Here is a 57,671-nt window from a genome sequence, read left to right on the forward strand (position 1 = left end):
AATCAGCGCGGCCAGAGTGTTGACCTCGTCGATGCTGTGGATCTGGCGCCGATTGACGGCGATGTGGCGGCCGAAGCGCAAAGCCTTGGCCTCACATCTGGCGCGCAGGTCGGCATCGGCAATGGTCTCGAAATCGGCATTGTGGGCGAGGCCGAGGATGCGCCGGTGCACCTCGATGCCGGCAAAGCCGAGCAGGTCGGTCCAGATGCCGGAGAGCACGTGGTCGAGCGCCTGTTCGGCCGCGAGCCGGTCGCCCTGATCCTCGAACAGGCTTCTGTGGTAGAGCATGCCGGTGCGCTCGGTGCGCCACAGTTGCGAGAACTCGGCGCGGAAGATAGCCCAGGTCTCGGCCGTGACGTTCAGCAGGTAAGCGCGCATCGAGTCGCGGCTGCCGTTCTCCTCGTGGCCGCGCTGCGAGAAGAAGGCCATCCAGAAATTGGCGAGCAGCATGCCGACATCGAAAGCGATCGGGCCGTAGAAGGCGAATTCCGGATCGATCATCCGGGTCTCGGTGTCGGTCACCATGATCGAGCCCGAATGCAGGTCGCCATGCAGCAGCGTCTCGGCATTTGCGGCAAAGAGGTGCTTCAGCCGCTGCGCCTCGACCTTGAGGTCGCGGTCGGCGCGCAGTTCGGCCACCAGGCCGTCGAGCTGCGGGCTGGTGTGCCGGTTCATCTCGGCATCGAAATAGGGATCGGAAAACACCAGGTTCTCGGTGATGTCGCAGAGCTCGACATTGTCGGCGAACAGCGCGAGGTCGGCCTTGCGCTCCTTTGTCACCATAGACAGGTCCGAGCCGCGGAACAGAGTTCGGGCCATGAACAGGCCGATGTCGCGCGCGATGTTCGGCAGTTCACGGCCGTCGATAAGCGCGCGCCGCAGGATGATGTGCGGCGGCGCCAGATACTCCATGACGATGAGCGCCTGGCCCTCGTCGAAATGGTAGATCGCCGGCACCGAGCCGGGCGCTCGGCGCTCTTGCCTTGTCAGCGCATGATATTCGAAGAAAGAGCGCTTCAGCGGCAGCGGCCAGCTGTCGCCGACCAGCCGCACATAGGGCAGCGCCTGCTTCACCACCGCCGCGCCCTTGTCGCCTTCGACGATGAAGACGAGGTTCAAATTGCCGTCGCCGACCTCGCGTACTTTCCAGCGGCTCGCATCCTTGCCGATGCGCTCGCTCAGCGCCGCGTTCTCGCCAAGGCGCTTCGGCAGCGTCTCCACCGACAATGCTTCGAACGGCTTCGTCCCGGTCATTCTCTCCCCTCCTGCTCGTGGTCTCCAACGATAGCGGAGCCACGGCGGCGGGGCCAAGCTAGGAAGCGCTCTGGCAAATGTCAATCGTGTTGACAATTGCCGATGTAGCCCATAGCGTCACAGGTCAGGGAGGAACGAATGGGCGCAGATGCCGTGTTCCGTGTGGAGGGCCTGAGGAAATCCTTTGGCCAGAACGAGGTGCTTGGCGGCATCTCGCTCGAACTGCATTCGGGCGAGGTGACGGTGCTGATGGGCGCCAACGGCGCCGGCAAATCCACCCTGGTCAAGATCATCAGCGGCGTCTACGAGCGCAGCGGCGGCACGATGCGGCTCGCCGGCATGGCCTTTAACCCGCAGACCCCCGCCGAAGCGATCCGCGCCGGCGTCGTCACCGTGCATCAGAACATCAATGATGGCGTGGTGGGCGATCTCGACGTCGCTACCAATCTGACGCTGGATAGGCTGAGCGGCAAAGGCGCCACGGTTTTGTTCAAGCCGAGCAACGTCCGCGCCGAAGCCAGGGCCGTCGCCGACCGCATGGGCCTGGCGCTCGACCTCAGGGCGCGTGTCGCCGACCTCTCGCTCGCCGACCGGCAGATGGTGGCGATTGCGCGGGCCATGGCGCACCGGCCGAAAGTGCTGATCCTCGACGAGCCGACCTCCTCGCTGTCGAGCGCCGAGGCCGACAGGCTGTTTTCGTTGATCGACCGGCTGCGCGGGCATGGGGTCGCCATCCTCTACATCTCGCACCGCATGTCCGACATCAGGCGGCTGGCCGACCGCATCGTCTCGATGCGCGACGGCGTCATTTCCGGCGTCTTCGACCAGAAGCCGCTCGACTATGAGGGCGCTGTCAACGCCATGCTCGGCCGCAAAATCCTGCTCGACCGGGTCGTCGCGAGAAGCTCGGCGCGCGCGGTCTTCGCCGCCGAAGGCCTGCAACTTGCGCAAGGTGCGAAACCGATCTCGATGACGCTCGGCGCCGGGGAGGTGGTGGCGGTCACCGGCCTCGTCGGCGTCGGCAAGACAGCGCTTGCCGAAACCTTGTTCGGCGTGCGCAGGCCGCTCGCCGGCACCATGCATATGGACGGCAAGCCCTATGCTCCGCGATCGGCGCGCGAGGCGATCGCCGCCGGGGTCTTCCTTGTCGCCAAGGATCGGGCGATGAGCGGCATCGTCGGCGGCTTCAACATCGAGCGCAACATCAGCCTGCCGTTCCTCAGGCGCATGTCGGGCTTCGGCGTCATGAAGAAGCGCGCAGAAAGGGCTGCCGCGCGCCGCCAGATCGACGAGCTCGGCATCGTCTGCCGCTCCGAGAAGGACGAGCTCTCGGCGTTGTCGGGCGGCAACCAGCAGAAAGTGATGGTGGCGCGCTGGATGTCGCAGGCCTCGCGCCTGTTCATCCTCGACGAGCCGTTCCAGGGCGTCGACATCTCGGCAAGGCGCGACATCGCAGCCAAGCTGAGGGCAAGCGCCGACGGCCGCGCCACGCTCATCTTCGTCACCGAGCTCGACGAGGCGCTGGAGACCGCCGACCGCATCCTGGTGATGTCGGAACAGACGATCGTCGGCGAGCACAGGAACGCCGACATCGACCTCGACCGGCTGCTGGCGGAAGTGGCCGGCGGGCCGCTCACCAGCGCGGCGTGAGGTTCGGATGACGAGATTTGGAGTGCAGGCATGAGTTCCAGTTTGGCGGAGAGGGCAACAGCGCGGGAGCGTTCGATGACATTGCGCGACTATGCCATCCGCTATGGTTTCATCGTCCTGCTTGTCGGGTTGATCGCCTATTTCGCGATCGCCGCCGACGGCTTCGCCTCGCCGCAAAGCGCGGTCTTCATCTTCCAGTCGGTGGCGATTACCGGCGTGCTGGCGCTCGGCGTCACTGCGACGCTGGTTGTCGGCGGCTTCGACCTGTCGATCGGCTCGGTCGCCACCAGCGCCATGATGGCGGCGTCCTACGCCATGGTGGTGCTGGAGCAGAACGCCATCGTCGCCGTCATCGCCTGCCTGTTCATCGGCGTGGTCGTCGGTCTGATCAACGGCTGGCTGATCGTCTATATGCGCGTGCCCGACCTGCTGGCGACGCTCGGCATGATGTTTTTGCTGCTCGGCCTGCAGCGCATCCCGACCGAGGGCCGCTCGATCGCCACCGGCATGACCATGCCCGACGGCTCGGTCGCCAACGGCAAGTTCAGCGAGGCGTTTTTGGCGCTTGGCCGCCACCGCATCGATTTCTTCATCCCGAGCCTGATCCCAGTCTCCGTGGTGGTGCTGGTCGTGCTCGCGGTGCTGATCTGGTTCTTTCTCGAATACACCCGCTTCGGCCGCATGATGTATGCGGTCGGGTCGAACGAACGCGCAGCCGAACTCGCCGGCGCGCCTGTCAAGGCATACAAGATCTGGGCCTACGTCATTTCGGGAGTTTTTGCCTCGATCGGCGGGATTTTGCTCGCCGCCCGGCTTGGACGCGGCGACATCGCCTCGGGTAATAATCTCTTGCTCGACGCTGTCGCCGCGGCGCTCATCGGCTACGCGGTGCTCGGCGCCGCCAAGCCCAACGCCTTCGGCACGGCCGTCGGCGCGGTGTTCGTCGGCGTCCTGCTGCAAGGCCTGACGATGATGAACGCCCCTTACTACACGCAGGATTTCGTCAAGGGCGCGGTTCTCGTCGTCGCCCTTGTCTTCACCTTCGCCCTTTCCGGCAGGGGCAAGAGATAGTTTCGACCGGGGCATTGATGAGAACACAACGGAGGAAAAAGTGAGCATCACAAGAAGACTTTTGGGGAAGGCGGCACTTGGCCTTGCGGGCGCTGCGCTACTGATGCAGGGCACCGCGTTGGCGGCAGACCGTCCGGCGCCGTTCGACAAGCCTGGCGTCAAGATCGCGCTGGTGCGGTACCTTTCGACCGGTGACTTCTTCCAGGCCTATCTGTCCGGCGTCGAAGCGCAGGCCAAGGCGCTCGGCGTCGACCTGCGCGTGCTGGACAGCCGCCAGGACGCGGCGCTTCAGGCCGACATGGTCGACCAGGCCATCGCGCTCGGCGTGCAGGGCATCATCATCCAGCACGGCCTGACGGAATCGATGAAGGACGCCGCCCAGCGCGCGGTCGACGCCGGCATCAAGGTCGTCGCCTTCGACGTCAATGTCGAAAACCCGAAGATCCCGCAGATCGAGCAGTCGGATCGCGACCTTGCGCGCCTCGCGCTCGAGCAGGCGGTGACCGACAATGGCGACAGCTGGAAGGCCGGCTATGTCTATGTCGCCGGCATCGCCCCTCTCGATCGCCGCAACGAGACCTGGGTGGACGTCAAGAAGAAGCATTCGGGCATCAGCGAGGTCGCCATGTTCGGCACGCTCGACAACCCGATCGCCAACTCGGTCGCCAACCAGGCGCGCTCGGTGCTGCAGGCGCATCCCGACATCAAGGTGATGTTCGCCCCCTATGACGAGTTCGCCAAGGGCGTGAAGATCGCCGTCGACGAGGCTGGCCTGAACAAGGGCATCAAGATCTACTCGGCCGACATCTCGACCTCGGACATCGCCGCGATGCGCGAACCGGACAGCGCCTGGGCTGCCACCGCGGCCACCAACCCGGCTGTCGTCGGCCAGGTCTCGGTGCGCGCGCTGGCGCAGCTGCTCGCCGGCGAGGATCCCGGCCACAACGTCATCGTGCCGCCGACGCTGATCACCCAGAAGGAGCTCATCGACAAGGATATCAAGAACATGGAGGACCTGTCGGCCAAGCTGCCGCAGTTCGCCCATGCCGATGTCGCGATGCCCGCCTGGATGCCGAACCCGAACGCCAAGTAGCGCTCGGCTATCCGCTAAGGAAAGAGCGGCTCTCGGCCGCTCTTTCTGTTTCTTGCGCCTATCAGGTCGACCGGGCCGCGCGCGCCAGCCCATGCGCTACCAGTCGGTCGATGACCTCCGGATAGCTGACGCCGCTTGCCGCCATGGCCTTGGCGTACATGCTGATGTCGGTGAAACCGGGGATGGTGTTGAGCTCGTTGATCAGGAACGTCATGTCCGGCTTCACGAAGAAGTCGACGCGGGCCATGCCATCGCAGCCCAGCGCGCGAAACGCGTTCGCCGCCGTCTCGCGGATTTCGCCTTCGATCTGTTCGGGCAGCTCGGCGGGTACCTTGAGTGCTGCTCCATCCTTGTCGATGTATTTGGCGTCGTAGCTGTAGAAGCCGTGGCTTTCGGCGGGCACGATCTCGCCGGGATGGGAGACGAAGAGGCCGCCTGCCACGTCCTCCAGGACGCTGCATTCGATCTCGCGGCCGCGGATGAATTCCTCCGCCAGCAGCTTGCCGTCGTGCTTGAAACCCTCGGCGAGCGCTGCCTGGTAGTCCTTTGCGTCGGAGACCTTGCTAACGCCGACGGAGGAGCCTTGCCGCGCCGGCTTGATGAACACCGGAAGCCCGAGCGCCTGCTCGACCTCCGCGAAGGCAGGCGTGGCCTCGGGCAGGATCGTGACGGACCGCGCAACCGGCAGGCCGGCCGCCTTCAGCAGCCGCTTGGCGATATCCTTGTCGAGGGCGGTGGCCGAACCGAGAATGCCGCAGCCGGCGAGCGGCACGCGCGCCACTTCCGCCAGTCCCTGCGCGGCGCCGTCCTCGCCATGGAGGCCGTGCAGGACGGGAAACAGGATGTCGATTGCAGGCAGTTCATGAGGCGGCCCGTCGGCTGGGACGGCCAGCATTCGTCCATGCCCGCCCGGCACCAGACAGACCTCCGCGCCGCTCGACGGTTTCGCCAACGCGCCGTCCTCGAAACGGCTGAGCAGCCATTGTCCCTCACGGGTGACGAAGATCGGAACGGCATCGTATTTCGCCGGCTCCAGCGCGAGCATGACATTGGTCGCTGACAGCACCGACACGTCGTGCTCGGCGGAGCGCCCGCCAAAGAGCACACCGATACGCAGTCTTTTCGTAGCCATCGATATCTCCTCGATGATCAGGACTGGAAGCCGACGGCGATGCCGCGCCGGGCGAAAAAGCGGTCGAAGGCCGCCAGCGGCAGTGTGACATTCGCCTGGCTCTCCCGGTCGTGGCCGGACGGGTTGTGGAAGCGGATTTCGTTCGGCGAGGCTGCAGTCACCAGCACCAGATGCCCGCCCTTCGATGGCGGCTCGCGCTCGGGCCAGCGAATCCCGGGATTCACCGAGGCGATGAAGTAGCGCCACCTGGAGAGAAGTCCGGGAACCATGGCCATGTCGACATTCGTCATCGTCTCGGCGGAAAGGCTGAAACGTTCGCGGGCGAACCTGACGAAGGGCTCGTAGATCAGCCCTTTGATCGACCCGTCGATCTCGCTGACGACATAGCCGCCATAGGCCGTGCAGGCGCGGGCGAGCTCGAGCGTCGGATGGATTTCGCCGCGCGCTGCCAGGATCATCTTCAGGCAGGCCATGCCGCAGACATTGACAGCCCAGCGGGCATAGTCCTCGACCGTGTCCGCGCCCGAGTTGCGCCAAAGCGGATCGCGATAGAGTGCCGACGACCCCTCCGCCAAAAGCGGCAAAGTCATGCCGGGCGATTCCCACTGGCTGAAATAGGGCACTTCCTTGGGTTGCATGCCGACTCCAGTCTTGCGTCTCGCATATGAGACACAAGGCCCCCTTAAAGTTGTTTGAGCAATAAGCGAAGGATTGGAGCTGGATTTTGACCAGTTGGTGCAGTTTTCCAGGACAAGGTGTGTGAGACGGGTTCCGTCCGGAGCTGCGTCAAGACAAGGAGATAAAGCGGTTCATCGTTTCGTGAAACGATGAACCGCTCCAGGATAAATCTCTACGTCTTCAGCGAAGCGCCGCCGCGATGTTGCCGCCGTCCACCGTCGTGACGTCGGCCGTAGTGCGCTCGGCTAGCGCCTGGTGCAGGAAGGCCTGCGCGACGTCATCGGCCGTCACTTCCTGTCCAAGCAGGTTGCCGGACATGTATTCCTTCTCCGTCACGCCGCGCGCGCCGGAACGGCTGGCGATCATCGCATCGGTCAGCAGGCCGGAGCGGATGCGGTCGGCGTTGACCGCATTGGAGCGGATGCCCCGCGCGCCGTAGTCCAATGCGTATTGCCGGGACAGGAACAGCGTCGCTGCCTTGGGCAAGCCATAGGCGCCGAATTTCGGGCCGGGATTGACCGCCTGCTTGGAGGTGTTGAAGAGCAGTACGCCCCCGGTGCCTTGTTCCAGCATGATGCGCACGGCATTCTGCGCCGCCGACTGGTGGGCGAAGAAGTTGAGCTCGAAGCTTTTGCGTAAGAGAGCATCGTCGAGCTCGCCGATCCGGCCCTCCCAGGCGGCACCCGCATTCGAGACCAGGATGTCGACGCCGCCATAGACGGCGACCGCCTTGTCGAAAGCGGCGCGCATCTCGGTCGGGTTGGTGATGTCGGCGCCGACGCCGATAGAGTTGTTGCCGGCCGCTTTCGCCACGTCCGCGGCTTTGGCCGGATCGAGGTCGACGATGACGGCATGCGCGCCGTTGGCGGCGAACAGTTTTGCTGTCGCGGCACCGATCGCGCCGGCGCCGCCGGTGATCAGCACCACCTGGCCGGTCAGCGGCTTTGGCTTGTTGGAGGCGAGCTTGGCCTGCTCCAGCGACCAGTATTCCAGCGGAAAGAGGTCGGCCTTGGAAAGCGGCTGGAAATTGCCGATGGCTTCGGCGCCGCGCACGGCTTCGATCCACATCTCGCCGACGTCGGAGGCGATCTTCGCATCCTTCAGCGTGCGGCCATGGCCGAACATGCCCAGCCCCGGAACCAACGTCAGCCGCGGCATCGGATCAAGCATGGTGCGCTTGACGTCGTCCAGCGCGTCATTGGTTTCGAAATAGGCGCGATAGTCCTTGGCGAAGGCATCGACATGGCCGCGGATGACGGCCTTGTAGTCGCCGAGCTTGTCGGCGTCGGGGGCGGGCACCGCCATCGGGCCGGTCTTGATGCGGATCGACAGGTCCGGCGTCGACACGCCGCGTCCGGCATAGTCGGCGATCTTTGCCGAATTGATGAAATCGACGATCGCGTCAGAGGTACGGAAGTCGCTGATCATGCGGTCGAAGCGGCCTTCGCCGCGTGCCACCGCGACAGCGCCGCGCAGCGTTGGCGCGATGTCGCTTGGCCTGGCGAGCGTCGCCGGCAGCGCCGCCTTGGCCGCCTGCGGCTTGCCGTTTTTCGCGACATACTCCTCGGCGACGTTCACGTAGTGGATCATCCGGTCATAGGCCTGCCGGGCATCGTTGCCGAAGGTGAAGATGCCGTGCTTGTCGAGGATCAGGCCTTCGACGCTTGGATCGGCATCAAAAACTTCCGCTGCGACCTTGGCGAGATCGAAGCCCGGCTTGATGTAGGGCACATAGCCCATTTTGTTGCCGAACACTTTTGCCACCAGCGCCTTGCTGTCCTCCTGGTCGACGATGGCGAGAATGGCGGTCGAATGCGTGTGGTCGACGAATTTGTGCGGCAGGAAAGCGTGCAGCAGCGTTTCGACCGACGGGTTGGGGGAAGCCGGGTCGATGAGGTTGGAGCGCTGCAGCGCCACCATGTCCTCGTCCGAGAGCTCGGCAAGAGCGCGCGCCTTGAGCAGCGCGCCCATCTTCACCGCCGGCAGGCCTTGCGGCTCGATGACTGCCATGTCCCAGCCGCTGCCTTTGACGCAGAGCACGTCCCATTCGTCGCCGACGAGATCCGTGGCCCTGGTCTTGCAGGAAGTGTTGCCGCCGCCATGCAGCACCAGCCGCGGCTCGCCGCCGAGCAGACGGGTGGTGTAGACGCGCAGCGCAAGATCGCGGCCGACGCCCTTCTTCGCATAGTCGGCGACCATTTTTTCCGCGTCGGCGTCGTTCCAAAGGTTCTTCATTTCGCTCCGTCCGATACTCGTCTTTTTTGCTCATGAACAGAAAGCCGCGACGTCTTTATGACAGACGCGGCGAGGTGGTTTTCTACGAGGCCTTTTTGCTGACCGCCCCGGCGTGATCGAGAAGACGCTCGGCCATATGCGCGCCGATCACCAGATGCGTGCAGAGCCCGCCGGCGATCGCGGCGAGCAGCGGCTCGAACTTGCTGTCCTCCTGCACCACCATCAGCCGCTTCTCGATGGCGCGCAGCGAGGCGAGCTCGGCGGAAATGACCCGTCTATTGTAGCTACAATCGAGCACTTCGCCATTGGCGTCGATGACCTGCCCGGCGATCACGCCGGCGGCGCCCTGCCTGCGCAGCGTCGTCATTTCGTCCGGCGTCAGCGCGCCGCATTTCACCAGATGGCTGTCGGCATCGACCGCGCCGACGGAGTAGAGCGCCAGATCGCAGTCGCTGACGCCGGCAAGCTGGTCGCGGATCACCGGCTCGGCACGCAGGCCTCGCGCCAGCTCCTCGCTCGACAGCACCAGCGGCGCATAGAAATTGAGGCCCTTGGCATTGAGCCGCCGCGCGATCTCCATCGTGCACTGGTCGGGCCGGTAGGAATAGGGCGCGCCGAGATTGCCGCAGAGCTGCACCACGGTGACGTCCTGCAGGTCGGCATAGGACATGATGTCGGCGATGGTGTAGACGGTGCGGCCCCAGGCGACGCCGATGCGGTCGCCCTTCTTCACCAGTTCGAGGAAGACGCTCGCGGCAAGCACCGCGATGTCGGTCGAGGGGTCGGCGACATAGGCGTTTTCCGGCGCGATCCAGACGGCGTCGAGCTTGAAGGCATCCTCAACCTTGCGCGCCACGACGTCGTCGGTGAAGAGCTGCGTCGAGGTCGAGATGTTGACGATGCCGGTCTCGCGCGCCTTGCGCAGATACATGGCAACCGAAGCGCGCGAGATCTTGAGCTGGTTCGCCACCTCGTCCTGGCGCAGGCCATGGGCATAGTAGAGCCAGGCGGCCTTATGGATGAGCTGTTCTGCCGGTCTGATCGCCATGCCGCCTCCTCGGCTGACATTAGTCACGGCTCTCGACAAAAGTCAAATCTGGGTGGCTGGGTGTAATCGTCCGTCTACACGGACAGATCGAGACGGTCATTCTACCGGGCGCTCATATCATAGCATTTCCCAGTCGTTCAGGGGGGATGGCATGATCGCCGGGCAATGGTTAGAAAGCTCGAAAAGACTTGGGGAGGATGGGATGGCCAATCCCTACGATACAAATCTTGACCGGAACGCCGCCAACCACCAGCCGCTGACGCCGCTCACCTATCTGGAGCGGGCGGCCAAGACCTATCCCGACCACGTCGCCATCATCCATGGCAGCCAGCGCATCTCCTATCGCGATTTCTGGCGGCGCTCGCTGAAGCTCGCCTCGGCGCTTTCGAAACGCGGCATCGGCAAGGGCGACACAGTGACGGTGATGCTGTCGAACACGCCGCCGATGCTGGAGGCGCATTTCGGCGTGCCGATGGTGAAGGCGGTGCTGCATTCGCTGAACACCCGCCTCGACGCCGCCGTCATCGCCTTCCAGTTCGACCATGCCGACACCAAGCTGCTGATCGTCGACCGCGAATTCTCCGGCGTGGTCAGGGAAGCGTTGGCATTGGCTAAGGTGAAGCCGCTAGTCATCGATTACGACGATCCCGACTACGCCGCCGACGCGCCCTATCCGAAGGGCGAGCGGATCGGCACGCTCGACTATGAGGACTTCGTCGCCGGCGGCGACGAGACCTTCGCCTGGTCGATGCCGGACGACGAATGGGACGCCATCTCGCTCAACTACACCTCCGGCACAACAGGCAATCCGAAGGGCGTCGTCTACCATCATCGCGGTGCGGCGCTGATGGCCTACACCAACACTATCCATGCCGGCATGGCCAAGCACGCGGTCTATCTCTGGACCCTGCCGATGTTCCACTGCAACGGCTGGTGCTTTCCGTGGACGCTCGCCGTGCAGGCCGGCGCCCATGTCTGCCTGCGCTGGGTGCGGGCGAAGCCGATCTACGACGCGATCGCCGACCACGGCGTCACCCATCTCTGCGGCGCGCCGATCGTCATGTCGGTGCTGATCAACGCCAGGGATGAGGACAAGCGCCAGTTCCCGCAGACCGTCACCTTCAACACGGCCGCCGCCCCGCCGCCGGAAGCGGTGCTCTCCGGCATGGCCGATGCGGGCTTCGGCGTGACCCATCTCTACGGCCTGACGGAGACTTACGGGCCGGCGGTCGTCAACGAATGGCACAATGAGTGGGACGAACTGGAGAAAGGGCCGAGGACGGCGAAGAAGGCGCGCCAGGGCGTGCGCTATGCCGCGCTCGAGGGGCTCACGGTGATGAACCCGGAGACGATGACGGAGACGCCGGCCGACGGCGAGACCATCGGTGAGGTCATGTTCCGCGGCAACATCGTCATGAAGGGCTATCTGAAGAACCGCAAGGCGACCGACGAGGCCTTCGCCGGCGGCTGGTTCCACTCCGGCGATCTCGGCGTCATGCATCCGGACGGCTACATCCAGCTCAAGGACCGCTCCAAGGACATCATCATCTCGGGCGGCGAGAACATCTCCTCCATCGAGGTCGAGGACGCGCTCTACAAGCACCCTTCCGTCGCCTCCTGCGGCGTCGTCGCCCGCGCCGACGAGAAATGGGGCGAGGTGCCGGTCGCCTATGTCGAGCTGAAGCCTGGCAAGAGCGCGACCGAAGCCGAGATCATCGAGCACTGCCGAGGGTTGCTTGCCCGCTTCAAGGTGCCGAAGGCGGTGGTGTTTACCGAGATTCCGAAGACCTCGACGGGGAAGATCCAGAAGTTCCGGCTGAGGGAGATGGCGAAGGGGGCGTAGTTCGCTCCTTCGAGCATGGCCGTGACGTCGACAGTTTGCGCCAGCATCCACGACGTCGTCATCCTAGGGTGGAGCAGTCGCGAAGCGACGTCGCGGAAACCCTAGGATCCATGCCTTACCTTGCGATCGCGCTCCGGCGGTTGCGAATAGCTTGCGGCGAATGCCGATCGGTGTAACTTCTTGATCCGCCTCGATCTTCGGCAAATGTCACGGAATGGATCCTCGGGTCTGCGCGCGTCGCTTCGCTCCTTGCTACGCCCGTGGATGACGATGGCACAGACGCCAGTACCCAACCGCTGACATCGCTCGCTGCCTCTCTGCACTGTCACCATCTGTCACCAATTATACGCGTACGTCGATTCCTCGTTGACATCTCGCTTCTTTCGATTTACGACTGACGAAAATTGAAATTCGTCACTCATCAAACGAAAGCGCCGATGTCAGAAACCGCCAACATCGTGGCCGACCCCGCCAGACAGGAGAATGTGACCCGCATTCTCGACTGCGCCGAGCGTCTGTTCCGGCACTACGGCTACGGCAAGACCAACGTCGCCGACATCGCCCGCGAGCTCGGCATGTCGCCGGCCAACATCTACCGCTTCTTCGCCTCCAAGGTCGAAATCCACCAGGCCGTCTGCGGCCGCATGCTCGGCGCCAGCTACGCCATGGCCTACGAGATCTCGCGCCTGCCGCTCAGCGCCGAGGAGCGGCTGCGCCGCTACGTGCATGCGCAGTACAAGATGACGCTGGAAGTCATGCTCGATGACCAGAAAGTGCACGAGATGGTCATCGTCGCGCTCGAGCGCGACTGGGGCGTCATCGACAAGCATATCGACCGTATCCACGACCTGTTCGCCGACGTGATCCGCGAGGGCATCGAAGCGGGCGAATTCAGGAAGCAGGACCCGGTGATCGCGTCGCGCTGCTTTGGCGCCGCCACAATCATCCTGTGCCATCCGCAGATGGTCGCGCAGTGCCTTGCCAAGACCAACCGGGCGATGCCCGACGACCTTATCGATTACGCAATCAGAGCCTTGAAATAGCCGCTGCCCGTCGGGTGCCGGTGTCGACGATCATCTCCAGTTCGGGAGTGCTAAGGTGTCTTTGTCCAGTTCCATCCTCCGCAGGCTGCCGGCCGCCGGCCTAATTGTCGCCGCGCTCGGCCTTGCCGGCTGCAGCCAGGAGAAGGCGGCGGTCGTCCAGGAAGTCATCCGTCCAGTGAAAGTGGTCGAGATCGGCAAGGCTGAGACCACCCGCCAGCTCGACTATTCCGGCTCGGTGCGCGCCCGTACCGAGATGAATCTCGGCTTCCGCATCGCCGGCAAGGTCACCGAGCGTCTCGTCGACATCGGCCAGCATGTGAACGAGGGCGACGTGCTCGCCCGCGTCGACCCCTCCGACTACGAGCTGTCGGTGAAGAGCGCTGAGGCGAGCCTCGATGCCGCCGAGCGGCAGGTCGAGACGGTCGATCTCGCCAGGAAGCGCGCCGAGCAGCTCTATGCCAAGAACTTCGCGCCGAAGTCGCAGCTCGATCAGGCGATGCTGAGCTACGATCAGGCGGTGGCGACCCGCGATGCCGCCCGTTCGACGCTGGCCCAGGCTGAGAACCAGGTCCATTACACCGATCTCAAGGCCAGCAAGGCTGGCATCGTCACCGCCCTCTCCGCCGATATCGGCCAGGTGGTCGGCGCCGGCACGCCTGTCATGACGGTCGCCGTCGATGGCGAAAAGGAAGTGCTGATCGCGGTGCCCGAAATGGACATCGCCGGCTTCCGCCCGGGCAAGGAGGTCAAGGCGAGCTTCTGGTCGGACGATGCGCTGACCCTCGACGGCAAGGTCCGCGAAGTGGCCGGCAGCGCCGATCCGCAGTCGCGCACCTTCGCGGTCCGGGTTTCGCTGCCCAACGATCCGCGTGTGCTGCTCGGCATGACAGCCAATGTCGAGGCGACCGTCGGCAGCAAGGCTCAGCTGGTGTCGATCCCGCTGACCGCGATGGCCGAGAAGGATGGCAAGCACATCGTCTGGACGGTCGACCGCGCCAGCGACACGGTGCATCCGCGCCCGATCAAAATTGCCAATTTCACCGCCGACGGCGTTGCCGTGGCCGATGGCCTGAAGCAGGGCGACGTGGTGGTAGCCGCCGGCACGCAGTTCATGACCGAAAACCTGAAGGTCAAGTTTTCCGGCGACGTCGCCCAGCAGTCCGCCTCGGCGGAGGACGACGTCGCGACCACCAGCAGCCTGCGCTAACCAGGCGAAAGAACGCCTTTCCCGCTCTCGCTGCGCGAGCCGCGAGCCGGGGAGGGCATGGGTTCCGGGCGGCAGGCGCCCGATCGTGAGATGCCGGCATGCTGGTATCCCCCGCACCACTGCCGCTTCAAACGCGATTGCGAGTCTCTCTCCGCTTGAGGAGCCTCGCCGCCCGGAAGCCCGACCTATGCATGTCTCCCGAAAGTGGGAACCGGTTTCGGGACAAAGACATGCGTAAAATCAAGAACCTAAAGCGCATGGAGCGAATCTGAAAGATCGCGACGCGCTTTAGAATTCATGAGCAGCATGGCAAGCGTGCCTTGCCGGCCAATTGGACTGGACTTGCGCCATGACCACCGACAGCAACTCTGAAAAGCGGCCTTTCAACCTCTCGCGCTGGGCGATCGGACATCCGAGCATTGCGCGCTTCCTGTTCGGCCTGATCATCCTGGCCGGCGCGCTCGGCCTGATGCGCATGGGCCAGAAGGAAGACCCGGATTTCACCTTCCGCGTCATGGTGGTGCAGGCGGTCTGGCCGGGCGCCTCGATCCAGGACATGGAAGACCAGGTCGTCAACAAGATCGAGCGCAAGCTGCAGGAGACGCCGCATCTCGATTTCGTGCGCTCCTACACCCGCGCCGGCAGCGCCATCATCACCTTGCAGGTCAAGGGCGACACCAACGCCGCGGAGGTGAAGGACGCCTTCTACCAGGTGCGCAAGAAGGTCGGCGACATCGCCAACGAGCTGCCACAAGGGCTGCTTGGCCCCTATTTCAACGACGAGTTCGGCGACACCTTCATCACGCTGCATTCGATCAGCGGCGACGGCTTCACCTATCCGGAGCTGAAGAAGTTCGCCATCCAGGCGCGCGACATGCTGCTGGCGACGCCGGGCGTCGAGAAGGCCGTCATCATCGGCGACCAGCCCGAGAAGATCTATATCGACGTCTCGTCCAAGGCGCTTGCCGAGCGCGGCCTGACCATTCTCGACCTGCAGAACGCCGTGAAAGGCCAGAACGCCGTCGATCCGGCGGGCTCGGTCGACACCGGCCTGCGTTCGGTCCGCATCTCGGTCGAGGGCGATGTCGCCAAGGCCACCGACATCCGCGAGCTGAGGCTGCGCGCCGGCAACCAGGTGACGCGCCTCGGCGACATCGCCGCCGTCTCTTCCGGCCTCGAGGATCCCTACCAGCGCAAATACCGCTTCAACGGCCACGAGAGCGTCCAGGTCGGCGTCGTCATGGCCAAGGGCTTTAACGTCAGGGACGTTGGCAAGGGCGTCGAAGCGACCTACCAGCGCTTCGAGGAAGGCCTGCCCTACGGCGTTGCGGTCGACCAGATTTCCGACCAGCCCGAGGTCGTCAAGGACGCCGTCAACGAGTTCATGGAGGCGCTCGGCGAGGCGCTGCTCATCGTGCTCGTCGTCTCGTTCCTGTCGATCGGCTGGCGCTCCGGCCTGGTGATCGCGATCGCCATCCCGCTGGTGCTCGCCGCCACCTTCGCCATCATGTACGAGATCGGCATCGACCTGCAGCGCATCTCGCTCGGCGCGCTGATCATTGCGCTCGGCCTGCTGGTCGACGACGCCATGATCGTCGTCGAGATGATGGAGCGGAAGCTCGAGGAAGGACTGGTCAAGATCGAGGCGGCAAGCTTCGCCTATTCCTCGACCGCCTTCCCGATGCTCACCGGCACGCTGATCACCACAGCCGGCTTCATCCCGGTCGGCTTCGCCGCCTCGACCGCCGGCGAATATGTGCGGACGCTGTTCTACGTCGTCGGCATCGCGCTGGTCGTGTCGTGGTTCGTCGCGGTCTATTTCACGCCGTGGCTGGGCTACATGATCCTGAAGCAGCGCAAGCACGCCGGCACCCATCACGATGTCTTCGACACGCGCTTCTACCGGCGGCTTCGTGCGACGGTCACCTGGGCGGTGCGCCATCGCATCATCGTTCTGGTGATGACGCTGGTCACCTTCGGCACCAGCCTGTGGGCGTTCCAGTTCATTCCGCAGAACTTCTTCCCGCAGTCCTCGCGGCCGGAAATCCTGGTCGATCTCTGGCTGCCGGAAGGCACCTCGATCAAGGAGGTTGAGACGCAGGCCAAGGCGCTCGAAGCGAAGATGATGGACGACCAGGACAAGCGCTTCATCGCCACCTATATCGGCGAGGGCGCGCCACGCTTCTTCCTGCCGCTCGACCAGCAGCTCAGGAACCCGAACTTCGCCCAGCTTCTGGTGATGGCCAAGGATGAGCCGGCGCGAGAGCGCCTGATCGTCAAGCTGCGCTCGATCCTCGCCAAGGACTTCCCCTCGATCCGCGCCAAGGTCGATCGCCTGTTCCTCGGTCCGCCGACCGGCTGGCCGGTGCAGATGCGCATCATGGGTCCGGACCGCCAGGAAGTGCGCCGGATCGCCGACGAGGTGAAGGCGAAGTTCCAGGCGAACCCGCTGCTCGGCGCCGTCCATGACGACTGGCTGGAGCCGGTGCCGGCGATGAAGCTGGTGATCGACCAGGACCGCGCCCGCGCGCTCGGCGTCACCTCGCAGCGCATCCGCCAGATGCTGCAGGCCACCATGTCCGGCGCGCCGCTCGACGACTTCCGCGACGGCGAAGAGACGGTTTCCATCGTCGCCCGTGAGCCGGAGGCGAGCCGTCATCTGCTGTCCTCGGTCGACTCCGTCTACATCCCGACCGACTTCGGCGGCTCGGTGCCGCTGTCGCAGGTGGCGAAGGTTGTGCCCGTCATGGAGCAGGGCATCGAATGGCGGCGCGACCGCCTGCCCACCATCAGCGTGCGCGGCACGCTGCCTGACGGCGTGCAGTCGAACGATGTCGTCACCAAGATGTACAACGACATGAAGGACCTGCGGGCCGGCCTTGCTCCCGGCTACAAGATCGAGATCCAGGGCGGCGCGGAGGATTCGGCCGAGAGCCAGGCTTCGATCGCGGCCAAGGCGCCGATCATGCTGGCCATCATCGTCATCTTGCTGATGGTCCAGCTGCAGCATTTCGGCAAGTCGATGCTGGTGCTGGCGACCGGTCCGCTGGGTATCATCGGCGCCGCCGCGGCGCTCCTGATCAGCGGCGCGCCGTTCGGCTTCGTCGCCATCCTCGGCGTCATCGCGCTGCTCGGCATCATCATGCGCAACTCGATCATCCTGGTCGACCAGATCGACCAGGATATCGCGGCCGGCATGGAGCGATCGGAGGCGATCGTCGGCGCCGCTGTGCGCCGCTTCCGGCCGATCATGCTGACGGCGCTGACCGCGGTCCTGGCGTTGATCCCGATCTCGCGCGCCGTCTTCTGGGGGCCGCTGGCCTACGCCATGATGGGCGGCATCCTGGTCGCCACCGTGCTCACCATCCTGGTGCTGCCGGCGGGCTACGCCCTGTTCTTCGGCCGCGAGCCCAAGAAGGCCAAGACCGACGAGCAGGCGCCGGAGCCGGAACAGATCGAAGGCATCGAAAGACCGCAGCTGGCCTTGGCTGCGGAATAAAGGTGGCAACCTCGGATCATCCGCCATCGATCCGATGGCGGATGATCCGTATCTTGCTTAGAGCAATTCCAGGAAAAGTGTGTAACGGTTTTCCGTCCGGAATTGCGTCAAGACAAAGAGATCGAGCGGTTCGCTGTTTCCGTGAAACGGTGAAACGCTCTAGCCGCGCGAAATTGCTCCTCGGCGCGGTTCTCGCAAAACAGAATTCCTTTCCAGCGGGCTGCTGCGGTCCGATCCTGCGGCAATATCGGAGCGGCAACGCTCGTCATTGCTGGATCATTTCCCATGGCAGAACAAAAGCAACTGCGCCTCGGCGCCTTCATGCGCCCCGTCAGTCTCCATACCGGGGCCTGGCGCTATCCCGGCGCCTATCCTGACGCCAACTTCAATTTCGCGCATTTGAAGCGTTTCGCGCAGACGCTCGAAGCGGCGAAGTTCGACGCCTTCTTCATGGCCGACCATCTGGCCGTGCTCAACATGCCGATCGAAGCGCTGCGGCGCAGCCACACGGTGACGTCCTTCGAGCCGTTCACGCTGCTCTCCGCGCTTGCCGCCGTCACCGATCATATCGGCCTGATCGCCACAGCCTCGACCACCTTCGACGCGCCGTATCACATCGCGCGTCGCTTCGCTTCGCTGGACCATATCAGCGGCGGGCGCGCCGGCTGGAACATCGTCACCACATCCAATCCCGACGCTGCCCTGAATTTCGGCCTCGACGAGCATGTCGAGCACGATGAGCGCTACAACAGGGCACGTGAATTCTATGATGTCGTCACCGGACTGTGGGACAGCTTCGCCGACGATGCGTTCATCCGAGACGCTGACAGCGGCCTCTATTTCGAGCCCTCGAAGCTGCATGTGTTGGCGCATAAGGGCGAGCACCTGTCGGTGCGTGGGCCGCTCAACATCGCCCGGCCCGTTCAGGGTTGGCCGGTCATCGTCCAGGCCGGCGCTTCGGAAGCAGGGCGGCAGTTGGCTGCCGAGACGGCGGAAGTGATCTTCGCGGCGCCGCCCGATCTGGCATCCGGCCAGCGCTTCTTTGCGGACGTCAAAGGACGCGCTGAGAAGCTTGGCCGGTCGCGCGACGACATCAAGATCCTGCCCGGTGCCTTCGTCATCGTCGGCGACGGCATCGACGAGGCACGCGCCAAACGGGCAAAGCTCGACAGCCTCGTCTATTACGAGAGCGGCATCGCTTCGTTGTCGATTGCGCTCGGGCATGACGCATCCGCCTTCGATCCTGACGGCCCGTTGCCGGATATTCCAGAGACCAACGCCAGCAAAAGCAGCCGTGAGCGCATAGTCGAACTGGCGCGCAGGGAAACCCTCACTGTGCGTCAACTCGCCCAGAGGCTGGGTGGCTATTCGGGCCTTGCCTTCGTCGGCACGCCAAAAACCATCGCCGACGAAATGGAAGAATGGCTCTTGGCCGAAGGGTCCGACGGGTTCAACATCATGTTTCCCTATCTTCCCGCCGGTCTCGACGACTTCGTCGAGAAGGTGGTGCCGGAACTGCAGCGGCGCGGCATCTTCAGGCGGCAATATGAAGGATCGACGCTGCGCGAGAATCTCGGCCTGAAGAGGCCGCCCAACCGCTTTTTCGAGGCAGCGGGCGAAGCTGCTCGCAAGGCCGGCTGACGGCCCTCAGCCAAGCTCCTCGGAATGCGCGATCGCGACGCCGTATTCGGCGGCGGAGTCGAGCATGGTGTGCCACAGGCTCTCGGCGAAGGTCGCGAACACCAAGAGGTTGAACACGGCCTGGCCGTCCGCCCGGTCCTTGCCGCGCCAGAGCGTGACGCTGGTGTGGTCCATCGAGGTTGCAGCGGCCGCGCCGACCGGGAACATCTCGGGGTGAAGGTCGATCGACGACAGCTTGGCGAGCATCGTGCGCGCCTTCGCGCCGGAGATGCTGACCAGGCCCCGCGCATGCGACTGGTCGGAAAGAGAAGCTGAAGCCTCGAAGACTGATGCCAGCGCCTCCATCGTGTGCCTGCCGCCTTTCGACAGGACGAAAAACTGATCCGGCCCCGACCAGATCAGCGTTGCGTCCGCCGTGCCCACCGCCTTCGGCGTTTCCGGTACAGCGACACCGAAACGGGTCTTCGCCGCCTTGACCGTCTCGGCCGCCTTGCCACGCCGCGCCATCACCTGGACAAGGTCGAAATTGCGGATCTCGGTCAGCGACACACCGGCTTCGCCTGGCGCGCCATACGGCCCTGTGGCAAGCACGCGCTCCAGCGGGCTGCGGAAATCCCAGGAAAAATCAGCCACGCTGGCGCCCTCCATCGGGATCGTAGAAGACGGAATTGCAAAGCTCGACATCGTACTCCTCGCCGCGCAGCGGATCATGCGCGCGCACGATCTCGCCGATGCGCTCGCGGCCGCGTTCGACGAGGCCGAGTCCGATCCACTGGTCGAGCACCGGCGAGAAACAGACCGAGGTGACATAGCCCTGGTCGTTGTCGGGGCCGGGTGTCGCGCCTTTCGGAATGATATGCGCGCCGGAACGCAGGCGGCGCGCCTTGTCTGTCGGCTTGATGCCGACCACCACCTGCCGATCGGGCGCGACCAGCGCCTCGCGGCCGGCCATGACGCGGCCGATGAAATCCTTCTTGGTCGACATCATCTTGCCGAGCCCGAGATCGGCCGCGGTGGTCGTGCCGTTGAGCTCCGGCCCGGCGACATGGCCCTTCTCGATGCGCATCACGCCGAGCGCCTCGGTGCCGTAAGGCGTCACGCCGGATGGCTTGCCGGCGGTCATCAGGTTGCGCGCCAGCGCCTCGCCATAGCGGGCCGGCACGGAAATCTCGAACGCCATCTCGCCGGAGAAGGAGATACGGAACAGCCGCGCATTGACGCCACCGCGCAATTTGACCTCGCGCGCGCCCATGAACGGAAAGCCCTCGTTCGAAAGGTCCTCCGCCGGGTCGACGATCTCCTTCAGCAGGTCGCGCGTCTTCGGCCCGGCGATCGAGAACTGCGCCCACTGGTCGGAGACCGAGGTCAGCTGCACGTCGAGCTTGGGGAACAGCACCTGGCGGCAGAATTCGAGGTGCTGCATCACCAGCCCCGCCTTGGCGGTGGTGGTGGTGAGGAAATAATGGTCCTCGGCCAGCCGCGAGGTCGTGCCGTCGTCATAGACGATGCCGTCCTCGCGCAGCATCAGCCCGTAGCGCGCCTTGCCGACGGCGAGGCTGGAGAAGGCGTTGATATAGACGCGGTCGAGGAAGGCGCCGGCGTCCGGACCGTGCACGTCGATCTTGCCGAGCGTCGAGACATCGCAGAAGCCGACGCCGCCGCGCACCGCCTTGACCTCGCGGGTCACCGATTCCAGCCAGTCCGTCTCGCCGGCGCGCGGATACCATTGCGCGCGCTTCCAGAGACCCGTGTCGACGAAGATTGCGCCCTGTTCCGCGGCCCAGTGATGCGATGGCGTCAGCCTGGTTGCGTGAAAATTCTCGTCGCGGTGGTGACCGGCGAAGGCGCCGATGGCGACCGGCACGTAAGGCGGCCGGTAGATGGTCGTGCCGGTCTCCGGAATGGATTTGCCGCTCACCGCCGCCATGATGGCGAGGCCGGCGATGTTCGAGGTCTTGCCCTGATCGGTCGCCATGCCAAGCGTGGTGTAGCGCTTCAGGTGCTCGACCGATTGAAAACCTTCGCGCTGCGCCAGCGCGACATCGGAAGCCGTCACGTCGTGTTGCTGGTCGACGAAAGCCTTGCCCTTGCCTGCGACATGCCAGAGCGGGGTCAGCGAGAAAGCCTCGTCATCGGCGACCGGCATGGACCCGACATTGCCGCTCCGTCCGGCATCGCGAGCCGCGACGGCGCCCGCTTCAAAACCTTCGCGCAGGCACGCGCCCAGGCCGAAGGCGCCGTTGGCGGCGCCTGCGGCCGCCATACCGGGTGGCGCGTCGCCCGGCACGAAGGCAGCGATGTCGTCGCGCCATTTCGGCCGGCCGCGATGATAGGAGGTGAGCCCGACCGCCGGGTTCCAGCCGCCGGAGATTGCGAGCCCGTCCGCCTCGACCTCGGCGCGAGCGCCGCCGGTCAGCGAGACGGAAATCTTGCGCACGCCATGCTTGCCGCCATCGACACCGCTGACGGAGCCGCTGAGCACCGGGAAGCCGCCCTTGCTGGCAAGCGAGCGATGGGTGGGCGATATCTCGCGTCGTGCATCGATCACCGCCGCGACCTGCAATCCGGCGGCGATCGCTGTCTCCACCGTACGCCAGCCATCCTCATTGTTGGTGAACAGCGCGATACGCCGCGCCGGCGTTGCCGCGTAGCGGTTGATGTAGCTGCGCATGGCGGACGCCATCATCACGCCCGGCGTGTCGTTTCCGGCAAACACGATGGGACGTTCGATCGAGCCGGCGGCGACCACGCAGCGCTTGGCCACGATGCGCCACAGTCGCTGCCGCACCTGATGCTCCGGCGGTGTCGGCAGATGGTCGTTGACGCGTTCGATAGCGCCATAAGTGCCGCCGTCATAGACGCCGAACAGCGTCGTGCGCGTCATGATGCGGACGTCGGGCATGGTGGCGAGTTCGCCCAGCGTCCTCGCGATCCACTCGGCCGCCGGCAGCCCGTCTATCATGCCGCCATCGGCAAGCAGGCGGCCGCCGAGGACGAAATCCTCCTCGCACAGGATAACGCGCGCGCCGCTGCGGCCGGCGGCCAAGGCCGCAGCCAAGCCGGCCGGACCGGAGCCGGCGATAACCACGTCGCAATGCGCCCATGCCTTGTCATAATGATCGGGGTCGGAGATTCCGGCGGCGCGGCCAAGGCCGGCGGCGCGGCGGATCGCCGGTTCGTAGATCGCTTCCCAGAATTTTGCCGGCCACATGAAGGTCTTGTAGTAGAAACCGGCGACGAAGATCGGCGCGAAGAGCTGGTTGACCGACATGACGTCGAAACTGAGCGACGGCCAGCGGTTCTGGCTGGCGGCTTCGAGGCCTTCATAGAGCTCGGCCGTCGTCGCCTTGGTGTTCGGCTCGCGTCTTGCGCCGCTGCGCAATTCGACCAGCGCGTTCGGCTCTTCCGAACCCGCCGTCAGAATGCCGCGCGGACGATGGTATTTGAACGAGCGGCCGACCAGCTTGACGCCGTTGGCGACCAGCGCCGAGGCGAGCGTATCGCCCTTGAAGCCCGAAAAAGTCTTGCCGTCGAAGCGGAAGCTGAGCGCTTCCGTGCGGTCGATGAGGCCGCCGGATGTCAGACGGTTTGCCTGATTGCCGCGCATCATGCACCAACCTTGGCAGCGCCGGCGCCCGCAGCCGGCTCGACAGTCGAAATCTCATGCGTCAGCGTGTTGCGCGTGACCCTCAGCCAGGCCCGGCAGCCGCCGCCATGATACCAGTGCTCGCTCATCGGGCCGGCGATGTTGTCGCGCAGGTAGACGTAGTCATAGACGGCGTCCTCGCCGGCATCGGCCACGGGGCGTTGCGGCTTGGCGTCGCCGAGATAGGTGAATTCGCCGAGTTCGCGTTCACCGCAGAAGGGACAGACTATGCGCATGTTTTCCGACTGTCCTCAGTGCAGGTTCGGTTGGGCGCCCTGGCCCTTCTCGTCGATCATGGCGCCGCGCTGGAACCGATCGAGGCGGAAGCGCGCGGCCTCCTTGTGCGATTCATCGCGGGCCAGAAGATGGGCAAAGACGAAGCCGGAGCCCGGCGTCGCCTTGAAGCCGCCATAGCACCAGCCGGCATTGAGATAGAGGCCGTCGACCGGGCTCTTGTCGATGATCGGCGAGCCATCCATCGACATGTCCATGATGCCGCCCCACTGGCGCAGGAGCCGCACGCGGCCGATCATCGGGATGAGCGCCATGCCGCCTTCGCAGACGTCCTCGACGACCGGCAAATTGCCGCGCTGGGCATAGGAATTGTAGCCGTCGATGTCGCCGCCGAAGACCAGCCCGCCCTTGTCGGACTGGCTGACATAGAAATGCCCGGCGCCGAAGGTCATGACGTTGGGCAAGAGCGGCTTGATCGCTTCCGAGACGAAGGCCTGCAGCACATGGCTCTCGATCGGCAGCCGCAGGCCGGCCATCGCAGCGACGCGCGACGAGGAACCCGCCACCGCCATGCCGACCTTGCCGGCGCCGATCCGGCCGCGCGAGGTCTCGACGCCGATCACCTTGCCGTTGGCGTCGCGCACGAAGCCGGTGACCTCGCAATTCTGGATGATGTCGACGCCGAGCTCGCTTGCCGCATACGCATAGCCCCAGACGACGGCATCGTGCCGCGCCGTGCCGCCACGCCGCTGCAAAAGACCGCCCTGAACGGGGAAGCGCGCATTGTCGAAATTCAGGAACGGCATCATCTTCTTGAGCGCCGCCTGGTCGAGCAGCTCGGCGTCGATGCCGTTGATGCGCATGGTGTTGCCGCGCCGCGCGAAGGCGTCGCGCTGCGCGTCGGAATGATAGAGGTTGATGACGCCGCGCTGGCTGACCATCGCGTTGTAGTTGAGGTCCTGCTCCATCCGCTCCCACAGCTTCATCGAAAGCTCGTAGAAGCCGGTGTTGCCGGGCAAGCCGTAATTGGAGCGGATGATGGTGGTGTTGCGGCCGGCATTGCCGGAGCCGATCCAGCCCTTCTCCAGCACCGCGACATTGCGGATGCCGAATTCGCTGGCGAGGAACCATGCCGTCGCCAGCCCATGGCCGCCGCCGCCGATGATCACCACGTCGTAGCGATCCTTTGGCGCGGCGTCGCGCCAGGTGGGCTTCCAGTTCCTGTGGCCGGAGAGGGCGGCGCGGGCGAGCGAGAAGATCGAGTATTTCATGAATCATTCCGAGGCCGCTCGCCCCACGCCGGGCCTTACCTTACGCGTCGGATCCGTCCGGGCCGACGCTCTAGATGTCCAGCGTGTGGTCGCGCTCCCACTGCGTGAAGTGCGAAGCATAGGAATTCCATTCCTGCTGCTTCAGCTTTAGATATGCCGACGAAAATTCCTCACCCAGCGCCGTCTTCAGCGATTTGTCGTTGTCGAACGCGCGCAGCGCGTCGAGCAGGTTGAGCGGCAGCTTCGGCGCGTCCGTCACCGTATGGCCGAACTGGTACATGTCGATGTCGTAGCGCTTGCCCGGGTCAGCCTTCGAGCGGATGCCGTCGAGACCGGCGGCGATGATCACCGCCTGCAGCAGATACGGATTGGCCGCGCCATCGGGCAGGCGCAGCTCGAAGCGTCCCGGTCCCGGCACGCGCACCATGTGGGTGCGGTTGTTGCCGGTCCAGGTCACCGTGTTCGGCGCCCAGGTGGCGCCCGAAATGGTGCGCGGCGCGTTGATGCGCTTGTAAGAATTGACCGTAGGGTTGGTGATCGCGGCAAGCGCGGAGGCATGCTTCATGATGCCGCCGAGGAAGTTCTTGCCCTTGGCCGACAGGCCGAGTTCCTCCGAATTGTCGGCGAACACATTGGTCTTGCCGGTCTCATCCCACACCGAGATATGGGCGTGGCAGCCATTGCCTGTCAGGCCCTGGAAAGGCTTGGGCATGAAGGTCGCGCGGAGACCATGCTTCTCGGCGATCGACTTGACCATGAACTTGAAGAAGGAATGCTTGTCGGCTGTCGCCAGCGCATGGTCGAAAGTCCAGTTCATCTCGAACTGGCCGTTGGCGTCCTCATGGTCGTTCTGGTAGGGACCCCAGCCGAGCTCCAGCATATGGTCGCAGATCTCGGCGATCACGTCGTAGCGGCGCATCACCGCCTGCTGGTCGTAGCAGGGTTTCGAGGCGGTATCGTACTGGTCGGAGATGGCGCTACCGTCCGGCGAGATTAGGAAGAACTCGGCCTCGATGCCGGTCTTGACATGCATGCCGTCCCGGGCGGCCTCTTCGATCACCCGCTTCAGCGTGTTGCGCGGCGCCTGGTCGACCGACTTGTCGTCCATGATGCAATTGGCGGCCACCCAGGCGACTTCGCGCTTCCATGGCAGCTGAATGACCGAAACCGGATCCGGCACCGCCAGCATGTCGGGATGCGCCGGCGTCAGGTCGAGCCAGGTGGCAAAACCGGCAAAGCCGGCACCGTCCTTCTGCATGTCGCCGATCGCCTGCGCCGGCACCAGCTTGGCGCGCTGCCCGCCGAACAGGTCGGTATAGGAGATCATGAAATATTTGACGTTTTTCGCCCTTGCGAACTCTGCAAGATCTTTAGTCACATCAGTTCCCCATTTTTTGTCGGCCAAGGCCCACGGCCCTGGCCCTTCTTTGATTAGAAGCCGTTCTTCCCCGGTACCCAACTCGTCCCGGCCAGCGGCACGCCGGCCATGGCGGCGGCTTCGATGCTGAGCGCGACGAGGTCCTCGGGCTCGAGATTGTGCAGGCTGTTCTTGCCGCAGGCGCGTGCGATCGTCTGAGCCTCCAGCGTCATCACCTTGAGGTAGTTGGCGAGCCGCCGTCCGGCGGCGACCGGATCGACCCGCTTCATCAGCTCGGGATCCTGCGTGGTGATGCCCGCGGGGTCCTTGCCTTCATGCCAGTCGTCATAGGCGCCGGCGGTGGTGCCGAGCGCATTGTAGTCCGCCTCCCAGCGCGGATCGTTGTCGCCGAGCGCGACAAGCGCGGCGGTGCCGATCGAGACCGCATCGGCGCCGAGCGCCAGCGCCTTCGCGACATCGGCGCCGTTGCGGATGCCGCCGGAGACGATGAGCTGCACCTTGCGGTGCATGCCGAGGTCCTGCAGCGCCTGCACTGCCGGCCTGATGCAGGCGAGCGTCGGCTGGCCGACATTCTCGATGAACACTTCCTGCGTGGCGGCGGTGCCACCCTGCATGCCGTCGACCACGACGACGTCGGCGCCGGCCTTCACGGCAAGCGCGGTGTCGTAATAGGGCCGCGCCCCGCCGACCTTGACGTAGATCGGCTTTTCCCAGTCGGTGATCTCGCGCAACTCCAGGATCTTGATCTCGAGATCGTCCGGTCCGGTCCAGTCGGGATGGCGCGAGGCCGAGCGCTGGTCGATGCCCTTGGGCAGCGTGCGCATCTCGGCGACGCGGTCGGAAATCTTCTGTCCGAGCAGCATGCCACCGCCGCCGGGCTTGGCGCCCTGGCCGACGACCACTTCGATCGCATCGGCCCGGCGCAGGTCGCGCGGATTCATGCCGTAGCGCGAGGGCAGGTACTGATAGACCAGCGTCTTCGAATGACCGCGCTCTTCCTCGGTCATGCCGCCGTCGCCGGTGGTGGTCGAGGTGCCGGAGAGCGTCGCGCCTCGGCCGAGCGCTTCCTTGGCCGGACCGGAGAGCGATCCAAAACTCATGCCGGCGATGGTGATCGGGATCTTGAGCTCGATCGGCTTCCTGGCATGGCGCGAGCCGAGCACCACCGAGGTGTCGCAGCGCTCGCGATAGCCTTCGAGCGGATAGCGCGAGATCGAGGCGCCGAGAAACAAAAGGTCGTCGAAATGCGGAACCTTGCGCTTGGCGCCGGCGCCGCGGATGTCATAGATGCCGGTCGCTGCCGCGCGGCGGATTTCGGAGAGCGTGTAGTCGTCGAAGGTCGCTGACTTGCGCGGCGTCGTCGGCGGGTTGCGGTAGGTCATCTTGCCTCAATACGCGTCGGCGTTGTCGATATTGAAATTGTAGAGTTTCCGGGCCGAGCCGTAGCGCTTGAATTCCGACGGCTTGACGCCGGTGACGCCGGCGCGGTCGAGGAGGCCCTGCAGCAATTCGATATGCTCGGGGCGCATCTCCTTGGCGATGCAGTCGGCGCCGAGGCTCTTGACGTTGCCGCGCACGAAGAGCCGCGCCTCGTAGATGGAATCGCCCAGCGCATCGCCGGCATCGCCCAGCACGACCAGATTGCCGGACTGCGCCATGAAGGCCGACATATGGCCGATATTGCCGTGCACGACGATGTCAATGCCCTTCATCGAGATGCCGCAGCGCGACGAGGCATTGCCCTCGATGACCAGCAGCCCGCCGCGGCCGGTGGCGCCGGCATATTGGCTGGCGTCGCCTTTGACCACGATCTGGCCCGACATCATGTTCTCGCCGACGCCTGGCCCGGCAGAGCCATGCACGGTGATCGCGCCGCCGTCATTCATGCCGGCGCAGTAGTAGCCGACGCTGCCGCGCACATCGATGCTGACCGCCTGGTCGACGCCGACGGCGACAGAATGGCTGCCTTTCGGGTTGAGCACTTCCCAGGCCGTCTCGTTCGAGCCGGGGGCGAGATTGTGCAGCGCCTGATTCAGCTCGCGCAGCGACTGTTCTGCGAGGTCGAAAACCCTCGCATGGCCTTGCTCGCGCTGCGCCTTCGGCATGGGTGTTGCAGGCATGAACTCAATGCTCCCAGAAATAGACGGTTGCGGGCTCCGGTTCCCAGACCCTCGCATTGTCAATGCCGGGCAGGTTCGCCAATGCGCGATATTCCGAGCCGAAGGCGACATACTGGTCGGTTTCGGCCATCACGGCGGGCTTGCAGGCGATCGGGTCGCGCACCACGCCGAAGCCGTTCTTGGTGCCGACGACGAAGGTGAAAAAGCCGTCGAGGTCGGAAAGCGTGCCTTCCAGCGCCTCGCCGAGATTCTTGCCATGCGCCATCCGGTTGGAGAGATAGGCGGCCGCCACCTCGGTGTCGTTCTCGGTCTCGAACGTCATGCCTTCGCGGATCAGCTCACGGCGGACATTGTTGTGGTTGGACAGCGACCCATTGTGCACCAGGCACTGGTCGGCGCCGGTCGAGAACGGATGCGCGCCCATCGTCGTGACCGCCGATTCAGTCGCCATGCGGGTATGGCCGATGCCATGCGTGCCGGTCATCGAGCGCACGTCGAAGCGATCGACGACGGCTTCCGGCAGGCCGACTTCCTTGTAGATCTCGACCGCTTCGCCGGCGCCCATGATGCGGACATCGGGCCGCAGTGACTGCAGCGCCTCACGCGCGGCGTCGACCTTCTCGGGTGTCGTCCTGATCACCGCATGCGTCGACTTGACCGCGACGCTCACCGGCGCGCCGATCGTCTTGGCGAGATCGACGTCGAGGCCGCGGAAATCGCGTTCCGGCTTTGCCGATTGGATGGTGATCTTGGCCTCATTGCCGGTCGTCGCGCCATAGATGGCGATGCCGGCGCTGTCCGGGCCTCGATCGCTGAGCGAGACCAGCATCTCCGACAGCATCGCGCCGAGTTTCGGCTCCAGCGCCTTGTCCTTGAGGAACAATCCGACGATTCCGCACATGTCAGCCTCCGACGTTTATGGTTCTCTCTTGATGTACCGAATGATATGGGGGAACTCAAAGATATGAAAGAATTTTTCCTCTGATTATATGTCGGCCTTTGCGCCGTTTTCGCTGCCTTCGCCATCCGGACGGGCCCTGTGAGCCCATATCGTATGGCGGATGCGCGCTATCCTGTAGGCGTCGAGGATCGACAGCGCATAGATGAGGAAGCCGCCGGCATGGCGGCCGATGAAGTTGGCGTCCGGCGGCGCCACCTTGGTCGTCACCCAGCCGAGGATCACCATGAAAAACAGAAACTGCAAGCCGCGCGCCGGCAAGCCTAGCACGACATGCCCGCTGCCCGGCAGGACGATCGCGGAGGCCAGCACCAGATAGGGGTTCGAAGGCCGGGCGGTGGGGTCGGTGGCGTCGGTCATGCGGCCTGCCTTTCGCGCTGGTTGATCGCGTGGCGAAGCGAGGAAGCGGCGGCAAGCAGCTCTTCAATCAATGCCGGATCGAGCTTCGCCTCGCCGAACGCGGCCTGCCGGAACACGCCGTAGCGCGCACGGTCGGCCTGGGCCAGCAGCCAGACGATGCGCACGCCCTTCGGCGTGATCAGCAATTCCTTGGCGCGGCCTTCGGCAAAGATCCCGGCATGCGCGGCAATCGCGTCCTGCGGGAAAGCGACGCCCCGACGGTCGGTCCGCAGTACCGCCTCTGCGGGAAGGGCGGCTGTCTTCGGCAGGGTGTGTTCGAGATGGTCGAAATTGGAGAATGTCGTCGGCGAGCCTGGCCGCATCATCATGTCGAAAATGCCCGGCACCGCGACCGGCTCGGTGATCGACACGCTCAGCCAGCGCGTCGGCAGCTTCCTGGTCGCGAGCGTGTCGACGATGGTGCGCACCTGAACGCGCTCGCCGTTCCACGACCCGGCCCAGGTGGCGACGCCGGCCGTGCCGTCGGAGACATCTATGGCGTCGGGAATGACCGCGTGGATGCCGGCCGCGTCGGCGGCGAGCGCCGCCCTGGCCTTGTTGCGGCTGGCGCGCGCGAGCCAGGCGAGGTGGAGGATGACCGCAAGCGCGATCGCTCCAGTGAGCAAAGCTGACGTCAACTCAGACATCTCGACACGCCAGAGCCCGCCGTCGGCCGGCGGGCTCGCTTTCCGTTCAATAGCCCTGTGGCTTCGGCCACGGCATGGTGAACTGGTCGCCGCGGCGCACGAACTTGTAGCGGTAGAAGTGGAACCACAGCGAGATCAGGAAGTAGAAGGCGACCATCGCGATCAACTGCGAGCCGAAGCCGAGGAAGATGGCGAAGAAGGTCACCACGCACAGGCAGAACAAGACGATCGCCGGCAGCGGATGGAAGGGATGCGTGTAACCGCGGCGGATCGAGCCCAGCGGCCACTTCTTGCGAAACATCATGATGTTGATGCTCATGAAAGTGTATTGCAGCACGCCCGACAGGATCGAGAAGGTGATCGCCTGGTTGAGGTCGGCGATGAAGGCGAAGGCCAGCGCGATCGGCAGCAGAAACAGGATCGAGCGATAGGGCGTGCGGTATTTCGGATGCACGGCCGAGAACCAGCTCGGCAGGTAGCGGTCGCGGCCGAGCGAGAACCAAGCGCGCGCCGCGTCGTTGATGCAGCCATTGGCCGAGGCGAGCGCGGCCAGCAGCGTCGCGATGAAAAGCAGGTTTTCGAGCAGCGGGCTGCCGGTCAGCTTGCCGGCGTCCCAGAGCGGATAATAGGTGATGCCGAGATATTCCCAGGGCATCAGCGAGGCGCAGACATACCAGGTCATGGCGGCGGCGATCAGAAGTGTGATCATGCCGGCCATTGTGCCATAGGGCAGGGAGCGCGCCGGCGAGCGCACTTCCTCGGCCGCCTGCGTGGTGCCTTCGATGCCGAGATAGTACCAGATGCCGAACTGGAAGGCGGCGATCACGCCGATCCAGCCATAGGGGAGCGCGTTGTCGGGCGTGACCAGCTCGTTGAGCTTCAGCACCGCGCCTTGCGTCCACGGGCTGACCGAGAAGAACAGGATGACGATCGAGACATAGGCGACCGCGGTGATGATGAAGTTGACGTTGAGCGTCATCAGCACGCCGCGGTAGTTGAGCCAGGCGAGCACCACGATGGTCGCGGCGATGAAGGAGTTATGCGTCAGCCCTTCGACGCCCGCCTTGGCGACAATCGTGTCGCCGAGCAGGATCGCGTCGGAGACTTCGAGCATCGTGTAGGCGAACACCAGAAACAGCGCGACGTTGAAGGCCATCAACGGCCCGACGATATGCTTGGCCTGCGCATATTGCCCGCCGGCGGCGGCGACGGTCGACGTCACTTCGGAATCGATCATGGCGACCGACGTGTAGAGCAGGCCGACGATCCAGCAGACGATCAGCGCCGCCAGCGCGCCGCCCTTGTCGGCGGCGAAGTTCCAGCCGGTGAACTCGCCGACGAGCACGATGCCGACGCCGAGCGCCCAGACATGGGCGGGGCCGAGGACTCTCAGCAGCGAGACTCTATCGCCGTGGATTGCCGTTTCTCTCGTTTCAACCGCGATTGTCATTGTCGAGGCTCCACTCAGATCCGGTGCTTTTCGGAAACGGCTTCAAGCTCGCCTTCGCGCGAGGAGGTCAGCATCCCCTCGGAATAGGTCGTGTCGACCTTGAACCAGTCGTAGAGCATCCAGAGCGCGAGCAGGATCGAGATGCCCCAGCATAGGTAAGAGAGTGTCATCCACATGATCTTGTTCCCGGATTATTTGTCTTCGAACTTCTCATTGATCACCTCGCGATATTCGCGATCGGAGGCGCGGAACAGGAAGACGAAATAGGCGATGAGCACGATCGCCATGATGATCAGCGTCGGCCAGTCGATGATGTAATGGAAGCGGTTCTGGATGATGTCGTGGGCGGTCTCGGGCGTGTAGCCGAGCTTCTCCCAGATCGACGCCATGGTCGCGTTCTGGCCGAGCGCGTCCCAGGTCTTGGCGTCGAGCGCATCGATCGACTTGGCTGCGCCGGCGAGGCCGAGTTTCAGCGGCAGCCACAGCGCCACGAAGATGGCGACCACGACGACGGCGATGTCGAAGACCTGACCGGCTTTGTTCTGCTCCGGCGGGATGTAGCGGGACATGGTTTCTCCCTTCAGGACGGGCGGTTGCGGAACGCGTCGGCGTTCTTGATGTCGAGGCCGTAGATGAAGTCCTTGTCTTCCTTGTAGTGGTTGAGCATCGCCAGGATGGCGGCGGTGTTGAAGATCAGCACCGCGGCAGCCGCGATGACCACCACGACCTTGATCCCGCCGTGGGGGATGTAGGCCCAGGTCATCAAGAGGACGAAGAGGATCGTCGCCCACAGGCAGACGATCAGGAGCACGGATCCGCGCACGTCGGAACGGTACAGCGCTTCGATGCGCTGTTGCAGGTCGGACATCGGTTTTTTCCCCTTTTCTCGACGTCCGGTTCCGAAGTGGCCGGGCGTCCACTCTTTCAACAGAGTGAAATTTTTTTCATAAATTCCGCCCGAACCACGGAATTGTCAAGCCGGTTTTACGCGGGGTAAACCATTTGGTTCGCAGTCCAGCGTTTGCCTGTGGATAAAACTATTTGCCTGCGGGAAAATCCGCGACTCGAGATGCATCGGCAGAGGACGCGAAGGAGAACGCGTTCTCGCGTCGGGGAGAACGCGACAGGGGCCGATACTGGCGGTCCGGTCAGATGCTGAGGTCGAAACTGGCTAGCTCGAGCTGTTCTGCGGATAGCAGATGATCGAGAGATAGCGCATCGGCAGCTGCGTCAGCTCTTCCGGACCGTGCGGCGCGTCGGCGTCGAAGAACAGGCTGTCGCCCGGCTTCATCGGATAGAGATTGCTGCCGTGCCGGTACACGACCTCGCCCTCGAGCATGTAGAGGAACTCCATCCCCGCGTGCTGGAAGATCGGGAACACGTCCGAATCCTCGGTCAGCGTGATGAGATAAGGCTCGACGACGACGCCGCTGGTGTTTGCGCCGATATGGCCGAGAAGATTGTACTGGTGGCCGGCGCGCGTGCCGCGTCGCTCGACATCGAGGCCTTCGCCGGCCTTGACGAAGACCGCGCTGTGTTCCTCCTCGAAGCGACGGAAGAAGGCGGTGAGGGGAATGCCTAGCGCCCGCGACAGCGCCTGCAGCGTGGTCAGCGACGGCGAAACGATGCCGTTCTCGATCTTCGACAGCATGCCGAGCGAAATGTCCGTGGCTGCCGCGAGATCGGCGACGGTGATGCCGAGCTTCTTGCGGAAGGCGCGCACCTCATGGCCGATGGCGACTTCCAGCACTTTCTCGCGCGTGTCGCGGATCGCGTGCGGATCCTGCGTCAGCGGTGCGCGGATGCTTCGGACGGTTCGCCCGTCCGCCGAGGCGCCCTTCGGCAACGGTTTGGCTTTGGCGGCCGCGCTGGAAGGCTTGATGTCGGTTGTCTTCTTCGCCATGGCCTCTCAACTTCCGCCGATATATTTCACTCACGGTGAACATATTCGGTGGCGATACAGAGTGCAACGATGGAAGCCATCTTATGTCGCAGGATTGGCGACGAAATCGCCCGACCCGATCGCCAAGGGTGGCAGTCAGGACAGGCATTTGCCTGCGGCTCAGGGCATAATCGGCCTTCTCACGACATGATCAGGCCGCCATCGACATTGATCGTCTGTCCGGTGATGTAGGCCGCGTCGTCGCTGGCGAGGAAGCTGACCAGACCCGAAACGTCCTCGCCGCTGCCGGCGCGGCCCATGGGGATGTTCTTCACCCATTCCGCCATCAATTCGCCCGGCTTGTAGTCGCCGAGCAGCTTGCCCCAGGCGGTATCGTTATACGCCCACATGTCGGTGTCGATGATGCCGGGACAGATGGCGTTGACGGTGATCTTTTCCTTGGCCACTTCCTTGGCGAGGCTCTGGGTGATGCCGACGACGCCGAATTTCGAGGCGGCGTAATGCGGGGTGTAGATGAAACCCTGTCGCGCCTGGCCGGACGCGGTGTTGATCAGCCGGCCGCCTTGGCCATGCTTGCGCATGCGCCCGATGGCTTCCTGGCAGCACAGGAACACGCCCTTGGTGTTCACCGCCATCACCTTGTCCCACTCGGCCTCCGTCATCGCTTCGATCCTGGCGATGGTGATGACGCCGGCGTTCTGAATGGAGATGTCGACGCGGCCGAATTCCTTCTCGGCGAGATCGTAGAGCGCCGCGACCTCGTCCTTCTTCGTCACGTCCATGCGCATCGAGGCGACTTTCGCGCCGGCGGCCTTCAGGCTTGCCGCAACCTCGTCGACGCGCGGATCGATGGCGCTGACCACGACCGCCGCGCCTTCCGCCGCGAAGCGCTTCGCCATCGCAGCACCAATGCCGCCGCTGGCGCCCGTGACGACCGCCGTCTTTCCTTCAAAACGCTTCTGCATATTCTCTCCCTACCAGCAGACGAAGCCGCCATCGACGATCAGGTCGATGCCGGTGACGAAACTTGCGGCGCGGCTCGCCAGGAACACGGTCGGGCCGACCATCTCCTCCGGCGTCGCCATGCGGCCCATCGGCGTGTCGCGCTCGAAGATTTTTATCTGCTCGGCGACTTCCGGCCGCTTGTTCATCGGCGTCAGCGTGTAGCCGGGACTGACGACGTTGACGCGCAGGCCGCGGTCGGCCCATTCCATGGCGAGGCTCTTCGACATATGGATCACAGCCGCCTTCGACGAATTGTAGTGCGCCTGCGTCAGTCCCCGGTTGACGATCGAGCCGGACATCGAGGCGATGTTGACGATGGAGCCCTTGCGGCGCGGCAGCATGACGCGCGCCTCGGCCTGGCAGGACAGGAACACGCCGCTGACATTGACGTCGTAGATTTTCTGCCACTTCTCCATCGGCAGCGTTTCGGCGGGCTCGGCCCCGGCGACGCCGGCATTGTTGACGGCGATCGTCAGCGCGCCGAGTTCCTTTTCGATGCGCTCGATCGCCGCCGCGAGGTCGCTCTCGGACGTCACCGTGCCGGTCAGCACCAGCGCCCTGCGGCCGAGCGCTCTAATCTTGTCGGCCGTCTCCTCCAGCCCGCCCTTCGAGCTGTGGCCGAAGCAGGCGACGTTGGCGCCGGCCTCCGCCAGTCCGATGGCGATCGCCTGGCCGATGCCGCTGCCGGCGCCTGTCACCAGCGCCACGTCGCCATGAAGATCGAACAGTTTCATCTCTTTCCCTCTCCCTGAAAGAAGGGGCGCCAGTCCTGCTGGCGCCCCGCGCGGTCCGGTGCCTGGGAGGGTATCACCTGCTGCGCTTTGTTCCCATCCGCCGTGCCTCAGCTCGTGGCGAGCTCCATCACGGCGATATTGCTAGCCTCTTCGCGGTCGAGGATGCCGCGCTGGCGGCCGCGGCTCAGCACCAGCACGCGGTGCGAAAGCCCCAGCACTTCCTCCAGATCCGAGCTCACCACCACCACCGCCATGCCGGACCGGGCGAGATCGGCGATGACATCGTAAATCGCGGCGCGGGCACCGACATCGATCCCGCGCGTCGGCTCGTCGAGGATGAACACCTTGGGCGGCCGCGACACCCATTTGGCGATGATCACCTTCTGCTGGTTGCCACCGGAAAGCTTTGAGACCGCCTGGTTCGGCTTGCCCTTGACGCCAAGCCTCGAGATGCCGGCCTCGGCGAACCTCTGCACGGCCTTGGGAAACACCCAGCCCTTCGGCGCGACATGGTCGAAATTGCCGATGGCGAGGTTCTCGCCGATCGTCTGTTCCAGCACTACGCCCTGTTCCTTGCGGTCCTCCGGCACCAGCACGACGCCGGCCTTGATCGCCGCCGCCGGTCCGCTGAGATGCACCGGCTGGCCCGCGACGCGCACCGAACCGGACGAGATCGCATCGGCGCCGGAGATCGCCCGGACCAATTCGGTGCGGCCGGCGCCGATCAACCCGGCGATGCCGAGGATTTCGCCCGATTTCACCGAGAAGGAAACGTCGTTGAAGCTGCGCTCCGGCGAGGACAGGTTCTCGACCTCGAGGACCGTCTTGTCGCCGGGCGGCGACAGCTTCGGGAACATGCGTTCGACGCTGCGCCCGACCATCTGCTCGACCACGGTGCGCACCGGGATGTCGGCGCGCTCGTGCCGGGCGACGATGCGGCCGTCGCGCATCACCACCACGCGGTCGGCAATCTGCGCGATCTCGTCGAGGCGGTGGCTGATATAGATGAAGGACATGCCTTCGGCCTTGAGCTTGCGGATCTGCTTGAAGAGCAGCTCCGTCTCCTCGCCGCCAAGCGCCGCCGTCGGCTCGTCGAGGATCAAAAGCTCCGCATTCAGCGTCAGCGCTTTGGCGATCTCGACCTGCTGCTGGGCGGCGACGCGCAGCGTGCGCACCTTGCGCTCGGGCGAGACGTCGAGGCCGAGGCGCTTCAATTGCGCCGAGGCCTTGGCGTTCATGGTTGCGCGGTCGATGCGGCCGCCGCGCATCGGCAGACGCCCGACATAGACGTTCTCCGCCACCGACAGGTCCGGCAGCAGCTTCAATTCTTGATGGATCATGCCGACGCCGGCCTCTATTGCCGCGGCGGGGTTGGCGGGGGAATAGGGTTTCCCCCGCCAGATGATGGTGCCGGCATCGGCCTTCGTCGATCCGGCGATGATGTTGGACACCGTCGACTTGCCTGCGCCGTTCTCGCCGAGCAGCGCCACGACCTCGCCCGGCCGCACCTCGAAGCTCGCATCGGCCAGGACCTGGACCGGTCCATAGCTCTTGCTCAGCCCGTTGACGAAGAGCCCGTTATGGGGGCTTTCGCCAGTGTGAGGATCAAGGGACATCGTGGCGCTCTTCAGCTAGCTCGCCCTCAGGGATGCTTCTCGATGAACTGGGCGACATTGTCCTTGGTGGTCAGCGTCGCGTCCTGCAGTTGCTCGGCGGCCGGCTTGTCGCCGGCCACCAGCTTGATCGCCGAATCGACGGCGAGACGGCCCATGCCCTGCGTCTGCTGCGTCGCGGTCACGTCGAACACGCCGTCCTTCAGCGCCTTCAGCGCCGCCACGTCGCCGTCGAAGCCGGCGATCCAGATCTTGTGGTCGGGATTGGCGACCTTGACCGCCTGCGCGGCGCCCAGCGCCAGCGCGTCGGCCTGGCCGAAGATGATCGAGACATTGGGATGGGCCTGCAGCAGGTCCTGCGCCAGCTTGAAGCCCTCGTCCTGGTGCCACTGGTCGCTCCAGAGCTCGCCGACCACCTTGATGTCCGGATAGGCCTTCAGCGCTTCACCGCAGCCCTTGGAGCGGTCGACTTCCGGCGTCGTGCCCTTCTGGCCATGGATGATGACCATCTCGCCCTTGCCGCCGGCCTGCTTGGCGATGTAGTCGCACACGCCCTTGGCGGAGTTGACGCTGTCGGTGGCGATGAAGGTGTCGCCGGGCGCGCCGTCGGCGTTGCGGTCGACATTGACCACCGGGATGCCGGCGGCCTTCGCGGTCTTGGTCGGTACGGTCGCGGCGGTGGCGCCGGCCGGGATGTAGATCAGCGCGTCGATGTTCTGCGTGACGAGGTCCTGCACCTGGCTGACCTGCGTTGCCGAGTCGCCCTTGGCGTCGACGGTGATGACCTCGATGCCCTTCTCCTTGGCGTAGGCTTCGACCGACTGCTTGATCTGGTTGAAGAAATCCGCCTGCAGATTGGCGACGGCCAGCCCGAGCTTCTTGGCGTCCTTGGCCGAAGCGGCGTCGGATAGGCCGAGCAGCGGGACGATGGCCGCGGCCGCAAGCAGCAGTGAACGTTTGGTCAGCATGTTTTTCCTCCGTTGGTGTTCAATCCCGTCCAGCCTGCGCATCGCGGCGCCCCTGGCCGGACAGTCCCAGTCTCGGATCGACTGATCCGTTCCGCCCGGACATCCGGGCGAATCCCTATTGCCTGCGGCGACGCCAGGTGTCGGTGGCGACCGCCAGCGCGATCACCACGCCGATCACCACCTGCTGGATGAAGGGCGAGACGCCGAGCAGGTTGAGCCCGTTGCGCAGCACGCCGATGATGAGGACGCCGATCGCCGTGCCGCCGATCGAGCCGATACCGCCCGAAAGGCTGGCGCCGCCGATCACCACCGCGGCGATCGTGTCGAGCTCGTAGCCGACGCCCGAGCTCGGCTGCACGGAATCGAGCCGTGCCGCGAGCACGATGCCGGCGAGCCCCGCCAGCAGGCCGCAGATCGCATAGACCCAGTTGGTCAGCGACTTCACCGGGATGCCGGAAAGGCGGGCGACCTCGGCGCTGCCGCCGATCGCATAGAGGCTGCGGCCGGTGGCACGATAGTTGAGGAAGATGGCGAAGATGATCGCCAGCACGATCATCAGCCCGACGGTGACCGACAGGAAGCCGAAATGGCGGACGATCGAGAGATTGGTGAACCAGTCGGGAAAGCCGACGATCTGCGAGCCGTCGGTGATCATGTTGGCGAGACCGCGCGCCACCGACATCATGGCCAGCGTCGCGATGAAGGGCGGCAGTTTCGTCACCGTCACCAGCAGGCCCGAGACCAGGCCGCAGAGGGCGGCGACGACCAGCGCCGCGGCGATGCCCACCGGGACACCGAGGTTGAGATAGTCGGGATAGGCGACGTAGCCCATCACCATCGAGGCCAGCGCCAGCACCGAACCGACCGAGAGGTCGATGCCGCCGATCAGGATGACCAGCGTCATGCCGATCGCCATGATGCCGAGCACGGTCACCTGGTCGAGCACGTTCAGGATATTGCGAAAGGTCAGGAAGGTGTCGGTGGTCAGCGCCAGCGCCAGGCAAAGAAGCGCCAGCCCGATCAGCGGCCCCATCGTTCCGGCAAACAGAGCCGAAAGCTTCGCGCCGGAAGCCGCCTGCGCGGCGCCGGTGCCAGCCTTCAACTCGCTCGTCTCGTTGCTCACGGCCACTTCGTCTCCTCCGTCAGCGAGCCGGCGATGGCCCGCCGGTTGCTCTTGTTCACCAGGCACCTCCCTCGTGAACAATTTATCTTTGATATGCAATTTTGTTCAGCTAAAACGTTCATCAGAAAATTGTCAAGTGCCGCTGACGCTTTCGGCGGCGGTTTGCACGAACCGACGGTTTGCCATAGGGAAAGCCCAGCACATGCGGGAGGCATAAGGATGGCGGTGATCGAGAACGAGAAGGCCTCGCGCTTCCCGGATGCCGAGCTCAAGGCCCGCGCCGCCTGGCACTATTACGTCGAAGGCCTGACGCAGGAGCGGATCTCCGAGATCCTCGGTGTCGGCCGCATCAAGGTGCACCGGATTCTCTCGGCCGCGCGCGAGGAGGGTATTGTCCAGTTCCGCATCCGCGACAGCGTCGTCGAATGCGTGCAATTGGAGGAAAGCCTGAAGCAGCGCTTCGGCCTCAGCCAGGCCGTGGTGGTGCCGTCGGCCGCCGACCGCAGCAACACGCCGCTGATGATCGGTCATGCCGCAGCCGCCTACCTCGCCGACAACGTCAATCCCGGCGACGTCATTGCGCTCGGCTGGGGCAGGACGCTGAAGTTCGCCATCAACGAATTGCCCAGACGGCCGATCGCCAGAACCACGGTGGTCTCGATGCTCGGCGGCCTTACCCACGCGCAGCCGCTCAACCCGACCGAGAGCGCCTGGGAATTTGCCGAAAAGATCGGCGCCGAATGCTATCTGCTGCCTGTGCCCGTCTATGCCGACAGGCCGGAGCAGCGCGATGCCTTCATGAGCCAGCGCAGCGTCCAGGACGTCGTCTTCCGGGCGCGGCGCGCCAACATCGCCGTGCTCAGCGTCGGCTCCTTCTCCAGCGACAGCCCCATCGCCAATTACGGCTTCATCAAGCCGAGCGAGCTGGAGGAATTGCAGGCGGCGGGCGCGGTCGGCGACATCCTCTGCCACTTCATCGACGCCGAGGGCCGCCCGGTCGACCACGAAGTCAACCGCCGCGTCTGCGCCTATCCGCTGCAGGATCTCTCCGACATCCCGACCACCATCCTGGTTTCGGGTGGCCAGGAGAAGATCGCCGTCATGCGAGCCGCGCTCGCCAATACGAAGGTTTCCGTGCTGATCACCGACGAGGATGCCGCGAAGGGGCTGCTTAGCCGGTAGAGCCAAAGGCGATAGTCTTCAGAAGGTGCAGATTTTGGGGCGCTTCTCGTAGGACCAATCCTTGAGCGGCACGGGCTTGAACCTGCCCTTGACCGGCTTGCCGTCCTCCAGGTCCCTGGAGGCTGTAGCCTTGCCGGTAAGGTAGTTGATGTCGCAATCGCCAATCGTCGTGTCGACGGTCCCGTCGGATTTCTGGATGTTCCAGTCCCAGTTGCGGCTGTAGCCGCCGACCAGGAACTTGCCCTGGCGATGGACGATGGTCAGCGTGTCCTCTGTTGACTTGCTGGCGCCGCAGCCGAAGCAGGAGGTGATCGCCAGCGATCCCTTGCCCTTGGCTTCCAGGTCGAGGATCCGGTCCTCGGTCAGCCCCTTCCTGACGAAGTCGGCCTTTCGCGAGGGATCGGGCTTTTCCTCACCCGTCCCCAGATAGAAATAGAGGTCGGCCGGACCACCACCGTCCTGCATCACCACGGCGCGGTCCATCGTGCCGTCCTGGTCGATGTCGAGTGCAAGCTCGAACGCCGGCTTGCCGCCGGCAAGCGCCGGCATCGTCGCTAAGGCGACAGTCAAGGTCAGGGCTGCATGATGAATTCTTATTTTCATGTGCAATCGTCCGCCGCGCGTCAGAACCTAGCATCAGCGGGGCAGGGCGCAAAATGCGTCGGTTCACATAGAGATCAGGCCGCGCCCAGCCGGGCGTGGATGTCGCGCGTCGCGTGATAGAGGTCGCGGTAGATTTCTTTGCGGGCGCGATAGGTCGGCACCAGCGCCTCGACCGGATCGACCTGTCTTGCCGGCTGTGCCGCCATCGCCTTTGCCGCGTCTTCCGGCGACGCGAACCAGCCAATTGCCGAGGCAGCCAGCATGGCCGCACCCAGTGCTGCCGCCTCGTTGACCGGCGAGACCAAGAGCGGCCGCTCGAGCACGCTCGCAATGATCTGCATCAACAGCATCGAATTGGTGCCGCCGCCTGCCGCGATCATCGCGCCGGCCTTGGCGGTCTGCGCCTCCATCGCATCGGTGGCGATCGCCTGCTCCAGCGCAATGCCTTCCAGCACGGCGCGGAAGAGATGCTTCGGCTCGTGGTCGAGCGACAGGCCGACGATCGCGCCACGCGCCGCGCCATCCCAATAGGGGCTCATGACGCCGGCCCAATAGGGCATGACGAGCAGGCCGTCACTGCCGGGAGCAACCGTCATCGCCGCCTTTTCCAGCACCGCGGCCGAAGGCGAACCGGTGGTGCGCACGATCCAGTCGACCAACTGCATGCCGGAGCGCAGCACCGTCTCCAGCATGAAGCCGGAGCCGGTCGGTGAAACCAGCGTGCGGAACGCATCCGATGTTGTGACCGTGCCGGAATAGTTTCCGCTGACGACGCCCGAACCCAGCGACAGATAGCTTTTGCCAGGACCGTAGACCCCCATGCCGAGGCCCATTGCCTGGCCGTCGCCGGCGCCGGCCACGACCGGTGTGCCGGCCTTCAGGCCCGTCGCCGCCGCGACGTCTTCCGAAAGAGTGCCGCAGACCGCGCCGGGGGCTGCGAGCTCCGGCAATTGCTCCGGACGCAGGCCCGCCGCCTCGACCAGTCGCGGATGCCAACAGCCGTGAGCGATGTCGAGCAGGCCGAGCGGATCGGCGCTGGCCGTGCTGGTGACAAGCCGGCCCGTGAGCCGGTGGACGAAGAAAGCATGCACGTCGACCAGCGCTGCCGCCTGGGCGAGCGCCTGCGGCTTGTGCTCCATCAGCCAGGCCAGGGCATAAAGCGCGGGCGTCGGGTCCGGCGGCTTGCCGCTCCAGTCGCGGATCGCCTCGCGGCCAAGCTCTTCTGAAAGCCGCGCCACCTGGCGACGGGCGCGCTCGTCGAGCCACAATATGGCGGGGATGAGCGGCTTGCCGGCGCCGTCGATCAGCGTGAAGCTCTCGCGCTGGTGGGCGATCGAAATCGCCTTTACGCGCGACGCGCCGATCTTGTCGGCGACCTGTTTCAGGGCCGACAAAAGGGCATTCCACCAATGCTCGGCATCCTGCTCGAAATGGCCGGGCGCCGGATTGGACAGCGGATAGGTCTCGCGTGCCTGGAACAGCTCCGAGCCGTCGCGGGTGAAGGCGATCGCCTTCACGGCCGTCGTCGAGGCGTCGATCCCGATTACGACATCGTTCATCAGGCGAGGATCCGGAAGGTTAGTGCATGTCGCGCAAAAGTGTGCAGCGGTTTTGCGAAAACGACATGCATAAAGACAAAGACCTAAAGCGCGTCGCCTGGATCCGTTTCAGCGCGACGCGCTTTAGGCCGCGTTGGTTACGAACCGCCCGTCCGACTGGTCGAGACGACGGCGGATCTGGGTTATCACCATCGAATCGTCGGGTACACAATTTTCATAGGTCAGGAAGTCGCCGGCCTTGATCGGCTTCACCACCTTGGCGCGCTCGGCGAGGCCGAGCGGCAGCGCGCCCTTGGCGCGCGCGTCCTCCCAGGTCATGGCGAAGCCGCGATAGTCGTTCTCGCCGATCATGCCGAGCGACTGTCCGGCGCCGAGACTGGTCTTGGCGACAGCCACCGCCTCCGCCACCGGATGGTCGAGCGGCTCCATGTCGGCGCGCTTGTAGACCACCGCGCGCGCCGCCGAGAGCGGCACTTCGAGGCTGGTGAGGTGGTAGGGACGGAAGATCGTGAAATAGGGCCCTTTGCCGACCTTGAGGTCGATCATGCGCTCCAAAACGCGCGGATGCTTGGTCTCGATGATGCAGAACACGCCGGGCGCGACACCCTTGCCGATCGAATAGTCGACCACGCCCTTGCGGTGCAGCACGCCGCCGTCCTCGCGCGGGCAGAGAACGCTCGCCAGCTCTTCCAGCGTCGCCGTCGGGCCGTGCATGCCCGGCACGTCGGGCACCAGGCCGGTGGCGTTGGCGATCGCCACCATCTCGATCGCCGTCTTCGAGCCGTCGACGAATTCGACCAGCATGCGCGCATTCATGTTGCGCTCGTTAGCTTCCTTCTCGTAATCGGCGGGCACCGCGTCGATGTTCAGCGGATTGTTCTTGCCCTTGCCAGCGGCAACGATGTTGAAGCCGAGGCTCTTGGCGAAGCCGATGATCTCCAGCGTGCAGGCGGGCTCGTCGCCGGCCGCACCCGTATAGACGACGCCGGCCTTGCGCGCTTCCTCTTTCAGGAAGCGGCCGATGGTGATGTCGGCCTCGACATTGAGCATGACGATGTGCTTGCCGTTCTTCATCACTTCGAGCGCGAACAGCGTGCCGATATTGGGATTGCCTGTCGCGTCGATGATGACGTCGATGCGACCGGCGGCGGCTAAAGCATGCAAATCCTCGGTGACCGCGATCTTGCCGGCCTCGATGGCGCGGTCGATGGCCGCTGCGTTGGGCGCCTGCACGATGTCGGAGCGGTCATGACCGGCAAGCAGCGCGGCGTCGATCGCCGCTTGCGGCCGCACCTCGGAAATGGCGCCGATGCGCATGCCCGGCATAAGTGCTACCTGGACGACGATATCCGTCCCCATCTGCCCGGCGCCGGCGAGACCGATGGTGATCGGTCCCTGCTTCTCGGCACGCTGCAGGAGTTCCGCTGCGAATTGCGGATGGGACATGTCGCTTCCTCCGGTCCTTGGCGCGCCGCCGCGCCGTAATCGTTTGAACATTCCTATTTCTATTTGAAAAATATTTCAACCGACATTTCGAAAGGTGCAGCAGGAATCAAACCTGTGGACAAGCGCTCGCAACAACGCGGAATCGTCGGCGGGACAGCGCCCCCCTCTGTCCTGCCGGACATCTCCCCCACAAGGGGGGAGATCAGCTTTCGCTGCCGGCTTCGCTAATTTTTAGACGTTGAAGAGTGAGCGGGGCGCCCAATCAGCCAATCTCCCCCCAAGTGGGGGAGATGTCCGGCAGGACAGAGGGGGGCGCGAAGGAACGCGACGGCTGCTATTTCACACCGCTGCCTTGCTTCGTTTCGGAATAGCGCTAGCGAATGCCGCTCAAAAATATCCATCCGAAGCCGCCGTCGCCTCTTTCGGGATCTCCACCCCGTCGACCAGGATCTTGTCGACCAGCTCGTGGTGGAAGCACACCAGGCCCTTGATGCGCTCGGCCTCGTGCACCGGCTCCGGATAATACCAGACGAGATTCTCGTGCCGCTTCGTCGCCGTCGTCACATGGTAGTAATTGGAGATGCCCTTGTAGGGGCAGCGCGAGATGTAGCGGCTGGGCGAGAACATATCGAGCCGCGTGTCCGAGATCGGCAGATAGTGGCGCACCGGATGGCCGGTCTCGAACAGGAACACGCCGCGCCGTGAATCGGCCACCTGCTCGCCGTCGAGGATCACCTGCACCCGCCGCGACGAGGGCAGGCAGTCGACGCGGCGGAACGGATCGCGGGCATGCACGAAAATCTCCTCGTCCTCTTCGTACCAGTGCGTCATCTTCGGCCAATAGAAGGAGATGTAGTCCGCGATCGGCGGGCAGCCCTTGACCGGATCGAGATAGCGCCAGGCGCCGTCCTCTACCAGCGTGATGCCGGTGTTGAGCGAGTAATGCGTGGCGGTGCCCTTGAACGGGTCTTCCGTCGTTGTCTTGCTCGGCAGCAGGAACTCCTCGCGCACGTCGCTCATCGGGAAGTAATAGACCGGCAGATGGTCGCTCTCATAAAACACCAGCGCCTTGGTGGTGTCGGCGACGATCATCGGTCCGACCTGCACGCGCAGCCGCTTGGGCGAGGGCATGGTGAAGGCGATATAGCCCGGCTCGAACTCGTACTGCACGATAGTGTCGAGCAAGGGAAAATGCGGCCCGCGGCCGCGCAAATGAGGCTTGCGAATGGTAGTCGTCCTTTTCTCGTCGTTTGCCGCCAGGTTCCTACGCGCGATCATGATCAACCCACCGATACGCGATCGAGCAGCAGTCCGGCGGCGATCGGCGGCAGGCCGCTGACATTCTTGCGCACCGGCACCAAGAGATCCGGGAAATAGCTGAAGATCACCGGCGTCTCGTCGAGCAGCAGTTTCTGGATGTCGGACGCGGCCTTTCGCTGCGCGTCGAGGTCGAGCGCCTTGAGATAGCTGGTGACAAGCCCGTCATAGGTCGCGTTCTTGAAATGCGCCGCGTTCCAGGGACCATCGCTCACCAGCGGGCTTTTCAGGAACACGTTCGGCACGCTGCGATGCGCGTAGTCGGTGATGCCGAGCGGGCTGTCCAGCCAGTCCGACTGGCCGAACACCGCCTTGCCGTAATATTTGTCCTGGTCCTCGATGTTGAGCGAGATGCGCGCGCCGATCTCCTTGGCGAAGTTCTGGAAGAGCTGCGCGTAGCCCGGAATGTCTGAATAACGCAGCGTCGTCAGCGTCATGTCGAAGCCGTTCGCGAGGCCCGCCGCCTCCATCAGCTGTTTGGCCTTGGCGATGTCCTGCGTCCGCTGCGGCACCGACTTGTCGGTGGCGGGGAAGGCCGGCGCGAACGGGCTGTCGTTGCCGGTCGCGGCCATGCCGCGGCAGAGCCCGTCAACCAGTTTGGAGCGGTCGATGCATAGCGCCAGCGCCTGGCGCACGCGCTTGTCGGTGAAGGGCGCCATGTCGCAGCGCATGTGGAGCTGGCGATGCGCGGTCGAGGCGACGCGCAGCACGGTGATGTCCGGATTGCCGAGCACCACCTGGCTGACATCGAGCGGGATGGCGTCGAGCACGTCCACTTCGCCCGCCTGCAGTGCCAGGATGCGTGGCTGCACGTCGGCATAGAACTTGAATTCGAGCCGGTCGGGCAGGGCCTTCTCGCCCCAGTAGTCTGGATTGCGGACAAAACTCGCGCCGACTTTCGGCGTATAGCTTTCGAGCCGGAACGGTCCGGTGCCTTCAAAAGTCTTCTCGTAGTCGCCCTTGTAGCTCGCCGGCAGGATGACGGCGTTGTAATTGTCGATCGACACCGAATAGGGGAAGCTGCCGTTCGGCGCGTCGAGATGGAATTCGACGGTGTGGTCGTCGACCTTGCGCGTGCCGCCCTTGGACAAGAGGCCCTTGAACACCGAAAGCGCGTTGGACGTGCCGTTCGGGTCGGAGAGGCGATCGAAGGTCGCCACGACGTCGTCGGCCTTGAAGTCCTCGCCATTATGGAATTTGACGCCCTTGCGCAGCTTGAAGGTCCAGACGCTGCCGTCGGCGTTAGGCGACCAGCTTTCCGCCAGCACCGGCTTCAGCGTCAGGTCGGGCTGTGTCACGCACAGGAATTCCGCCGTCTGAAAGACGAGCTGATAACTGCCGCTGTCATAGAAGGTGACGGGGTCGATGGCGCCGCCGGGTACGGCGACGCCGGCGCGCACCGTGCCGCCCGGCTTGCCTTCGGCGCGCGCCGGCGGTGCGCCAAGGCCGACCGCCGAGGCGATGCCGCCGAGGACGGGCAGCGACAGTCCGAGCACGCTGCCATGGCACAGGAACTCGCGCCGGCCGATCCTGCCGGCGAGCAATTCGTCGATAGCGGAATTTTCGATTGCGCTGAGATGTCTGCGAGCGGCGTCGATCGTCCTGAAATGCTTCGGCATGGCTGCATTCCTTGGCTGGCGTGGGGGCTCTGCCATCTAGTTCACTGTTGACCACGACCGAAAAGCGATATTTTTTGATGATGGCCATCGGAATCTTCGATTGCCGCCGAGCCGAAAGCGAAAGCCATGGATACCGAGAATCTGCGCAGTTTCCTCGAGGTCGCGGCGCATGGCAGTTTCACCATTGCCTCCCATCGGCTGAACCTTGCCCAGTCCACCGTCAGCGCGCGCATCCGCGGCCTGGAAGAACAATTGGGGCGCAAGCTGTTCGTTCGCGACAGCGACGGCGTCACGCTGACGCCGGCCGGCCGGCAGTTCCTGCCGCATGCCTCCACGATCACCCGGACCTGGGAGCAGTCGCGTCAGGACATAGCCGTTCCCGACGGCTACGAGACGCTGCTGAGGCTCACTGCCCCCGCCTATCTCTGGGACAGCATCACCTCGCCCTGGATCGACTGGATGCGGGCGAAGCGGCCGAACGTGGCGCTGCGGCTGGAAGGCAGTTTTCCGGATCTCGCGATCGATCAGATGGCCGAAGGCCTGCTCGACATCTGCATCCTCTATCTGCCCAGGCCGCATCCCGGCATCGTCTATGAGACCTTGGCCGTCGATCAGGTGGTCCTCGTCCAGCACACGGCGCAGACCGGACCTTGGACGCAGAATTACATCCTGATGGACTGGGGGCTGGAGTTCCGCGTCGAGCACGACCGCGCCTTTGCCGGCATGGTGAAGCCGGCGATCTCGGCCGGGCTGGTGTTCATCGGCCTGCAGCATGTGCTGTCCCAACGGGCAGCCGCCTATCTGCCGCTGAGTGCCGTGAGCACCCATATCGCGCGCGGCGAATTGCGGCGCGTCGAGGACACGCCGGTGTTCCAGCGCCCGATCTACCTTGCCTATCCGGAGAACCCGGCCTCTTCCGATGCCCTCGATGTTGCGCTCACCGGTCTGCGCACACTCGCCGGTAACTTGTCCAGCGATCAGGTTTTCGCGGAGAGCGACCGGGCCTTCAGCATGGGAGGGTAGGCCGCGGAGGTTTTACCGGTGCGGGCCTTCACCGCTGGTCAAACAATCGAACTCCGAATGGCGGGTTGGCGTATAGGACGCGAGCTTTGGTCGTGAGGAGATGTTCGCGATCTCTTGAACCAATTTTCTGCGGACTGCGACTGCAAACAAAGTGAGATCATCAACCCCCATCAAGAATGCATCGGGTCCACCGATGACGCAGTGCTCATAGTAAGTGTTCAGATAGCCCTCACTAAAGGTCTCAAAACCGTTGGAAGTACCGTGCGGTAGCGACACCGGCAGGCCGTTGATGGTGATGCCGGAGGCTATCACCTCGTCCCTCACTGGCACGACTGGAGGCCCGGCGTTGTTGGGACCATCCCCGGATACATCGATCACCCGGCGATCGCCCACGGCCCAACTGTGGGCGAACAAATCCTCCGCCGCCTGCAGGCCGCGCGAAATCGATGTTCCTGCTTCCCTGACGATCGGCCGGACTGCAAGGGCGTCGGCGAAGCGTTTCGCATCGTCATAGCTGCCTATGATCGTCCACGGCACAACAACGCGCTGATACTTTGGCCCTGCCCATTCGACGTATGCGACGGCAATCCTGCCACGTGCCCCCGACGCTATGGCTCGCGCGACATCGGAGTGCCGGAATGCGTTGACATAGCCGTCGCGTTGAACCCGTTGCTCGGCCTGGCTCATCGATGGTGAGACATCGACGGCGAGGATCAGTTCAAGATCGACGGCGCGCCTTTCAGGCCAAGCACCCACGGACGTTGGGCCGCAGACGCCGACAAGCAAAGCCAGAATCTTGAGGCGTGATCTTGGCGGAGGCCGTCTCTCCTTCGGGCAATGACGAACGTTCGAAAGACCCTGCGTCCCCATCTGGCACCGCCTCGGCGCTTCTGCGCCCATTGGCTAGGTTTTACGGGGTCGATGCTGGGACGATACGCGGTGTCTCGCTTCACCCGAATGGGTGATGGCGCCGTCTCAATGCGGAGAAGCTATGCGCAAGCGGGACAAGAGCGCCGTAAGTTCCGCCTAGCGGCGCGTTCCCGTTTTCGCAAAGACAGCCCGGAGCTGCGTTCGGGCGGTTTCACGGCCGATGGCCAATGCAGCGCTTGCCGCGCCGATCCCTTCGCCCGTCGCCAGGCGGGAGGCGAGCCGCGCTTCGGCTGCTGTCAGTTGGAAAGTCTGGCTGAGCATTCGTTCGGTTGGCGCCTGTTCGGCCACGAGGTCGGTGAAATAGAGCAGCGCATCGCCGCCATTGAAAAGATCATGCGCGAATGAAGTCATTGGCATGACCTCTGCGAGAAGCCAGGGTGACCCGTTGCGGCTGATGACAACGGGCTCGGCCCGGTGCGACGCACTCGACGGGCTCGAAACAGCGGCCCGCGCCAACCCCTGCAGACGGGTGTCGCTCGCCCGATCTACCGCGTGGATGCGGCCGTGACGGATCACCAGATCGGAGCCGAGGAGAGCATCCGCATGCTCATTGACGCGCGTAACATAGCCCCGGCAGTCAAGCAACGCGGCCGCACAATGGAGGCGGTCGAGTGCGGCAAGCCTCGAGCCGAGCGAAATGTCCCAAACCTTCTCCGCCACGCTTATGATCCGGCTTAGGTCCGGCGCCACGCTCAGGAAACGATCGGCTTCGCTCGGGTAGAAGCGGCCGCTCCGAGCATCGCGATACAGCGGCACGCACCAACTGCGGTTTCTCACAACGACACTGATGGAGGCCCACCATTCGCGATTTCCGGGGCGCGCTATCTCATTGTAATAAGGCAGGACCCTTCGTTCCTCCGGCGTTGTGATTTCGTCCTCGACGGTGAAACTGACCGGCGGCTTCGCGAGCAACTGTGGTCTGTCAAGAAGGGGGTTGGGTCCGTTGCCGATCCTCTCGTGCCAGAGAGCCGTAAACTCGGCGTGTTCCGTCGAGTCCGGTGCCCGCACGGTCTTGTGACGCTGATCGCACCGAAAGGGGTGTGTTTGGTCGCGGGTGCGCAGAGCGCAACTCGTCGCGCCCAGCGAATCCGCGAGCTTTTGAAGCGCTCCCGGCCACCGGTCAAATTCGAAAGCAGCGTCATAGCAAGCTTCTATCGCAGATGCGATTGCTTCCCCGGCAGCCATTCAAACCGACCTTCGTCTGGATGAATTACCACACTCTCTAAGTTACCACAGATCGGTGAAATCAAAAATGGTCAGACAGCAATCGTCGTCGGTCCTGTGTAGTCTCGGCGAGAGTCGCAAATCATAGGCGGCTCTTGGCCAGGAAGCGGATATCCATTCGCCTGTCGGCCGCTATGCCGGTTCCGCTGCGGTGAGCTTCGGTTTCTGCAGCCTGGCCAGTTCCTCAAAAGGAATATGGCAGCGGATCGTGTGGCCGGGCTCGGCCTCGGCCAGTTCCGGCTCCTGCGTCTCGCAGATCGCGCCGATCTTGCGCGGGCAGCGCGTGTGGAAGACGCAGCCCTTCGGCGGATTGGCGGCGCTCGGGATTTCGCCGTCGAGACGGATGCGCGAGTTTTCGGCCCGGTCGAGTTTCGGCACGGCCGACAGAAGCGCCTCGGTGTAGGGGTGATGCGGGCCGGAAAAAACCGCTTCCGACGGTCCGAATTCCATGATGCGGCCGAGATAGAGCACGGCGATCCTGTCGGACAGATAACGCACCACGCCGAGGTCGTGCGAGATGAAGATGTAGCTGACATCCTGCTTCGACTGCAGGTCGGCGAGCAGGTTGAGGATCGCCGCCTGCACCGAGACGTCGAGCGCCGAGGTCGGCTCGTCGCAGACGACAATGCGCGGATCACCGGCAAAGGCGCGCGCGATCGCCACGCGCTGCTTCAGGCCGCCCGAAAGCTGGCGCGGTTTGACCGCGAGATGCCGGTCGGTGAGCCGCACCGAACGGACGAGCTCTTCGAGACGTGTGTCCAGTGTCTTGCCGGTGAGCCCGCCCAGCCGCTTCAATGCGCGGCTGAGGATGTGTCGGATCGAATGCGAGCGGTTGAGCGCCGAATCCGGATTCTGGAAGACGATCTGCACCGCCTTGACCTGATCTTCCGAGCGGCTTGCAAGCCGCGGCGCCAGCTGCTTGCCCTCGAGCTCGATGCTGCCGCCTTCGTCAGGAGGCACTAGGCCGAGCAAAAGCCTGGCGAAGGTGGTCTTGCCGCTGCCGGATTCGCCGACAAGGCCGAGCGTCTCGCCGGGCCTGAGGCTGACAGAAACATCCTTCACCGCCCTCAACGGGCGGCCGTGGCTGGCATAGGTCTTGTTCAGCCCTTCGACCTGCAGCACCGGTGGCGCCTGCTTTGGCGCTACGGCGGGAACATCGGCGGGCGTCGCGCGCGGCAGCGACTGGGCCTTGTCATGGTAGTGGCAGCGCGACAGCCGGCCGTCGCCAAGCTCGTAAAGCGGCGGCGGCTCGCTGCGGCAGCGCTCCGTGGCCAGCGCGCAACGGTCGGCGAAGGCGCAGCCAACGATATTGGCGCCGATGCCGGGCAGGAAGCCGGGGATGGTGTCGAGTCGGCCCTGGTCCTTGCGCTGGCCGCCGCGCGGCAGGCAGCGCAACAGCGCCACCGTGTAGGGGTGGCGCGGGTCGTTGAAGACGTCCTTCGTCGAGCCTTCCTCGACCAGCATGCCGGCATAGAGCACGCCGACCCGGTCGCACATGTTGGAGACGACGGCGAGGTTATGGCTGATGAACAGGATCGAGGCCGACAGTTCGCGCCGCAATTGCCCGATCAGGTCGAGTACTTCGGCTTCCACGGTGGCGTCGAGGCCGGTCGTCGGCTCGTCGAGGATCAGCATCGACGGATCGTTGGCCAGCGCCATGGCGATCGCCACGCGCTGCTGCATGCCGCCGGACAACTGGTGCGGATAGCGCTGCATGACGCTGGCCGGATCGGAAATCCGCACCCGGTTCAGCATGGCTATCGCCTTGTCGCTCGCTGCTTGTCCCGAGATGCCGGCAAGCTCGAAGATTTCGGTCAGTTGCCGGCCGATGCGCAGCGAAGGATTCAGCGCCTTGCCGGGATCCTGATAGACCATCGACACGCTTTCCGCCCGCGCCCGCCGCAGCGCTTCGGCGTCGAGCTTCATCACGTCCTGGCCATCGAGCGCGATCGAGCCGCCGGTAATCGAGCCGTTGCGCGGCAGATAGCGCACCACCGACAGCGCCGCGGTGGATTTGCCGCAGCCGGACTCGCCGACCAGCCCGTAGGCTTCGCCGCGGCCGATCTCGAGGCTGACATTGCGCAGCACCGCCCGGTTGCGGCCGCCGACACGATAGGCGACCGAAAGATCGTTGAGCTCGAGCGCGTTCTTCTCAGTCATTGAACGCTCCGTGGACGCCGTCCGCCACCAGGTTGACGCCGATCACCAGCGAGGCGATCGCCAGCGCATCGAACAGCACCGTCCACCAGAAGCCGCCACCGATCATGCCGTAATTGCTGGAGATCGACAGCCCCCAGTCGGGAGAGGGCGGCTGGATGCCGAAGCCCATGAAGGAAAGCGTCGCGACGGCGAAGATCGCATAGCCAAGTCGCACCGTCGTCTCGACCAGGATCGGCGGGATGACGTTGGGCAGGATCTCGACGAACATCGTGTGCGGCGCGCCCTCGTGGCGCAGCTTTGCCGCCGCGACATAGTCGAGCTCGCGCTCGGCAAGCACCGCCGAGCGCACGGTGCGGGCGATGATCGGCGCGAAGCTCAGGCCGATAACGACGATGACGGTGATCTTCGAAGTGCCGAGCGCCACGATGGCGAGCAGCGCGATGATCACCACCGGAATCGCCATGAAGGCTTCGAGCACGCGGCTGACGATGTCGTCGACGATGCCGCGGAAATAGCCGATCAGGAGTCCGAGCGCGGTGCCGGCAACGGTCGCCAGGATCGTGGCCAAAGGCGCCACCGTCAGGATGTCGCGCGAGCCGACGATGACGCGCGAGAAGACGTCGCGGCCGATCTGGTCAGTGCCGAACCAGTGCTCGGCCGACGGTGCCGCAAGCGCGTTGATGATGTCGTCGGCGAGTGGGTCGTAAGGCACGAAATGCTCGCCGAACAGCGCGCAGATGACCCAGAACAGGACGATGCCGAACCCGGTCAGGAAGGTGCCTGACCGCAGGAGCGAATGCAGAACCTCGCCCCAGGGGCCGCGCCGCGACGCGGCGTCCGGCGCTGGCAGGTTCGCGGGAATATCTGTCGAGCTCATTGCTCTGCTCCCAGCCGGATGCGCGGATTGAGCACCGAATAGAGGAAGTCTGCGACGAGTGTGGCCACCGCATAGACGATGCCGATGGTGAGAATGCCGGCCTCGAGCATCGGGAAATCCTTGCCGCGCGCTGCGGTGAAGATCAGCGAGCCGATGCCCTGGTAGCGGAACAGCGTCTCGATCACCACCAGGCCGCCGATGAGATAGCCGGTCTGCGTGGCGATGACGGTGATGGTCGGCAACAGCGCGTTGCGCAGCACGTGCCGCCAGATCACCGTGCGCCATGGCAGGCCTTTCAGAACGGCAGTGCGCGTATAATCGGAGTCGAGCGCCTCGATCATGCCGGACCGCGCCATGCGGGCGATGTAGCCGAACAGCACCAGGAACAGCGGCAGCGACGGTAGGATGAGATAATAGAGCTGGGTGAAGAAGCCGGCGCCTTTCGGCCAGGCGGCCGCGATCGGCAGCCAGCGCAGCCACACCCCGAAGATCAGGATCAGGATGATGCCGGTGACGAATTCCGGCAGCACCGTCACCGACAGGCCACTGAGGCTGATGATGCGGTCGAGCGGCCGGTTGAGGTTGAGCGCGGCGATGACGCCGCCCAGGATGCCGATCGGCACCACCAGCACGAAAGCGACGAGCGCCAGCTTCATCGAATGGCCGAGCGCCTCGATCACGAAAGGCGCGACCGGCGCGCGGAAAATGTAGGACGTGCCCATGTCGCCGTGCAGGAAATTCCAGATCCAGGTTCCGTATTGGGCGAGCAGCGGCCGGTCGACGCCGAGCGAGTGGTTGAGCGCGTCGACGGCGCGCTGGTCGGCGAACGGTCCCAATATGGCGCGCCCGACATTGCCGGGCAGCACCTGGCCGCCGAGGAACACCATGACGCTGAGCAGGAACAGCGTGACGAGCGACAGAGCCAGGCGCCGGACGAGGAAAGCGAGGATGGCGAAATACTCCTATTGGAGCCGGCTCTCGGTGGAGAGCCGGCTTTCAGGGATAGATTTGTTCGCTCGCGTCAGGCCTTCGAAGCCTTCTCGAGGAACAACTGCGACATGGCGGTGGGCTGCACGCCCGTCACGCCCTTCGCCGTCGCCGTCAGGTAGTCGTAGAAATAGCCGAAGATCACAGGCGTTTCCTCGAGCAGCAGCTTCTGTATCTTGCCGGCGGTGGCTTTCTGCGCCTCGAGATCGAGGGCAGCGATATAGCTCGTCGCCAGCTGGTCGTAGTCCTTGTTCTTGAAGTGCGCGGCATTCCAGGTGCCGTCGCTCTTCAGCGGTGCCGCAAGGTAGACGTTCGGCACGCCGCGGTGGCCGTAGTCGGTGATGCCCATCACCGAATCCAGCCAGTTCGACTTGCCGAACACCGCGTCGCCGTAATAGGCGCCCTGGTCGAGGATGTTGAGCTCGAGCTGAATGCCGATCTCCTTGACCCAGTTCTGGATGAGCTGGGCGTATTCCGGAATTTCGAGATAGCGCTCGGTGGTCAGCGTCACCTTGAAGCCCTTGCCGGCGCCGGCCGCTTCCATCAGCTGCTTGGCTTGCGCGATATCCTGTTCGCGCTGCGGCACGCTGGCGTCGGTCGACGGGTAGACGCTCGCGAATGGGCTGTCATTGCCTTCCTGGGCGCGGCCCTTCATCAGGCCGGCGACGAGCTTCTTGCGGTCGATGCTGAGCGCGATCGCCCGGCGCACGCGCGGGTCCTTGAACGGATCGGCGTCGCACTGCATGTGCAGCTGCTGGTGAGCTACTGACTTCAGGCTGATGATGTCGACGTTGGGATCGTTGAGCAGGCCGACGCCAGCCAGCACCGGCATCTGGTTGATGATGTCGATCTGGCCGCCCTGCAAGGCAAGGATCTGGGCCTGCATGTCGGAGAAGAAGGTGAACTCGGTGCGTTCCGGCAAAGCCTTCTCGCCCCAATAATCGTCGTTGCGCACGAAGGACGCGCCGACCTTGGCCGTATATTTTTCCAGCTTGAACGGACCGGTGCCGTCGAAGCTCTGTTCGTAGCCGCCCTTGTAGCTCGCCGGGATGATGACGGCGTTGTAGTTGTCAGACGACACCATGTAGGGGAAGTTGCCGTTCGGCGCGTCAAGGTGGAACTCGACCGTATAGTCGTCGACCTTCTTGGTGTTGCCTTTCTGCAGGATACCGTTGAACACCGACAGCGCGTTGGACGAATTGGCAGGGTCCGCGAGACGGTCGATGCTGGCCACCACGTCGTCGGCCTTCATCTCGCCGCCTGAGTGGAATTTCACGCCCTTGCGCAGCACGAAGGTCCACACCGTGCCATCGGCATTCGGCTTCCAGCTCTCCGCCAGCGCCGGCTTCAGCACCAGGTCCGGACCGTCGATGCAGAGGAATTCAGCCACCTGCTGCAGCACCAGCAGACCGCCGGCGTCGGCGATGGTGACTGGATCGATGGCGGCGGACGGCACGTTGCTTCCGACGCGGATGGTGGCGCCCGGCGCGCCCTGGGCGCGGGCAAGCGAGGGCGCGGCGCCGAAGCCGGCCGCCATGCCGATGCGGCCGAGCAGCGGCAGCGACAGGCCGAGCAGACTGCCGTGGCGCACGAAATCGCGGCGGCTAACGCGGCCGTCGATCAGGCCGTCGATGAGGTGGTTTTCCAGCGGCGTGCGGTTGCGCCGGATGAGATCGAGAATGCGATAGTTCTTGCTCATGGGTCTAAACCCTTTCCCCAGTTCTTGTGGTTGGCGAGTGCATTCCGGTTGACGAATTCCGTGGAGTTCTCCTGTCCCGGCCATCGTCAAGAATTTCAGTCGATCGAACTTTAGCATGCGGTTTGGTCCGGTCCATCCGCTGCTTACGGCGGGAAGGTCAGATTTTCTTGATGCATGCCTTTGTCCGGTCTTGCGGTCCGATCGAAATTTCGGCCGCTTTCTACTCGGTCTGTCGCCTCCTTTCCTTCAGTTCAGTGGCAGCCGGCGGTAGGTGCCGGGCTTTTCCGGGTCGTGGTACTTGTTGCAGGGACCGTTCTCGACGAAATCGCGATGGCAGGCGGCAAGCCTGTCGCGCGACAAGGTAACGCCGAGCCCATGGCCTTCCGGCACCGGCACGACATTGTTCCTTGGCGCGAATGGCCCTTCCTCGATCACGTCCGTAGGCCACATCCGAAACAGCGACTGGTTGGGCTCCCGGATCCAGCCGAGCGCGGCGCAAAGATGCAGATAGCAGGCGCTGCCGATGCCAGTGTCGCCGCTGTAGCACCAGTAGTCGATGCCGGCATGCTCGCAGGCGCCGACGAAGCGCAGCATGCGGCCGATGCCGCCATGCGCCGTCGGATTGCCGACGAAGGCATCCGGAACCTTGAGCTCCATGGCGCGCGCGATGTCGATGTTGTGTGTCGAAAAAGGGATCGAGGTGTGGCGGCGAAGCTCGCGCATCTCTTCGATGGTCGCGACCGGGTCTTCCCAGTTGCGCACGCCAAGCTCTTCCAGCGGCCGCGCGAGCTGCCGGGCGGTGGCAAGCGAATAGGCCTGGTTGGAATCGATGCGGATCATCGCATCGTCGCCGAGCTTCTTGCGGATCAGCTCGACCATTCTGAGCGAGATCTTCGGGTCTTGCGTCGAGAACTTGCCTTCGAAGAAGGTCGTGCCGTGGCGCTCGCGGAGTTCGACGCAATAGTCGGCGACCGCTTCCGGCGTCTTTTCGCCCTTCACTTTCGGCCCATCGCCGCGCAGCGAAAAATAATCGGTGAAGGGGATTTCCTTGCGCACTGCGCCGCCAAGCAGTTGGTAAAGCGGCTGCTTCCACGCCTTGCCGCGCAGGTCCCACAGCGCCATCTCGATGGCGCCGAAGGCCATGATGCGGGTACGGTCGTTGATCGACTGCACGCCGGTCCAGAAGGGGACGCAGACATGCTCGGCGCCGGCGATGTCGAAGGCGTCGCGGCCTGTGAGCCGGGGCGCCAGCACATCGTTGATGATTGCCGCGGCCGCCGGCGTCGGCGCTTCGCCGAGACCGACAAGCCCGTCCTCGGTCTCGACCTCGACGATGGTCGGCGAGAAGCCGTCGAGCTCGCCGAACACCCAGACGTAAGGCGCTTCCAGCCTGTAATTGATCGGCGTTGCCTTGACGCGCCTGATCTTCATCTCTCAGCCGACCTCGAAGAACGGCTGGCCGAGCAGATCGGGGTCGACATCGATGCCGAGGCCGGGTCCATCGGGAATGCCCATGCGGCTGCCCGTCACCGGCGGCTTGTTGGAAGCTGTGCGCACCGTCACCCATTCGTGGAAGGCGATCGCATGCAGCCGGCGCTCTTCCGGCGTCGACAGCGACAGATGCGCCATGGCGGCCGTGTCGATCTCGGCGCCGCCGGTATCCTCGACCGTGATCATGAAGCCGAGGTCGACGGCGACGTCACGGATGAGGCGGGTCTGCGTCACGCCGCCCAGCCGCGAGATTTTCAGCGTCAGCCCGTCGGCCGCGCCGCGGCGGTGGATTTCCAGCATCTCACTCAGCGAGGTGACGGATTCGTCCAGCACCATCGGCTTGTCGAGCATGCGGCGCACCGACATGTTCTCCTCGATCGTCGTGCAGGGCTGCTCGAACGTGTAGTCGATGCCGCGCGTGGCATCGGCGAACTGGCGCGCCTGGTAGGGCGTCCAGCCGGCATTGGCGTCGCAGAAGATCACCGTGCCCTTCGGCACGGCCGAGGCCACCGCCGTCACGCGTTCGATGTCGTCGCGGACATTGCCGCCGACCTTGACCTGCAGGCGGCGGTAGCCGTCGGCAACGATGCGCTTCGCAAGTGCCGCCATCTGATCGACCGTGCCGTGGGTGACGACCCGGTAGAGTTCCGCCGTCTCGCTCTCGCGGCCGCCGAGCATCGTCACCAGCGGCACGTCGGCCGCGCGGGCGGC

Annotated in this window: 48 protein-coding genes (2 of these 48 cut by a window edge); 10 read left to right on the top strand and 38 right to left on the bottom strand. The window is 64.4% G+C overall.

Features of this window, described 5'->3' with window-relative positions; genetic code table 11:
- On the bottom strand, positions 1-1,254 hold the 5' portion of the coding sequence (gene mtnK / locus AC4FWB_RS06955; protein WP_491025167.1) for an S-methyl-5-thioribose kinase. 21 nt of this gene lie to the left of the window's left edge; the window shows 1,254 of its 1,275 coding nt (coding positions 1-1,254); it begins with the start codon at positions 1,252-1,254; the stop codon falls past the left edge of the window.
- 138 nt (positions 1,255-1,392) lie between these two features.
- Here mtnK and AC4FWB_RS06960 point away from each other — a divergent pair, with 138 nt between their 5' ends.
- The 3 genes from AC4FWB_RS06960 to AC4FWB_RS06970 all read left to right on the top strand — a co-directional run bounded on the left by AC4FWB_RS06960 (position 1,393) and on the right by AC4FWB_RS06970 (position 5,068).
- Entirely contained in the window at positions 1,393-2,904 is a 1,512-nt protein-coding gene (locus tag AC4FWB_RS06960) for a sugar ABC transporter ATP-binding protein (RefSeq protein ID WP_491025169.1), read from the top strand.
- Between the two features lie 75 nt (positions 2,905-2,979).
- Positions 2,980-3,975 carry an ABC transporter permease gene (locus tag AC4FWB_RS06965; RefSeq protein ID WP_491025170.1) on the top strand — a complete coding sequence of 332 codons (996 nt, stop codon included), beginning with the start codon at positions 2,980-2,982 and terminating at the stop codon, positions 3,973-3,975.
- 40 nt (positions 3,976-4,015) lie between these two features.
- The gene (locus AC4FWB_RS06970; protein ID WP_491025172.1) at positions 4,016-5,068 is read left to right on the top strand and encodes a substrate-binding domain-containing protein; all 1,053 of its coding nucleotides are present in this window, start codon (positions 4,016-4,018) and stop codon (positions 5,066-5,068) included.
- 61 nt (positions 5,069-5,129) lie between these two features.
- On the opposite strand, the gene AC4FWB_RS06975 is transcribed toward AC4FWB_RS06970, so the two are convergent.
- From AC4FWB_RS06975 to AC4FWB_RS06990, 4 genes are all read right to left on the bottom strand, one after another.
- Complete coding sequence (locus AC4FWB_RS06975; protein WP_491025174.1) at positions 5,130-6,200, bottom strand: D-alanine--D-alanine ligase family protein; 1,071 nt, start codon at positions 6,198-6,200, stop codon at positions 5,130-5,132.
- Positions 6,201-6,217: 17 nt separating this feature from the next.
- Positions 6,218-6,838 (bottom strand): hypothetical protein, encoded by a 621-nt coding sequence (locus tag AC4FWB_RS06980; protein ID WP_491025176.1) that lies wholly within the window; start codon positions 6,836-6,838, stop codon positions 6,218-6,220.
- A 220-nt stretch (positions 6,839-7,058) separates the two neighbouring features.
- A complete protein-coding gene (locus AC4FWB_RS06985; RefSeq protein ID WP_491025177.1) occupies positions 7,059-9,113 on the bottom strand; it encodes a bifunctional aldolase/short-chain dehydrogenase in 2,055 nt (684 codons plus the stop codon).
- An 82-nt stretch (positions 9,114-9,195) separates the two neighbouring features.
- Positions 9,196-10,161, bottom strand: coding sequence for a sugar-binding transcriptional regulator (locus AC4FWB_RS06990; RefSeq protein WP_491025178.1), 966 nt, complete (start codon positions 10,159-10,161; stop codon positions 9,196-9,198).
- A gap of 202 nt (positions 10,162-10,363) precedes the next feature.
- Here AC4FWB_RS06990 and AC4FWB_RS06995 point away from each other — a divergent pair, with 202 nt between their 5' ends.
- The 5 genes from AC4FWB_RS06995 (at position 10,364) to AC4FWB_RS07015 (ending at position 19,394) form a co-directional block, all read left to right on the top strand.
- The gene (locus tag AC4FWB_RS06995; RefSeq protein WP_491025180.1) at positions 10,364-12,004 is read left to right on the top strand and encodes an acyl-CoA synthetase; all 1,641 of its coding nucleotides are present in this window, start codon (positions 10,364-10,366) and stop codon (positions 12,002-12,004) included.
- A gap of 437 nt (positions 12,005-12,441) precedes the next feature.
- A complete protein-coding gene (locus AC4FWB_RS07000; protein ID WP_491025181.1) occupies positions 12,442-13,047 on the top strand; it encodes a TetR/AcrR family transcriptional regulator in 606 nt (201 codons plus the stop codon).
- 73 nt (positions 13,048-13,120) lie between these two features.
- Positions 13,121-14,254 (top strand): efflux RND transporter periplasmic adaptor subunit, encoded by a 1,134-nt coding sequence (locus AC4FWB_RS07005; RefSeq protein ID WP_491025263.1) that lies wholly within the window; start codon positions 13,121-13,123, stop codon positions 14,252-14,254.
- Between the two features lie 349 nt (positions 14,255-14,603).
- Positions 14,604-17,753, top strand: a complete 3,150-nt coding sequence (locus AC4FWB_RS07010; RefSeq protein ID WP_491025182.1) for an efflux RND transporter permease subunit — start codon at positions 14,604-14,606, stop codon at positions 17,751-17,753.
- A gap of 285 nt (positions 17,754-18,038) precedes the next feature.
- A complete protein-coding gene (locus AC4FWB_RS07015; RefSeq protein ID WP_491025183.1) occupies positions 18,039-19,394 on the top strand; it encodes an LLM class flavin-dependent oxidoreductase in 1,356 nt (451 codons plus the stop codon).
- A 6-nt stretch (positions 19,395-19,400) separates the two neighbouring features.
- Here the strand turns inward: AC4FWB_RS07015 and AC4FWB_RS07020 are convergent, their stop codons facing one another.
- The 20 genes from AC4FWB_RS07020 to AC4FWB_RS07115 form a co-directional block, all read right to left on the bottom strand.
- Positions 19,401-20,027, bottom strand: a complete 627-nt coding sequence (locus AC4FWB_RS07020) for a sarcosine oxidase subunit gamma (protein ID WP_491025184.1) — start codon at positions 20,025-20,027, stop codon at positions 19,401-19,403.
- Positions 20,020-23,001, bottom strand: a complete 2,982-nt coding sequence (locus tag AC4FWB_RS07025; protein ID WP_491025264.1) for a sarcosine oxidase subunit alpha — start codon at positions 22,999-23,001, stop codon at positions 20,020-20,022. The genes AC4FWB_RS07020 and AC4FWB_RS07025 overlap by 8 nt, the downstream gene beginning before the upstream one ends.
- On the bottom strand, positions 23,001-23,276 hold the full coding sequence (locus AC4FWB_RS07030) for a sarcosine oxidase subunit delta (protein ID WP_491025185.1): 276 nt from the start codon (positions 23,274-23,276) through the stop codon (positions 23,001-23,003). Before AC4FWB_RS07030 ends, AC4FWB_RS07025 begins: the two co-directional genes overlap by 1 nt.
- A 15-nt stretch (positions 23,277-23,291) precedes the next feature.
- Positions 23,292-24,545, bottom strand: a complete 1,254-nt coding sequence (locus tag AC4FWB_RS07035) for a sarcosine oxidase subunit beta family protein (protein WP_491025186.1) — start codon at positions 24,543-24,545, stop codon at positions 23,292-23,294.
- A gap of 70 nt (positions 24,546-24,615) precedes the next feature.
- Positions 24,616-25,923, bottom strand: coding sequence for a type III glutamate--ammonia ligase (glnT, locus tag AC4FWB_RS07040; RefSeq protein WP_491025187.1), 1,308 nt, complete (start codon positions 25,921-25,923; stop codon positions 24,616-24,618).
- 53 nt (positions 25,924-25,976) lie between these two features.
- A complete protein-coding gene (locus AC4FWB_RS07045) occupies positions 25,977-27,305 on the bottom strand; it encodes an FMN-binding glutamate synthase family protein (protein ID WP_491025188.1) in 1,329 nt (442 codons plus the stop codon).
- A 6-nt stretch (positions 27,306-27,311) separates the two neighbouring features.
- Positions 27,312-28,043, bottom strand: a complete 732-nt coding sequence (locus tag AC4FWB_RS07050) for a protein GlxC (protein WP_491025189.1) — start codon at positions 28,041-28,043, stop codon at positions 27,312-27,314.
- Between the two features lie 4 nt (positions 28,044-28,047).
- Positions 28,048-28,944, bottom strand: coding sequence for a class II glutamine amidotransferase (locus AC4FWB_RS07055; protein ID WP_491025190.1), 897 nt, complete (start codon positions 28,942-28,944; stop codon positions 28,048-28,050).
- Between the two features lie 84 nt (positions 28,945-29,028).
- Complete coding sequence (locus AC4FWB_RS07060; RefSeq protein ID WP_491025191.1) at positions 29,029-29,361, bottom strand: hypothetical protein; 333 nt, start codon at positions 29,359-29,361, stop codon at positions 29,029-29,031.
- Positions 29,358-30,047 (bottom strand): hypothetical protein, encoded by a 690-nt coding sequence (locus AC4FWB_RS07065; RefSeq protein WP_491025192.1) that lies wholly within the window; start codon positions 30,045-30,047, stop codon positions 29,358-29,360. Before AC4FWB_RS07065 ends, AC4FWB_RS07060 begins: the two co-directional genes overlap by 4 nt.
- A 46-nt stretch (positions 30,048-30,093) precedes the next feature.
- Positions 30,094-31,497 (bottom strand): APC family permease, encoded by a 1,404-nt coding sequence (locus AC4FWB_RS07070; protein ID WP_491025193.1) that lies wholly within the window; start codon positions 31,495-31,497, stop codon positions 30,094-30,096.
- Between the two features lie 14 nt (positions 31,498-31,511).
- Positions 31,512-31,673, bottom strand: a complete 162-nt coding sequence (locus tag AC4FWB_RS07075) for a hypothetical protein (protein ID WP_491025194.1) — start codon at positions 31,671-31,673, stop codon at positions 31,512-31,514.
- Between the two features lie 15 nt (positions 31,674-31,688).
- Positions 31,689-32,066, bottom strand: a complete 378-nt coding sequence (locus tag AC4FWB_RS07080; RefSeq protein ID WP_491025195.1) for a hypothetical protein — start codon at positions 32,064-32,066, stop codon at positions 31,689-31,691.
- An 11-nt stretch (positions 32,067-32,077) separates the two neighbouring features.
- Entirely contained in the window at positions 32,078-32,365 is a 288-nt protein-coding gene (locus AC4FWB_RS07085) for a hypothetical protein (RefSeq protein WP_491025196.1), read from the bottom strand.
- 303 nt (positions 32,366-32,668) lie between these two features.
- Positions 32,669-33,400 carry a helix-turn-helix domain-containing protein gene (locus tag AC4FWB_RS07090; protein WP_491025197.1) on the bottom strand — a complete coding sequence of 244 codons (732 nt, stop codon included), beginning with the start codon at positions 33,398-33,400 and terminating at the stop codon, positions 32,669-32,671.
- A 179-nt stretch (positions 33,401-33,579) separates the two neighbouring features.
- On the bottom strand, positions 33,580-34,365 hold the full coding sequence (locus AC4FWB_RS07095; protein WP_491025198.1) for a glucose 1-dehydrogenase: 786 nt from the start codon (positions 34,363-34,365) through the stop codon (positions 33,580-33,582).
- A 9-nt stretch (positions 34,366-34,374) separates the two neighbouring features.
- Positions 34,375-35,139 (bottom strand): SDR family oxidoreductase, encoded by a 765-nt coding sequence (locus AC4FWB_RS07100; RefSeq protein WP_491025199.1) that lies wholly within the window; start codon positions 35,137-35,139, stop codon positions 34,375-34,377.
- Positions 35,140-35,246: 107 nt separating this feature from the next.
- Positions 35,247-36,755 (bottom strand): sugar ABC transporter ATP-binding protein, encoded by a 1,509-nt coding sequence (locus AC4FWB_RS07105; protein ID WP_491025200.1) that lies wholly within the window; start codon positions 36,753-36,755, stop codon positions 35,247-35,249.
- A 26-nt stretch (positions 36,756-36,781) separates the two neighbouring features.
- Entirely contained in the window at positions 36,782-37,720 is a 939-nt protein-coding gene (locus tag AC4FWB_RS07110) for a sugar ABC transporter substrate-binding protein (RefSeq protein WP_491025201.1), read from the bottom strand.
- Positions 37,721-37,835: 115 nt separating this feature from the next.
- The gene (locus AC4FWB_RS07115; RefSeq protein WP_292344390.1) at positions 37,836-38,753 is read right to left on the bottom strand and encodes an ABC transporter permease; all 918 of its coding nucleotides are present in this window, start codon (positions 38,751-38,753) and stop codon (positions 37,836-37,838) included.
- Between the two features lie 309 nt (positions 38,754-39,062).
- Between AC4FWB_RS07115 and AC4FWB_RS07120 the strand changes: the two genes are divergently transcribed.
- Positions 39,063-40,025: a sugar-binding transcriptional regulator gene (locus AC4FWB_RS07120; protein ID WP_491025202.1), complete on the top strand. Its 963-nt coding sequence runs from the start codon at positions 39,063-39,065 to the stop codon at positions 40,023-40,025.
- A gap of 18 nt (positions 40,026-40,043) precedes the next feature.
- Here AC4FWB_RS07120 and AC4FWB_RS07125 read toward each other — a convergent pair whose 3' ends face one another.
- The 5 genes from AC4FWB_RS07125 to AC4FWB_RS07145 all read right to left on the bottom strand — a co-directional run bounded on the left by AC4FWB_RS07125 (position 40,044) and on the right by AC4FWB_RS07145 (position 46,569).
- On the bottom strand, positions 40,044-40,628 hold the full coding sequence (locus AC4FWB_RS07125) for a hypothetical protein (RefSeq protein ID WP_491025203.1): 585 nt from the start codon (positions 40,626-40,628) through the stop codon (positions 40,044-40,046).
- Positions 40,629-40,702: 74 nt separating this feature from the next.
- A complete protein-coding gene (locus tag AC4FWB_RS07130) occupies positions 40,703-42,187 on the bottom strand; it encodes a xylulokinase (RefSeq protein ID WP_491025204.1) in 1,485 nt (494 codons plus the stop codon).
- A gap of 123 nt (positions 42,188-42,310) precedes the next feature.
- Positions 42,311-43,633, bottom strand: a complete 1,323-nt coding sequence (locus AC4FWB_RS07135) for an NAD(P)H-dependent oxidoreductase (protein WP_491025205.1) — start codon at positions 43,631-43,633, stop codon at positions 42,311-42,313.
- A 387-nt stretch (positions 43,634-44,020) separates the two neighbouring features.
- Positions 44,021-44,911, bottom strand: coding sequence for a DUF427 domain-containing protein (locus AC4FWB_RS07140; protein WP_491025206.1), 891 nt, complete (start codon positions 44,909-44,911; stop codon positions 44,021-44,023).
- A 2-nt stretch (positions 44,912-44,913) separates the two neighbouring features.
- On the bottom strand, positions 44,914-46,569 hold the full coding sequence (locus AC4FWB_RS07145; RefSeq protein WP_491025207.1) for an ABC transporter substrate-binding protein: 1,656 nt from the start codon (positions 46,567-46,569) through the stop codon (positions 44,914-44,916).
- A gap of 126 nt (positions 46,570-46,695) precedes the next feature.
- Here AC4FWB_RS07145 and AC4FWB_RS07150 point away from each other — a divergent pair, with 126 nt between their 5' ends.
- Positions 46,696-47,592 (top strand): LysR family transcriptional regulator, encoded by an 897-nt coding sequence (locus AC4FWB_RS07150; protein ID WP_491025208.1) that lies wholly within the window; start codon positions 46,696-46,698, stop codon positions 47,590-47,592.
- 12 nt (positions 47,593-47,604) lie between these two features.
- Here AC4FWB_RS07150 and AC4FWB_RS07155 read toward each other — a convergent pair whose 3' ends face one another.
- From AC4FWB_RS07155 to AC4FWB_RS07190, 8 genes are all read right to left on the bottom strand, one after another.
- Positions 47,605-48,378 carry a DUF1194 domain-containing protein gene (locus AC4FWB_RS07155; protein WP_491025209.1) on the bottom strand — a complete coding sequence of 258 codons (774 nt, stop codon included), beginning with the start codon at positions 48,376-48,378 and terminating at the stop codon, positions 47,605-47,607.
- Positions 48,379-48,618: 240 nt separating this feature from the next.
- Complete coding sequence (locus AC4FWB_RS07160; RefSeq protein WP_491025210.1) at positions 48,619-49,707, bottom strand: helix-turn-helix transcriptional regulator; 1,089 nt, start codon at positions 49,705-49,707, stop codon at positions 48,619-48,621.
- A gap of 171 nt (positions 49,708-49,878) precedes the next feature.
- Positions 49,879-51,906: an ABC transporter ATP-binding protein gene (locus tag AC4FWB_RS07165; RefSeq protein WP_491025211.1), complete on the bottom strand. Its 2,028-nt coding sequence runs from the start codon at positions 51,904-51,906 to the stop codon at positions 49,879-49,881.
- Complete coding sequence (locus tag AC4FWB_RS07170; protein WP_491025212.1) at positions 51,899-52,783, bottom strand: ABC transporter permease; 885 nt, start codon at positions 52,781-52,783, stop codon at positions 51,899-51,901. The genes AC4FWB_RS07165 and AC4FWB_RS07170 overlap by 8 nt, the downstream gene beginning before the upstream one ends.
- Positions 52,780-53,733 carry an ABC transporter permease gene (locus AC4FWB_RS07175; protein ID WP_491025265.1) on the bottom strand — a complete coding sequence of 318 codons (954 nt, stop codon included), beginning with the start codon at positions 53,731-53,733 and terminating at the stop codon, positions 52,780-52,782. The genes AC4FWB_RS07170 and AC4FWB_RS07175 overlap by 4 nt, the downstream gene beginning before the upstream one ends.
- Before the next feature lie 71 nt (positions 53,734-53,804).
- Positions 53,805-55,469, bottom strand: coding sequence for an ABC transporter substrate-binding protein (locus AC4FWB_RS07180; protein ID WP_491025213.1), 1,665 nt, complete (start codon positions 55,467-55,469; stop codon positions 53,805-53,807).
- Positions 55,470-55,715: 246 nt separating this feature from the next.
- Positions 55,716-56,900: a mandelate racemase/muconate lactonizing enzyme family protein gene (locus AC4FWB_RS07185; RefSeq protein ID WP_491025215.1), complete on the bottom strand. Its 1,185-nt coding sequence runs from the start codon at positions 56,898-56,900 to the stop codon at positions 55,716-55,718.
- 3 nt (positions 56,901-56,903) lie between these two features.
- A protein-coding gene (locus AC4FWB_RS07190) for a mandelate racemase/muconate lactonizing enzyme family protein (RefSeq protein ID WP_491025216.1) crosses the window boundary here: on the bottom strand, positions 56,904-57,671 show its 3' portion. 336 nt of this gene lie beyond the right edge of the window; only the last 768 of its 1,104 coding nucleotides appear in the window; its start codon lies beyond the right edge, outside the window — the gene reads right to left on this strand; its stop codon occupies positions 56,904-56,906.

It is taken from the genome of Mesorhizobium sp. LEGMi-168a, from assembly GCF_058312955.1.

Bases quoted from the DNA above. Each gene is read 5' to 3' on its own strand.
- AC4FWB_RS07025 (WP_491025264.1), bottom strand. From the start codon at position 23,001: ATGCGCGGCAATCAGGCAAACCGTCTGACATCCGGCGGCCTCATCGAC.
- AC4FWB_RS07075 (WP_491025194.1), bottom strand. From the start codon at position 31,673: ATGTGGATGACACTCTCTTACCTATGCTGGGGCATCTCGATCCTGCTC.
- AC4FWB_RS07095 (WP_491025198.1), bottom strand. From the start codon at position 34,365: ATGCAGAAGCGTTTTGAAGGAAAGACGGCGGTCGTCACGGGCGCCAGC.
- AC4FWB_RS07160 (WP_491025210.1), bottom strand. From the start codon at position 49,707: ATGGCTGCCGGGGAAGCAATCGCATCTGCGATAGAAGCTTGCTATGAC.
- AC4FWB_RS07055 (WP_491025190.1), bottom strand. From the start codon at position 28,944: ATGTGCGGAATCGTCGGATTGTTCCTCAAGGACAAGGCGCTGGAGCCG.
- AC4FWB_RS06990 (WP_491025178.1), bottom strand. From the start codon at position 10,161: ATGGCGATCAGACCGGCAGAACAGCTCATCCATAAGGCCGCCTGGCTC.
- AC4FWB_RS07150 (WP_491025208.1), top strand. From the start codon at position 46,696: ATGGATACCGAGAATCTGCGCAGTTTCCTCGAGGTCGCGGCGCATGGC.
- AC4FWB_RS06975 (WP_491025174.1), bottom strand. From the start codon at position 6,200: ATGGCTACGAAAAGACTGCGTATCGGTGTGCTCTTTGGCGGGCGCTCC.
- AC4FWB_RS07145 (WP_491025207.1), bottom strand. From the start codon at position 46,569: ATGCCGAAGCATTTCAGGACGATCGACGCCGCTCGCAGACATCTCAGC.
- AC4FWB_RS07125 (WP_491025203.1), bottom strand. From the start codon at position 40,628: ATGAAAATAAGAATTCATCATGCAGCCCTGACCTTGACTGTCGCCTTA.
- AC4FWB_RS07015 (WP_491025183.1), top strand. From the start codon at position 18,039: ATGGCAGAACAAAAGCAACTGCGCCTCGGCGCCTTCATGCGCCCCGTC.
- AC4FWB_RS07080 (WP_491025195.1), bottom strand. From the start codon at position 32,066: ATGTCCCGCTACATCCCGCCGGAGCAGAACAAAGCCGGTCAGGTCTTC.
- AC4FWB_RS06985 (WP_491025177.1), bottom strand. From the start codon at position 9,113: ATGAAGAACCTTTGGAACGACGCCGACGCGGAAAAAATGGTCGCCGAC.
- AC4FWB_RS07120 (WP_491025202.1), top strand. From the start codon at position 39,063: ATGGCGGTGATCGAGAACGAGAAGGCCTCGCGCTTCCCGGATGCCGAG.
- AC4FWB_RS07000 (WP_491025181.1), top strand. From the start codon at position 12,442: ATGTCAGAAACCGCCAACATCGTGGCCGACCCCGCCAGACAGGAGAAT.
- AC4FWB_RS07065 (WP_491025192.1), bottom strand. From the start codon at position 30,047: ATGTCTGAGTTGACGTCAGCTTTGCTCACTGGAGCGATCGCGCTTGCG.
- AC4FWB_RS07030 (WP_491025185.1), bottom strand. From the start codon at position 23,276: ATGCGCATAGTCTGTCCCTTCTGCGGTGAACGCGAACTCGGCGAATTC.
- AC4FWB_RS07165 (WP_491025211.1), bottom strand. From the start codon at position 51,906: ATGACTGAGAAGAACGCGCTCGAGCTCAACGATCTTTCGGTCGCCTAT.
- AC4FWB_RS06960 (WP_491025169.1), top strand. From the start codon at position 1,393: ATGGGCGCAGATGCCGTGTTCCGTGTGGAGGGCCTGAGGAAATCCTTT.
- AC4FWB_RS06965 (WP_491025170.1), top strand. From the start codon at position 2,980: ATGACATTGCGCGACTATGCCATCCGCTATGGTTTCATCGTCCTGCTT.
- AC4FWB_RS07105 (WP_491025200.1), bottom strand. From the start codon at position 36,755: ATGTCCCTTGATCCTCACACTGGCGAAAGCCCCCATAACGGGCTCTTC.
- AC4FWB_RS07045 (WP_491025188.1), bottom strand. From the start codon at position 27,305: ATGACCTACCGCAACCCGCCGACGACGCCGCGCAAGTCAGCGACCTTC.
- AC4FWB_RS07170 (WP_491025212.1), bottom strand. From the start codon at position 52,783: ATGAGCTCGACAGATATTCCCGCGAACCTGCCAGCGCCGGACGCCGCG.
- AC4FWB_RS07185 (WP_491025215.1), bottom strand. From the start codon at position 56,900: ATGAAGATCAGGCGCGTCAAGGCAACGCCGATCAATTACAGGCTGGAA.
- AC4FWB_RS07140 (WP_491025206.1), bottom strand. From the start codon at position 44,911: ATGATCGCGCGTAGGAACCTGGCGGCAAACGACGAGAAAAGGACGACT.
- AC4FWB_RS07090 (WP_491025197.1), bottom strand. From the start codon at position 33,400: ATGGCGAAGAAGACAACCGACATCAAGCCTTCCAGCGCGGCCGCCAAA.
- AC4FWB_RS07110 (WP_491025201.1), bottom strand. From the start codon at position 37,720: ATGCTGACCAAACGTTCACTGCTGCTTGCGGCCGCGGCCATCGTCCCG.
- AC4FWB_RS07130 (WP_491025204.1), bottom strand. From the start codon at position 42,187: ATGAACGATGTCGTAATCGGGATCGACGCCTCGACGACGGCCGTGAAG.
- AC4FWB_RS07050 (WP_491025189.1), bottom strand. From the start codon at position 28,043: ATGCCTGCAACACCCATGCCGAAGGCGCAGCGCGAGCAAGGCCATGCG.
- AC4FWB_RS06980 (WP_491025176.1), bottom strand. From the start codon at position 6,838: ATGCAACCCAAGGAAGTGCCCTATTTCAGCCAGTGGGAATCGCCCGGC.
- AC4FWB_RS07010 (WP_491025182.1), top strand. From the start codon at position 14,604: ATGACCACCGACAGCAACTCTGAAAAGCGGCCTTTCAACCTCTCGCGC.
- AC4FWB_RS07115 (WP_292344390.1), bottom strand. From the start codon at position 38,753: ATGGGGCCGCTGATCGGGCTGGCGCTTCTTTGCCTGGCGCTGGCGCTG.
- AC4FWB_RS06995 (WP_491025180.1), top strand. From the start codon at position 10,364: ATGGCCAATCCCTACGATACAAATCTTGACCGGAACGCCGCCAACCAC.
- AC4FWB_RS07100 (WP_491025199.1), bottom strand. From the start codon at position 35,139: ATGAAACTGTTCGATCTTCATGGCGACGTGGCGCTGGTGACAGGCGCC.
- AC4FWB_RS07060 (WP_491025191.1), bottom strand. From the start codon at position 29,361: ATGACCGACGCCACCGACCCCACCGCCCGGCCTTCGAACCCCTATCTG.
- AC4FWB_RS07085 (WP_491025196.1), bottom strand. From the start codon at position 32,365: ATGTCCGACCTGCAACAGCGCATCGAAGCGCTGTACCGTTCCGACGTG.
- AC4FWB_RS07135 (WP_491025205.1), bottom strand. From the start codon at position 43,633: ATGTCCCATCCGCAATTCGCAGCGGAACTCCTGCAGCGTGCCGAGAAG.
- AC4FWB_RS07070 (WP_491025193.1), bottom strand. From the start codon at position 31,497: ATGACAATCGCGGTTGAAACGAGAGAAACGGCAATCCACGGCGATAGA.
- AC4FWB_RS07180 (WP_491025213.1), bottom strand. From the start codon at position 55,469: ATGAGCAAGAACTATCGCATTCTCGATCTCATCCGGCGCAACCGCACG.
- AC4FWB_RS07035 (WP_491025186.1), bottom strand. From the start codon at position 24,545: ATGAAATACTCGATCTTCTCGCTCGCCCGCGCCGCCCTCTCCGGCCAC.